This is a genomic window from Comamonas sp. w2-DMI (assembly GCF_040187735.1).
GTDB lineage: Bacteria > Pseudomonadota > Gammaproteobacteria > Burkholderiales > Burkholderiaceae_C > Comamonas > Comamonas terrae.
Window position 1 is genome coordinate 508,235 of record NZ_JBANEL010000001.1, and the last position, 57,671, is coordinate 565,905.

Consider the following 57,671-nt stretch of genomic DNA (forward strand, 5'->3'; position numbering starts at 1 on the left):
TCATGGCTGGAAAGGCGACTACCTATGCAATATGGCGATATCAGGCGGGATCTGGAATCCATGCTGCCGGGCCGTTCGGCAGAAGAGGGCAAGGACAGCCGGCGCGGCATGCTGCGCATGGCGCTGGGAATCGGTGCGGGGCTGGGCTATGCCGCGGCTGCCGGCCCGGTGATGGCGCAGACGGCCATCGCCACGCCGGCGGATGGCCTGGCGGCCGGACGCATCCATTACGAGGTGGGCGGCTTTGCCGTGCCGGCCTACCATGCGATGCCGGACAAGAAGGCCGACTTGCCCGTGGTGCTGGTGGTTTCTGAAATCTTCGGCGTGCATGAATACATTGCCGATGTCTGCCGGCGCCTGGCGCGCGCCGGCTATCTGGCGATTGCTCCGGACCTGTTTGCGCGCCAGGGCGATCCCGCCAGCTATACCGAGATGGCCAGGCTCATGAGCGAGGTGGTGGCCCGGGTGCCCGATGCCCAGGCCATGGCCGATCTCGACGGCGCCGTGCAATGGGCCGCGGCCCATGGCGGCGACGGGGCCCGCCTGGGCATTACCGGCTTTTGCTGGGGCGGGCGCATCACCTGGCTGTATGCCGCCCATGGCGCTGCCCGGGCCGGCGTGGCCTGGTACGGGCGACTGGAAGGCGAGAAGACGGCCTTGCAGCCGGCCCATCCGGTGGACCTGGTCCCGCAGCTCAAGGCGCCGGTGCTGGGCTTGTATGGCGGCCAGGATGGCGGCATTCCCGTGGCCTCCGTGGAACGCATGCGCGAACGGCTGCGGCACGGCCCGGCTGCGGCCAAGGCCTCGGAATTCGTGATCTATCCGGAGGCCGGCCACGCCTTCCATGCCGACTACCGGCCCAGCTACCGCGAGCAGGCCGCCCAGGATGGCTGGCAGCGCATGCTGGCCTGGCTGCACAGGCATGGCGTGTCTTAGGCTGCCCGCATCCGTGGCCCGGCGTCCGGCCACGACCCTGCGGAAAAAGGATCCGGCGGGGGCTTGACAGCTTTGCTAAGGTGAAACCGGGAAGCAGCTCCGGGATTGCGGTGTGGTGATAGCGCCGCGCGCCGCAGTGGGCGGCGCATTCTGCGAGAATTCGCGGGTTTCGCCTGTGAGGCAGGCTAAAAGCAAGAAATTAGCTATGACATTGGTAGCAATCATTCTGGCCACTCTGGCTGCCGGCATCGGCAGCGTCTGGGTGGCCGCTTTGTTGATGGGTTTGGGCGGCTCGCGTTCGCCGGGCATGATGCCGCAGCGGCTGCTGAGCCTGGCGGCCGGCGCCTTGCTGGCCACGGCTTTCATGCATTTGCTGCCCGAGGCGTTCGAGAGCCATAGCGAGGCGCACGACCTGTTCATCACCCTGCTGGTGGGGCTGGTGTTCTTCTTTCTGCTGTCCAAGGCCGAGCTGTGGCACCACGGGCACGAGCATTCCCACGCGCATCCGCCGTCCCATGCGCATCACGGCCACGGCCATGGGCATGCCCATGCGCACGAACATGGCCATGGGCATGGCCACGGCCACCAGGGCGGCGGCTGGGCCGTGCTGACGGGCGACAGCGTGCACTGCTTCGGCGACGGCGTGCTGATTGCCTCGGCCTTCGTGGCCGACATCCGGCTGGGGCTGATCGCGGCCCTGTCCGTGCTGGCCCACGAGGTGCCGCACCACATGGGCGACATCGTGGTGCTGCGCCAGTCCAGCTCCAACCGGCGCGTGGCGCTGATCAAGGTCTCCATGGCGGGCGCGGTCACCACCCTGGGCGGCATTGCGGGCTATTTCCTCATCGGCCAGCTGCACGAGCTGCTCCCGTACTTCCTGGTGGTGGCTTCCAGCAGCTTCATCTATGTGGCGCTGGCCGACCTGATTCCCCAGCTGCAGAGGCGGCTGAGCGCGCGCGAGACCGCGGCCCAGGTGGGCTGGCTGCTGCTGGGCATCGTCCTGGTCACGGTCATGAGCGGCGCGGCGCACAGCCATGCGCACTGAAATTTGCTGAACGGCGCTCAGGCCTGGGGCAGGGCCTCGCCGCGCAGCACGGCGCGCACGGCGGGCAGCTGGCGCCGCGAGACCGCCAGCATCTCGGGCACGCCGTGCAGCTGCAGCATCCAGGTTTCTCCGTCGGCGCCGCCGTCGCAGCGCTCCAGGCCGCGCAGCGCGGAGCGCGCCACCAGCGCATTGCGGTGCACGCGCAGCAGGTGCTCGCCGTGGCGCTCCTCGAGTTCGGCCAGGGCGCCGTCGAGGATGTAGTGGCGTGCGGCGGTGCGCACCGTGATGTATTTCTGCTCGGCTTTCAGATAGAGCACCTCGGCCAGGGGCAGGCGTACCGTGCGCCCGCGCTCCTGTATCAGCAGCTGCGCGCCGGTCTCGCGCGCGGCCTGCGCCAGGGCGCTGCGGGCCTCGATGGCGCGCTCGGCCTTGAGCAGGGCCTGCTCCAGGCGTTCCAGGCGCACCGGCTTGGTCAGGTAGTCCACGGCGTCCAGCTCGAAGGCGTCGACCGCATGGTGGGCATGGGCCGTCACGAAGATGACGGCCGCCGGCTCGGCCTGCGAGCACAGCGCCCGGGCCAGCGTCAGGCCGTCCTGGCCCGGCATGTGGATGTCCAGCAGTACCAGCTGCACGGGCCTTGCCATCTGCCGCGAGGCCTGCAGCACTTCCAGGGCCTGGCGGGCGTCGGCGGCTTCCTGCACGCGCAGCGGCTCGCGGCCCTGGCGGCTTTCGCGGTCCTCGCAGTCGCCCAGCAGCGTGCGCAGGCGGGTCCGGGCCAGGGCCTCGTCGTCAACGATCAGTATGTGCATGGCGGAGGGCGGCAGAGGGCTGCCGGCTGTCGGAATCGGGAAGGGGCACGGCGATGCGCACGATGAAGAAGCCGCCCTGGACGCGGGCCGAAAAGCTGCCGTGCAGGTCGTGCAGCAGCGAAAGCCTGGCCTTCACGTTGGCCAGCGCAATGCGGTGGCCGCTGGGCGATGCGGTGTCCTGCGCGGCGCCGTCCGCCGGCAGGGTGTTGATGATGTGGACCACGGCCTGCTCGCCGCGCCTTTGCGTGCGTATCTGCAGCTTGCCGCCGCGCAGGCCGGGCTCCACGCCGTGGCGGATGGCGTTCTCGACCAGCGGCTGCAGCAGCAGGGGCGGCAGCAGCGCGCCATGGGCATCGGGGTCCAGCTGCCACTGCATCTGCAGCCGATCGCCAAAGCGTACCTGCTCGATGGCCAGGTAGCGCTGGGCCAGCTCGATTTCCTGGGCCAGCGTGGCCGTGCTGTGCGGTTCGGCCAGGGCGTAGCGGAACAGGTCGCTCAGGTCCTCCAGCAGGGTTTCGGCCTTGGCCGGTTCGGCGCGCACCAGCGCGATGGCGCTGTTGAGGGTGTTGAACAGAAAGTGCGGGCGGATTCGCGACTGCAGCTCGGCCAGGCGCGCCTGGGTCTGGGCGGGCGTGCTGCCGCGTGCACGCAGCACCAGGGCCGTGACCAGCGCGGCCGCCAGCACCCCGCCGGTGACGGCGCTGGCCAGCCAGGGCGCGTCGGCCAGGCCCACCCAGTGCAGCGTGGCGCAGGCGTACAGACCGGCCAGCATGCCCAGCGCCACGCCGCCCAGGTACTGGCCGCGCGTGTGCATGCGCTGCAGCCGGTGCTTGAGGCTGCAGGCCGCGATCAGCCAGATCAGCGTGCCGGGCAGGCTGGCGCCGGTCAGCAGGGCCATGCGCGAAAGCCATTCGGCCGGCGTGCCGGTGCCGAACATGGCCGCGACGGCAATCACGCCCTGCACGAACAGCACGGCACGCAGCACCACGCCTGCATTGCAGGCGTCGAACACCAGCGGCTGCGGCAGGCGCGGCGGGGGCTCGGCGGGGCGGGTGGTCGGGTTCGGCAAGATGGGCTCGCAAGTCACGGCAAGGCAGGACAGGGGCCCGCCGCGGCGGCGCGGGCCCGTGGCTGGTGATTATGGCTGCGGCGGTGCCGGTTTAGGCATGCCGGCGCAGGCCGGCCAGCTGGCGCAGCCTGAACGAGCCTCGCCTGATGTGGCGCAAGGCCATGGCCAGGCCCGTGGACGCGGCAGCGGGTGCCGGCGCCAGGGCCTCGGCGTCGCGAGCCACCTGGGCAAAGCGCTTGAGCGACCAGCCTATGCCGGTGAGGATCAGCGCCATCGCAAGGCACTCGGTCCAGTCCGGCAGGCGCCTTTCCCAGGCGAAGTGGTAGAGCAGCGTGAACAGGGTCTCGAACACCACGAGCTGGCCCATGAGGGAAACCGGCAGGCGCACGCTGGCCGCATTCCAGGCCAGGTTGCCGAGCCAGGAGCAGAAGATGGCCATGCCCAGGCACAGCAGCCAGAAAGTCTGCCAGCGTGCCGGCGGGATCTGCTGGGTGGCGGCCGGCGCGAGCCACCACCACAGTGCGGCCAGCACCAGGCTCAGCACGCCCACGACCAGGCCCCACAGCGTGGACCATTCGGAGCCGTTGAAGCTGCTGTCGCGCAGGAAGCGGTTGTTGTCGATGGCATAGCGGCTCCAGGCCAGTAGGGCCAGCACGGCCATGAAGACGCCGCCCGCATAGCGCGTGCCGCCCGTGCCGCCGGCCGACAGCGCCTGGCCCAGGGCCTGGCTGTTGATGGTGACGATGCCCAGCACGATGAGCAGCAGCGGCATGGCCAGGTGCCGCAGGGGCAGCGAGCCGGCCGTGTGGCGCGCCATCAGGGGCACGAGCACGGGCACCAGGCCGACGATCAGCGACGTCACCGGCACGCCCACCCATTGCACGGCCGTGGCGGCCACGGCGAAGTAGGCGATATTGCCCACGAGCGCCAGCCAGGCCAGGCGCAGCAGGTCCACCCTGCGGATGCGCGGGCGCAGCCGGGCAGCGCGCGGCGCAAAGATGCACAAGGCCACCACGCCGTAAAGACCGAAACGGGCAAAGGTGATCTGCAGCGGTGAAAACTCGGGCAGCAGCGTGGGCACCATGTAAATGGCGCCCCAAAGGCCGCAGGCGGCGAGCGCAAACACCAGACCCTGGGCCATCGACGAACGGGAAGACATCAACAACGAAGGCCGGCGCTTGTTAAGTGCCGGCCCATCCAACTGCCGCAAACCAAAATGGCCCGCACAAGCGCAGGCCCACCGCTGAGGCGAGCGCGATTGTGCGCCGCCAGCCATGGCATGGATGGCATCAGGCCTATGGAGCAGTCGGATGTGATTTCCAGAAAATCCGCCTGCAGCGCTTTGCTGGTAAGCGGAAGGACTTTGAAAAACATAGCATTCGCAGCGAGCGGCGCTGTCTGTTTTTTGCCATCGCCCGGGCTTGCGGCGGTGCGCAGGGCCGACGGCCGGCACCGCCGATAAAATGGACGGTTTAGCGGACCGCTGCAGTCCGCAGCGATTTCATCCGGCTCACCCCGCTTTGTCCCCTATGTCCGCCCATCAAAACTCCACTCCCTCGCACAACCAGCTCGACACCAAGGCCGAAGCCTGGTCGGCCCTGTTCTCCGAACCCATGAGCGACCTCGTCAAGCGCTATACCTCCAGCGTTTTCTTCGACAAGCGCATGTGGCAGGCCGACATCCAGGGCAGCCTGGCGCACGCCGAGATGCTGGCGGCCCAGAAGATCATCGCGGCCGAGGACTTTGCCGCCATCCAGAAGGGCATGGCGCAGATCACGGCCGAGATCGAGGCCGGCAGCTTCGACTGGAAGCTGGACCTCGAAGACGTGCACCTGAACATCGAGGCGCGCCTGACCCAGCTCGTGGGCGATGCGGGCAAGCGCCTGCACACCGGCCGCAGCCGCAACGACCAGGTGGCCACCGACGTGCGTCTGTGGCTGCGCGGCGAGATCGACCTCATCGAAGGCCTGCTCAAGGAGCTGCAGCGTTCGCTGGTCGAGGTGGCCGAGAAGAACGTGGATGTGATCCTGCCCGGCTTCACCCACCTGCAGGTGGCCCAGCCCGTGAGCTTCGCCCACCACCTGCTGGCCTACGTGGAAATGTTCAAGCGCGACGCCGAGCGCATGCTGGACGTGCGCAAGCGCGTCAACGTGCTGCCCCTGGGTAGCGCGGCGCTGGCCGGCACCACCTACCCGCTGGACCGCGAGCGCGTGGCCCGCACGCTGGGCATGGAAGGCGTGAGCCAGAACAGCCTGGACGGCGTGAGCGACCGTGACTTCGCCATCGAATTCACCGCGGCCGCCAGCCTGTGCATGGTGCATATCTCGCGCCTGTCCGAGGAGCTGATCATCTGGATGAGCCAGAACTTCGGCTTCATCCGCATCGCCGACCGCTTCACCACCGGCTCGTCGATCATGCCCCAGAAGAAGAACCCCGACGTGCCGGAGCTGGCGCGCGGCAAGACCGGCCGCGTGGTCGGCCACCTGATGGGCCTGATCACGCTGATGAAGGGCCAGCCCCTGGCCTACAACAAGGACAACCAGGAGGACAAGGAGCCGCTGTTCGACACCGTGGACACGCTCAAGGACACGCTGCGCATCTTCGCCGAGATGATCGGCGGCCAGGTCAACCCGGCCACCGGCGCCAAGGAGGGGGGCATCACCGTCAACGCCGGCAACATGCGCGCCGCCGCGCTCAAGGGCTACGCCACGGCCACCGACCTGGCCGACTACCTGGTCAAGAAGGGACTGCCGTTCCGCGACGCGCACGAGACCGTGGCGCATGCCGTGAAGCTGGCCACCATGAAGGGCGTGGACCTGACCGAGCTGCCCCTGGCCGAACTGCAGGCCTTCAACCCGAACATCGAGGCCGACGTGTTCGAGGCGCTGAGCCTGGAAGGCTCGCTCAACGCCCGCAACACGCTGGGCGGCACCGCGCCCGCACAAGTGCTTGCCCAGCTGGCGCGGCACCAGGCGCGCCTGGGCTGATGGCCGCCCCGCGGCCCTGAATTTGTGGCGTAATCATTGCGCCGGAAAAGCGCCCTTTGCCGGGCGCTTTTGCTTGGGGCAGACCGAACAATACACAAGGAGAGAACTCATGGCGCAATCCCGTCGTCAACTGCTGCAGGCCGGCCTGGGAGCCGCTGCCGCTGCGGCGCTGCAGCCCCCGGCCTGGGCGCAGCCGGCATCGCAGCCGATCCGGATCCTGGTGGGCTTTCCGCCCGGCGGCGGCTCGGACGCCATTGCGCGCCTGCTGGCCGACCGGCTCAAGGACGAGCTGGGCACCACCGTCATCGTGGACAACCGCCCCGGCGCAGGCGGCCAGATCGCGGCACAGCAGCTCAAGGCGGCGCCGGCCGACGGCCATACGCTGTTTCTCACGCACGACCACACCATCTCCATCCTGCCCCAGGTGGTGAAAAAGCCCGGCTTCGATCCGCACCAGGACTTCGTGCCCGTGGCCGGCTTCGCGACCTTTGTGAACGCGCTGGCCGTATCGAGCAGCACGCCGGCCAGGAACCTCGCCGAGTACGTGGCCTGGGTGCGCGCCGGTGCGCGGCGCGGCAGCGTGGGCATTCCCGCGCCGGCTTCCACGCCCGAGTTCCTGGTCAAGCTGCTGGCCGAGCACTACCAGCTCGACCTCGTGGCCGCGCCCTACCGCGGCAGCGCGCCCATGCTGGCCGACATGCTGGGCAACCAGATTCCGGCCGGCATAGGCTCGGTGCAGGACTTCATGGAGAACCACAAGGCCGGCAAGCTGCGCGTGATCGGCGTGCTGGGTGCAAAGCGCCAGGCCGCCATGCCCGACGTGCCCACGCTGGCCGAGCAGGGCATCCAGGGCTTCGAGGACACGCCGTACTACGGCATCTATGCGCCCCGGGGCACGCCCCAGGCTTTCGTGGACCGGTTCTCTTCGGCGCTGGCCGCGGTGCTCAGGCAGCAGGATGTGCACGAGCAGCTGACGGCGCTTGGTCTTACAGTCGGATACATGAATTCCGCACAGCTGGCGGCCAGGGAGGCGGCCTACACCCGGGTATGGACCGGTATCATTCGGCGCAGCGGCTTCCAGCCGCAATAGCCCCCGCGTGCAGCATCTGCTCAAAGCCCTGCTTCGCCCGAGGAGCAGGGCTTTTTCGTGCCTGCTTCCCAGTGGTGGGGAAAGACGCGCCGGGCCATAACTCCAATTCAAAATAGTGGGCCCGGGGCATTCTTCGCGGCTCAGAGGGGAAAGCTGTTATGAGCGTGCCGAGCACGAAGAAGGCCGAAGAAGTGTCCCGAAAGGCACCTCCGAACGCGCAAAGCCGGGCGCCGGCCTGGCGCAAGGCGCTGGGGGCGGGTTTGCTGTGGGGGCTGGCCGCCGTATCGGCGCATGCCGTGGGCATCCGCCAGTTCAGCCCGCAAGGCGATGTGACCAAGGTGGGGCAGGTGGTGGTCCAGCTCGACGGCGCCGGCGTGCGCCTGGGCGATCCCAAGGCCGCAGCGCCCGTGACGCTCAAGTGCAGCGACGCGCAGGCGGCGCAGGGCACGGGGCGCTGGAACAGCGAAAAGGAGTGGGTGTTCGACTTCGCGGACAACCTGCCGGCCGGCGTGCGCTGCACGGCGCAGATCAATTCCCAGTTCAAAACGGTCGCCGGCACGGCGCTGACCGGCGCCGCCAGCTACCAGTTCCAGACCGGCGGCCCGCAGGTGGAGCGCATCGCCCCCGACACCTACGAGAGCATCGACGAGCAGCAGATGTTCGCGCTGCGCCTGACGGGCGCGGCCCTGCCCGACAGCGTGCAAAAGCATATGTGGTGCACCTCGGAAGGCGTGGGCGAGCGCATTCCCGTGCAGCTGGTCACGGGCAAGGACCGCGATGCCGTGCTCAAGCAGCAGCGCTGGGACAAGGACGCCGCCAGGAATCCGCAGAAATATGTGGTGCTCGGCTGCAACCGCCGCCTGACTTCGGGCAGCAAGATGACGCTGGTCTACGGCCAGGGCGTGGCCATGGCGAGCGGCCTGGCCAGCAAGGACGTGCAGCGCTACGAATACAGCGTGCGCGAGCCGTTCTCCGCCGATTTCAGCTGCGAGCGTGAAAACGCCCAGGCGGCCTGCTTGCCGATCCGGCCCATGCGCCTGTCCTTCAATGCGCCGGTGCCGCGCAAGCTCATCGAGGGCATACGCCTCAAGAGCGGCGCTTCTGCGGTGGCTCCCGTCATCGAGCAGAACGGGGACAAGCTGGCCGAGGATTCGCTGGTCGACAGCGTGAGCTTCCCGCCCACCATGACGGCCAATGCCAAGTATGTGATCGAGCTGCCGCCCCAGTTCAAGGACGCGGCCGGCCGCACGCTGGAGAACGCCGGCATGTTCCCGCTGGCCACGGCCACGGGCGCCATGCCGCCGCTGGCCAAGTTCGCAGCTTCGCCGTTCGGCATCGTCGAGCGCTTTGCCGAAGGCCCGGACGGCCCGGCGTTGCTGCCCGTGACGCTGCGCAATGTGGAGCCCGAGCTGACCGCGCAGTCGCTGGACGCGAGCCTGGTGCGCACCAAGAAGGGCGGCTCGGATGCCGACATCATCGCCTGGCTGCACAAGCTGGAGGACTACGACAGCTACACCGTCAGCCGCAAGCGTGCGGCGCGCGACGTGAAGGTGCTGCCGCCTGTCATCAACGACGAAAAGCACTACGTGCAGACGCGCATGCTGTCCCTGCTCGACGGGCAGAGCCAGGTCCAGAAGCTGGAGATGCCCAAGGCATCCAAGGGCGATCCGCGCCCCTTCGAGGTGGTGGGCATCCCGCTGAGCCCTGGCTTCCAGATCGTCGAGATCGCATCGCCCATGCTGGGCAAGTCGCTGCTCGATGAAGGCTATGGCGCGGGCCGCACCATGTATGTGCGCACTTCGGCCCTGGTGACCAATCTGGCCGTGCATTTCAAGCTAGGCCGCGAGAATTCGGTGGCCTGGGTGACGACGCTGGACAAGGGCAAGGTGGTGCCGGGCGCCAGGGTGCAGGTGTCCGACTGCAACGGCCGCGCGCTGGCGTCGGCCACCACCAACGAGCAGGGCGTGGCCTCGTTCCCGGACCTGAGCCCCAATCCGCCCCAGTGCAGCCGCACAGACGAAGGCTTCTACCATAGCGCTGCCTATTTCGTGAGCGCCCGCGCCAGTACGGACAAGGGCGAGGAACTGGCCTTCACCTGGAGCAACTGGCAAAAGGGCATAGAGCCCTGGCGCTTCAACGCGCCCACCAGCAGCAGCTCCGAGCGTGACGAGGCCGCCCACACCATCTTCGACCGCATGCTGTTTCGCGCCGGCGAGACCGTGTCCATGAAGCACATCCTGCGCAGCCTCACCGGCCCTGGCGCAGGCCGCAACGGCTTTGCCCTGCCGGAAAACCGGCCCGACCAGCTGCGCATCACCCATGTGGGCAGCGGCCAGCGCTTCACCCAGGCCCTGAACTGGCGCAGCACCGGCTCGGGGGGGGCTGAGCGCGACCAGCGAATTCGCCATTCCCAAGGCCGCCAAGCTCGGCGAATACTACGTGGAGCTGGGCTATGCCGGCGGCGGCAGCAGCTACCGCCGCACCTTCAGCACCGGGTCGTTCCGCGTGGAGGAGTTCCGCCTCCCCGTGATGGAGGGCCGCATAGGCCCCGAGGCCAAGGGACCGCTCTACAACGTGAGCAGCGTGCCGGCCCAGGTGCAGATCAACTATGTCTCGGGCGGTGCCGCGGCCAATCTGCCGGTCAAGGTGTCGGCCGTGGTGCGCGCCAAGTCGCTGGACTTCTCCGACTGGGACGGTTTCAGCTTCCGTTCTCCGCGCGCGCCCAGGACCTGGAGCGCAGCGATGACGAAGAGGAAGCCGCCAGCGACGAAAGCAAGGTGGTGGCCGACAAGCTGCCCGTGACGCTGGACAGGAACGGCCTGGGCAAGGTCAACATCGCCAATTTGCCCAAGTCCAGGGAGGCCCGCGAGCTGCTGATGGAGGCCAGCTACGCCGACCCCAACGGCGAGGTGCAGACCCTGCGCAGCACGCAGACCCTGTGGCCCGCGGCCGTGGTGGCCGGCATCCGTGCCGAAGGCTGGATCTCGGTGGACCGCAAGCTCAGCTTCCAGGCGCTGACGCTCGATACCTCGGGCAAGGCCCAGGCCGGCGTGCCCGTCAAGGTGGAGGCCGTGGCCCGCATCACCACCTCCAGCCGCAAGCGCCTGGTCGGCGGCTTCTACAGCTACGACAACCAGACCTCGCTGAAGTCGCTGGGCACGGTGTGCTCGGGCACCACCGACAGCCATGGCCTGCTGCAGTGCGAAGCCCAACTGGCCCAGCCCGGCGAGGTGGAGCTGATCGTTTCGGCCACCGACAAGGACAGCCGCAGTGCGCAGGCCGCCACCAGCGTGTGGGTCACCGGCAAGGGCGAGCTGTGGTTCGGCGGCGAGGACCATGACCGCATGGACGTGCTGGCCGAGCGCAAGAGCTACGAGCCCGGCGAGACGGCGCGTTTCCAGGTGCGCATGCCGTTTCGCAGCGCCACGGCCCTGGTGGCCGTGGAGCGCGAAGGCATCGTGAGCACCCAGGTTGTGGAACTCAACGGCGAGAACCCCACGGTGGAGCTCAAGGTACAGGACAGCTGGGGCCCCAACGTCTACGTGAGCGTGCTGGCCCTGCGCGGCCGCCTGCGCGAGGTGCCCTGGTACAGCTTCTTCACCTGGGGCTTCAAGTCTCCGCGTGAATGGTGGAATGCCTTCTGGCACGAGGGCAAGGAATACATCGCGCCCACGGCCATGGTGGATCTGTCCAAGCCGGCCTTCCGCTTCGGCATGGCCGAGATCCGAGTCGGCATCAAGGGACACGCCATCGACGTGAAGCTCAGCGCCGACAAGGGCAGCTACAAGGTGCGCGGCACGGCCAGGGTCACCGTGAAGGCCACATTGCCTGACGGCAAGCCCGCTGCCGGTGCCGAGGTCGCGGTGGCCGCCGTGGACCAGGCGCTGCTGGAGCTCATGCCCAATCCCAGCTGGCAGCTGCTGGATGCCATGATGACGCGCCGCTCCTGGGGCGTGCAGACCGCCACGGCGCAGATGGAAGTCATCGGCCGGCGCCACTACGGCAAGAAGGCCGTGCCCGCGGGCGGCGGCGGCGGCCGCAGCCCCACGCGCGAGCTGCTCGACACCCTGCTGCTGTGGAAGCCCAATGTGGTGCTGGATGCCAAGGGCGAAGCACAGATCGAGGTGCCGCTCAACGATGCGCTGACCACCTTCCAGGTGGTGGCCGTGGCCGACCATGGCGTGGGCCTGTTCGGCACGGGCCAGACGGCCATCCGCACCACGCAGGACTTGCAGATCATCAGCGGCCTGCCGCCGCTGGTGCGCGAGGACGACCAGTTCCGTGCCCAGGTCACGCTGCGCAACACGTCGGCCAAGGCCATGAAGGTGGAAGTCACGCCGCGCGCCACGCTGCTGGAGCTGCAGCCCCAGAAGGTCGACATTCCCGCCGGCGAGGCGCGTGAAGTGGCCTGGGACGTGAAGGCTCCGGCCCAGCTGGCCGGCACGCGTGCCGAAGCGCTGATCTGGGAGATCTCGGCGCGCGATGTCGGCGGCGGTGCCGATGCCGCCCAGGACGCGCTCAAGATCAGCCAGCGCATCGTCCCTGCCGTGCCCTTGAGCGTGCAGCAGGCCACGCTGGTGCAGGTGGACGGCAGCTATGCCGTGCCCGTGGCGCCGCCCGCCGATGCGCTGCCGGGACGCGGCGGACTGCAGATGTCGCTGGTGCCCAAGCTGACCGAAGGCCTGCCGGGCGTGCGCGACTGGTGGGCCCGCTACCCGTACTCCTGCCTGGAGCAGATCACGGGCAAGGCCGTGGGCATGAGCAATGCCGAGCTGTGGCAATCGACCATGGCCCAGCTGCCCAACTATCTGGACGGTGACGGCCTGGCCAACTACTTCCCGCCGCGCGACGGTTTCCGCGACAGCGGCAGCGACACGCTGACCGCGCACCTGCTGAACCTGGCTGCCCTGGCCCAGGGCGTGGACAAGCGCTTCGTGCTGCCCGCTGCCGAGCGCGCGCGCATGGAAGACGGCCTGATCGCCTTCGTGGAAGGCCGCATCCAGCGCAACTTCTGGAGCCCGCGCAAGGACCTGGAAATGCGCAAGCTCGCGGCCATCGCCGCATTGGCGCAGTACGGCAAGGCCTCGCCGCGCATGCTCGACAGCATCAACATCACGCCCAACCAGTGGCCCACCCATGCGGTGATCGATCTGGCGATCCTGCTGCAGCACATGAAGGATGCGCCGCAGCGCAATGAGCGCCTGGCCCAGGCCATGCAGATCCTGCGCGGCCGCCTGACGTTCAACGGTACGCGCGTGGGCTTCTCCACCGACCAGGACGACAGCTGGTGGTGGCTGATGCAGGGCCCGGACGTGAACCTGGCGCGCCTGATGCTGGCGACCATGGACGAGCCCGAGTGGAGGGACGACATGCCGCGACTGGTCAGCGGCTTCATCGCCCGCCAGCAGTCGGGTGCCTGGAGCACCACCACGGCCAATCTGTGGGGTGCGCTGGCGCTGCGCCGCTTCTCGCAGAAGTTCGAGGCCGTGCCCGTGGCCGGCACCACGGTGGCCAGCATGAACGGCAACGAGGCCAAGGTGGACTGGGCCAATGTGCGGCGCGCCACCTCCGAGGACGCGCAGGGCACGGCCCATGCCACCAGCCTGTTCGGCGCGCCCGTGCGTGCCGGCGGCCTGATGAACAACACCATGTTCATGCCCTGGGGCAAGGCCGGCAAGGGACAGCTCACCGTGACCCAGCAGGGCACGGGCAAGCCCTGGCTGACCGTGCAGTCCGTCGCGGCCGTGCAGCTCAAGGAGCCGTTCAGCTCCGGCTATACCGTCAAGCGCACCGTGACGCCCGTGGAGCAGGCCGACAAGAGCCTGGGTGCGGGCCAGTACACGCGCGGCGACGTGTTGCGCGTGACGCTGGAAGTGCAGGGCAAGGCCGACATGACCTGGGTGGCCATCACCGACCCCGTGCCCACGGGCGCCACCATCCTGGGCGGCGGCCTGGGCCGCGATTCGGAAATCGCCTCGGCCGGCGAGAAGCAGGAGGGCGCGGGCTGGCTGGCCTACGAGGAGCGCAGCTTCGAGGCCTACCGTGCCTACTACCAGTACCTGCCCGCGGGCAAGACCAAGGTGGAGTACACGGTGCGCCTGAACAATGCCGGCGAGTTCGCCTTGCCGCCCACCCGCGTCGAAGCGCTGTACGCCCCCGAGATGTTCGGCGAGGCGCCCAACGCCAGGATCAAGGTGGCCATGCCCAAGTAATGCCCGGCGGCGCAAGCCGCCGCGCAGGGACCCCGAGCCCCGGCCCGCATGCGCGCTCCGGGGCTTTTTCATGCGCCATTGCAGCAGGCGGGGCGCAGCACCCGGCGAGCCGAAGGCCAGGAGCGGAGTACAGTGGCGCTCTCGTGCAATGGAGTACTTTCATGTCCGGACCCGCTGCAGCAGGCGTGCTGATCTACGCCAGACACCGCGATGCGCTCGCGAATTTCTACGGCCGGGTGCTGGGCATGCAGCCGCTGCACCGCGACGAACACCTGACGGTGATCGAGTCGCCGCAGCTGCAGCTGGTCATCCACGCGATCCCCGAAGCCATTGCCGGCCAGATCAGCATTGCCTCGCCGCCGGTGCGGCGCGAGAACGCGGCGCTCCGGTTCTTTACCACCGTGCCCTCCATCGCCGAGGCCGCCCGGGCTGCCCGGACACTGGGCGGCCAGGTGTTCGACGAGCGCTGGCAGGGCCCGGGCTTTGCCGTCTGCAATGCCATGGACTGCGAAGGCAATGTGTTCCAGCTGCGCGAACGGACTGCGGGCCATGCATGACGCCGCCCCTGGCGCAGCGCAGGCCGGGCAGGTCCTGAGCCTTGTGCGGCAAACGCCCTGGCTGATGCAGGCGCTGGCGGCGGCCGGGCGGCAGGGCTGGTCATCGTGGTGCATAGGCGCGGGCGCCGTGCGCTGCGCCGTGTGGGAGGCACTGCATGGCCGCACCGCCGGCGTGCGGCCGCCGCCCGGACTGGGCGACATGGACGCGGTGTATTTCGACGCGCAGGAGGTGGCGCAGGGCCGCTGGCAGTCGGCGCAGGCATCGGCCCGGCGGCAGTTGCAGGACAGCTTGCCCTGGGCGCGGTGGGAAGTCGTGAACCAGGCGGCCGTGCACTGCTGGTATCGCGGCGCCGCAGGCCAGCCGGTGCCGCCCTTTGCCTCGCTCGAACAGGCGGTGGCGAGCTGGCCCGAAGTGGCCACCTGCGTGGGCGTCTACCTGGATGCGCGCAACGAGCTGCAACTGGTGGCGCCGCTGGGTCTGGACGATCTGCTGGCGCTGCGCGTGCGCTACAACGCCTCGCAGCCCGAGCGGGTCGATGCGCGCACCTATGCGCAGCGCATGCAGTCCAAGCCGTGGCAGCGCCACTGGCCGCTGCTGCAGATCGAGGCCGCCGCCTGAGCAGCAATGGCTAAAAGCATAGCTATGGACGCTTGGTGTACAAGCGCTGGAATGCGATTTGATTGAATATCCAAGGACGCCTATGCAAGTTCTGACATGGAATACCCAATGGTGCTGCGGCATGGACGGGCAGGTCAGCGTGGAGCGCATCGTGCGCCATGCGCTGCAGATGGCGCAGGACCAGGGCGGGCTGGATGTGCTGTGCCTGCAGGAAGTGGCCGTGAACTATCCGGCGCTGCAGGGTCGCCCCGGCGACCAGGTCGGCCAGCTGCGGGCGCTGCTGCCCGGCTGGCAGGTCTTCTTCGGCGCCTCGGTGGACGAGTTCACCGCGCAGGGCCGGCAGCGCTTCGGCAACGTGGTCGCCACGCGGCTGCCGGTGCTGCAGGTGCAGCACCATCCGCTGCCGTTTCCGGCCGAGGCCGGCATGCGCTGCATGCAGCGCATGTGCTCGGTGGTGACGGTGCACGATGCGGCACTGGGGCCGGTGCGCATCATGGGCACGCACCTGGAGTATTTCTCGGCGCGCCAGCGCATGGCCCAGGCCCGGGCCTTGCGCTCGCTGCATCTGCAGGCCTGCGCGCTGGCCGATGCGCCGCCGCAGCCGGCCGACGACGGCTCGCCCTACCAGACCAAGCCGCATACCCGCCATGCCATCCTGTGCGGCGATTTCAACTTCGAGCCGCACGAAGACGAATATGCGGTGCTTTCCGCGCCCTGGGACCGGGGCGAGGAGGGGGCGCGGGAGCCCGGCGGCTGGCACAACAGCTGGACGGTGCTGCACCCCGGCGAGCCCCAGCCGTCGACCTTCCGCCTCGTCGACCGCACCTGGGGGCCGGAGCCCGGGGCCTGCGATTTCATCTGGGTCAGCGACAGCCTGCGCTCCCATGTGCGCGACTGGCGGGTGGACAGCGCCACCCAGGCCTCCGACCACCAGCCCGTGCTGCTGGGCCTGGCTTGATCCATGTCCAGGCGCCTGCACGGGCCGCCGCGCTTGCGTGAAAGGACTACAGACGGCGCGCGGGCCTGCGTTCAAGGTAGAGGCGAATCCGCCACCTGAAAGGAGTTCCCATGCCTGTTGCCGTCCCGTCCCTGTCCATCATGCTGCACCGTACCTGGTGGGTGCTGCTGCTGCGCGGCCTGGTCGCCATCGTGTTCGGCGTGCTGACCTGGCTGCAGCCAGCGGCATCGGCCGCAGCCCTGGTGCTGGTCTTCGGCGCCTATGTGTTTGTCGACGGCCTGCTGGGCGTGTATGCGGCGATCCGGAGCCGCCACCAGTCGCGCCACTGGTGGGTGATTCTGCTGTGGGGACTGACGGGCGTGGTCGTCGGCGTGCTCACGGTCGTCAATCCGGCCATTACGGCGCTGGTGCTGACCATGTACATCGGCGCCTGGGCGCTGATTACCGGCGTGATGCAGATCATCGCCGCCATCCGCCTGCGCAAGGAAATCGAGGGCGAATGGGTGCTGGTGCTGGGCGGCGCGATCTCCGTGCTTTTCGGCGGCTTCGTGCTGGCCCAGCCGGGCGCCGGCATGATGGCCATGCTGTGGGTGCTGGCCGTGTATGCTGTGGCCTTCGGCGTGCTGATGGTGATCCTGGCCTTCAAGATCCGCAAGAACGCGATGCCTTAGGGACTGTTCACATAACCCTCGCGGTCGCGCAAGCCAGGCAGGGTGTCAATGCCAGGCGCGCGACGCCGTGCGGGTGCCAACCCGCACAAGGAGTGCAACACCGCAGTGGCGGCCCTGCCTGGCTTGCCCGGAGGGTTGTGCAGCCTTGGGCATCTGCGGCGTTGCCGGTCCTTGCAAGGTGCCTACCTTGCTGCGGTCCGGCGCCTGGCATCCATCCCCAGGCTGCACAACGCGATCCACGTGCGTTATGTAAACATGTCCTGGGGCGCTGCAACGCGTTCCCGCAGGCCGCGCGGGCTGCCGGCCTGGCTCCGGGCATCCACCTCAGAGGCATGCGGCAAGGGCATGCCTTCTTTCTTTGGGACAATGCTTGCCCGGGCTCGCCAGGAGCCTGCCGCCATGCCTATGACCGACGCACCCGTCCCCGCCATTTCCGGCCTGCTCCGTGCAGGCGCCCCAGAGCCCGGCCGCCGCCTGCTGCGCCGCGCTGCCATCGCCGCCCTCCTGGGCCTTGGCCTGTCCACCGCCTCCCATGCGCTGCCCAGCTTCGACGAAGTCAGGCGCGAGCACCGTTCCTCCGAGACGGTGCTGCTGTCGCGCGAAGGCGAGGTGCTGCAGCGCCTGCGCACCGACAGCACGGTGCGCCGCGGCCCGTGGACCGCGCTGGGCGATGTGTCGCCGGCCTTGCGCACGGCCCTGGTGCTCAGCGAGGACAAGCGCTTCTACGAGCACAGCGGCGTGGACTGGACGGCCGTGACCTCGGCGGCCTGGGGCAATCTGTGGAACACGCGTACGCGCGGCGCCAGCACCATCACCATGCAGCTGGCCGGTTTGCTCGACGGCGACTGGCGCCAGGGCCCGGGCGGGCGCACGGTGGTGCAGAAGGTCGGCCAGGCCGTGGCGGCCCAGGTGCTGGACCGGCGCTGGCGCAAGGACCAGATCCTGGAGGCCTACCTCAATCTGGTGCCGTTCCGCGGCGAGATCGTGGGCATCGACGCGCTGGCGCAGACCCTGTTCGGCAAGGCGCCGCACGGCCTGGATGCGCGCGAGGCGGCGCTTGCCGCGGCCCTGGTGCGGGCGCCCAATGCCTCGCCCGAGCGCGTGGCCCAGCGCGCCTGCGGCGTGCTGCAGGTCATGGCGCCCGACGACGTGGCCGCGCGCAACTGCCAGGACGGCGGCTCGGCCCTGCAGCTGTACACGGCCAGCGTGCTGCAGCGCCGACAGTGGGCGCCCAGCGAAGGCGTGGCCCCGCATTTCGCGCGGCGCTGGCTGGCGCTGCCGCAGAACAAGAACCGGGAGCAGGTGCGCTCCACGCTCAGCGCACCCTTGCAGCGCTTTGCCGTCGCCAGCCTGCAGCAGCATCTGCGCGAGCTGCAGGGCCGCAATGTGGAGGACGGTGCCGCCGTGGTGCTGGACAACGCCACGGGCGAGATCCTGGCCTGGGTGGGCTCCTCGGGCACGCTGAGCCAGGCCTCGGAAGTGGACGGTGTGACCGCCATGCGCCAGCCGGGCTCCACGCTCAAGCCCTTTCTCTATGCGCAGGCGATTGCCGAAAAACGCCTCACGGCGGCCTCGCTGATCGAGGATTCGCCGGCCCACATCCCCACGCAGAACGGCCTGTACATCCCGCAGAACTACGACAGGCGCTTCAAGGGCTGGGTCTCTGCGCGCACGGCGCTGGCTTCCTCGCTCAACGTGCCGGCGGTGCGTACCCTGGTCATGGTCACGCCCGATGCATTTTTCGAGCAGCTCAAGCGCCTGGGCCTGCCGCTGCGCGAAAGCGGCGGCTACTACGGTTTCAGTCTGGCACTGGGCAGCAGCGAAGTACCTTTGCTCCAGCTGACCAACGCCTACCGCGCTCTGGGCAATGGAGGCCTATACCGGCCTGTGAGCTGGACGCTGGCGCCCACAGGCAGCCGCATGAGCCGCATGGCGGGTGGCAAGCCCAATGATGGCGAGCAGACTGCAGGGGGCGAGGCGCCCGTACAGGCGCTGGATGCGCGCGCGGCCTATATCGTGGGCAATATCCTTTCGGACAACATGGCGCGCGCCCCCACCTTCGGCACCGACAGCGTGCTGGCCACGCGCTTCTGGACGGCCGTGAAAACCGGCACCAGCAAGGACATGCGCGACAACTGGGCCCTGGGCTGGTCCGAGCGCTACACCGTGGGCGTGTGGGTGGGCAATGCGCGCGGCGACGCCATGCATTCCGTCAGCGGCACCAGCGGCGCCGCGCCCGTGTGGGCCGAGATCATGGGTTTTCTGCACCGCTCCACGCCCAGCCGCGCGCCGCAACCGCCGGCCGGCCTGGTGCAGCAGCAGGTGCAGTTCGGCGCGGCCGGCCCTGGTGCGGCCGGCCAGGGCCTGCCGCTGGAGAGCGCGCGCAGCGAGTGGTTCATCGCGGGTACGCAGCAGGCTGTTTTTGCTATGGATCATGTAGCTTCTGACGCGGGCAGCGACAGGAATTCAAGCCGAAACCATGCGAGAAATGGCGCAGGCTTGGCGCAAGCTGCTACGCAAAACCGTAGCGTCCAGCCGGTGCCGGTGCGCATATCGCGGCCTGCCAACGGCACCATCCTGGCACTGGACCCCGACATACCGCCGGACCGCCAGCGCGTGCAGCTGATCGCGCGCCAGGCCGGCATGGCGGCCGAGCAGGACTGGCGCGACGGCCGTCTGCGCTGGCGCATGGTCACGCAGCGCATCGCCGCGCCGGTCCAGCCTGGCGCGGCTGCGGCGGGCGGTGCCGGCACCTCCCGGGTTTCCGAAGTCACGCGCGAGATCGGGCGCGGCAGCCAGGTCGGATGGCTGCCCTGGCCGGGCCGCCACCGCATCGAGCTGGTCGATGCCGCGGGCACGGTGCTAGACAGCGTGCAGGTGGAGGTGCGCGGTGCCGGCGCGCTGGTGGCCGGCCCCGAGGAGATCCGCGGCACGCGCCGCCGCTGATGCGCGCAAGACCGCCGGACCGAGGGCTGGCGCGGGATCACTCCCGCACCAGCAGATCTCCGGTGATTTCGCCCACGTTCTTGACGCTGGTCAGCGTCATGGCCACGCGCATTTCCTTCTCCAGCAGGTCGAGCAGATGGGTCACGCCGGCGCCGCCTTCGGCCGCCAGCGCATAGATGAAGGCGCGGCCTATCATGGTGCAGTCGGCGCCCAGGGCCAGCATGCGCACGATGTCCAGGCCGTTGCGGATGCCGGAGTCGGCCAGGATCTTGATCCGTCCCTTGACGGCATCGGCGATGGCCGGCAGCGCTCGGGCCGAGGAGAGGGCGCCGTCGAGCTGGCGCCCGCCGTGGTTGGAGACGATGATGCCGTCGGCGCCGAAGCGCACCGCATCCCTGGCGTCCTCGGGGTCGAGGATGCCCTTGATGACCATGGGGCCCTTCCAGAAGTCGCGTATCCACTCCAGGTCCGACCACGAGATCGAGGGGTCGAAGTTGGCGCCCAGATAGCCCATGTAGTCTTCCAGGCTGACGTTCTTGCCCAGGTAGGTGGAGATGTTGCCCAGCGTGTGCGGGCGCCCCAGCAAACCCACGTCCAGCGCCCACTGCGGATGGATGGCGGCCTGCAGGTAGCGGCGCAGGGCGGCGCGGGGGCCGCTCATGCCCGAATGCGCGTCGCGGTAGCGCGCGCCGGGCACGGGCATGTCCACGGTGAAGACCAGGGTGGAGACGCCCGCGGCCTGGGCGCGCTCCAGCGCGTTCTTCATGAAGCCGCGGTCCTTGAGCACATAGAGCTGGAACCACATGGGGCGGCTCAGCCTGGGCGCGACTTCCTCGATGGGGCAGACCGAGACGCTGGACATGGTGAAGGGAATGCCTTTCCTGTCGGCAGCCATGGCGGCCTGTACCTCGCCGCGGCGCGCATACATGCCGGTCAGCCCCACGGGCGAGAGGGCCACGGGAATCGAGAACTTCTCGCCGAACAGCTCGATGCCGGTGTCCAGCCGGCTCATGTCCTTGAGCACGCGCTGGCGCAGGGCCACGCCGGCCAGGTCATCCACATTGCGCGCCAGCGTCTTCTCGGCGTAGGCGCCGCCGTCGATGTAGTGGAAAAGAAAGGGCGGCAGGCGCTTTTGCGCGGCCGCGCGGTAGTCGGTCGTGGAGGAGATGATCATGAGAAAAATGCGGCGGAGGATGAGAAACGGTCCAGCCGCTTGCGCCGGGCGGCATCGGCATCGGATTCGGACAGTTTCTCGTGGACATAGGACAGATGCCGGCCGATGGCGTCCCTGGCCTGTTCGGGTTCGCCATCGACAATGGCCTGCATGAGGTTCTGATGCTGGAGCGTCAGGTGCTCCAGCGTCGAGGGATCGTCGTGCACGAACATCAGGCGCCGGTTCTGGGCCACGGTGCCCAGCACCAGCTCGAAAAGGCTGCCCATGAGCTGCACCAGCACGGCGTTGTGCGAGGCTTCGGCAATGGCCAGGTGGAACTGCGCATCGGAGCGGGCCGCACTGGCGGCATCGCGCGCCTGCTGGTGATGCAGCATGTCGTCGAAGCAGCGGCGGATGCGGTCCCGGTCCTTGTCGGTGGCGCGCTGGGCCGCATACCAGGCGGTGCTCAGCTCCAGCGCCTGGCGCGCCTCCAGCACGTCGTAGCGGTACTGGGGGTCGTCGCGCAGCAGGTCCTGCAGCGGGGCGACGGCCTGTTCATGCCACAGCGGCACATGCGAGCCCACGAAGGTGCCCGCACCCACGCGGCTTTCCAGCACGCCGCGGCTGGCGAGCTTCTGGATCGCCTCGCGCAGCGCCGTGCGCGACACGCCCAGCTGCTCGGCCAGGGCCCGCTCGGTGGGCAGCTTGTCGCCGCTCTGGAGCTGGGTGGTCTGGATCAGCTCCAGCAGTTGCTGGGCAACGCGGTCGGACAGGCGCAGGGCGGGCATGGGATCTACCGGGAGTTTCACGTGGTCGGAATCATCCACGGAAACACATAGGCCTGCAGCGTGCAGATGATGCCGATCAGCACCAGGAAGGCCAGGCTGTGCTTGACGGTGAAGCGGAACAGGTCGGACTCCTTGCCGGCCAGGCCCACGGCCGCGCAGGCAATGGCGATGGACTGGGGCGAGATCATCTTGCCGGTCACGCCGCCGGTGGTGTTGGCCGTCACGGCCAGCACCTCGGGCAGGCCCAGCTGGGCGGCCGTCGTGGCCTGCAGCGCGCCGAACAGGGCGTTGGCCGAGGTGTCCGAGCCCGTGAGGAACACGCCCACCCAGCCCAGGAAGGGCGAGAAGAACGCAAAGGCCTTGCCGGTATGGGCCAGGGCCATGGCCAGCGTGGTGGACAGGCCCGAGTAGTTGGCGATGAAGGCAAAGGCCAGCACCATGCCGATGGAGTAGATGGGCAGGGCCAGTTCCTTGAAGGTCTCGCCCAGGGTGCGCACGGCCACCGCAGGCTTCAGGCGCAGCAGCGCGATGGCGATCACCGCCGCGATCAGGATGGCCGTGCCTGTGGCCGACAGCCAGTTGAAGGAATACACCGCGCCATAAGGGGAGGCCGAGGCCACCACGGGCGGCATCTTCTGCACCAGATTGTGCAGCATGGGCACGGGAATGTTGAAGACCGTGCCGGCCAGCACGCCGCCCGAGGCGAACAGCGCCTTGAAGGGCTTGAGGCTCCAGATCGTCACCATGGCCGTGAGGATGATGAAGGGCGACCAGGCCTTGAGCACCACGCCGGCCGTCAGCTTGATGGAAGACGTGGTCTGGATCTTGGCTGCGCCGGGCTCGGTGTCGAAGCGGAAGATGCGCCGGGGCTGCCAGAACTTCAGGAAGGTGGTCAGCGTCACCAGGGCGAAGATGGCCGAGGTGATGTCCGGCAGCTCGGGGCCGATGTAGTTGGCCGTGAGGAACTGTCCCAGCGCGAAGCTGCCGCCTCCCACCAGCACGGCAGGCCAAGTTTCCTTGACGCCGCGCCAGCCATCCATGATGGCCATGAGCCAGAACAGCACGATGATGGTCATGAACGGCAGCTGGCGGCCGGCCATCTGGCTGATGGCCATGGCGTCCACGCCTGAGACTTGGCCGGCCACGATGACGGGAATGCCCATGGCGCCGAAGGCCACGGGCGCGGTATTGCCGATTAGGCACAGGCCGGCCGCATACAGCGGCCTGAAGCCCAGGCCCACGAGCAGCGCCGCGGTGATGGCCACGGGCGCGCCGAAGCCGGCTGCGCCTTCGAGGAAGGCGCCGAAGCAAAAGCCCACCAGGATCAGCTGCAGGCGCTGGTCCTCGGTCACCGACAGGATGGAGGAGCGGATGATGTCGAACTGCCCGGTCTTGACCGAGACCTTGTAGAGAAACACCGCCGCGACGATGATCCAGGCAATCGGCCACAGCCCGTAGAAGAAGCCGTAGACGCCCGCGGCCAGCGCGTTGGCGACCGGCATGCGGTAGAAAAGCAGCGCCACGGCCAGCGACAGCGCCACCGTGATGGAGCCCGCCACATAGCCCTTGAGCCGCAGCCGGGTCAGCGCGAGGAAGAAAAAGATGATGGGTATCAGCGCCACCAGCGCCGACACCCACACATTGCCGGCGGGGTCGTAGTTCTGCGACCAGATTTCTTGCATTGCCTTGATCTCCTGGAGAGGCGCGGGGAGGGCAACCCTCCTGACTGTCCAGAAGTCTTCCCCGTCCATTTTTCAAAATCGACCCTGTGCAAAACCGGTGCTGCCGCGCCAGGGGCGGGCCTGATGGATTCCGGTTTGGGCGGCTAATTGGTATTACCAATTTATGCCAATCACGAGTGGGGTGGATTGTATGAAGGGGTTTTTGCAGGGTGTTTAATGGTTTTCCCTGGTCTGAAATAATTAATTGGTAATACCAATTTAAAGAATAAAGCATGAAAAAAACCGCAGGCCTGGAGCACTGCGGCTTTTTGCGGGGAGGCCACGCTGTGACCTGGTGCTGAGGAAAAGGAGCCGGATCGGGCTCAGTTCACCATCAGGTGGAACGGCCAGACATAGGCCTGCAGGGTCACGAAGATGCCCATCAGGCAGGCCAGCGCGATCGAGTGGAAGAACACATAGCGCAGGATGTCGCCTTCATGGTTGAACCAGCGCGTGGCGGTGGAGGCCACGACGATGGACTGGGCGTCGATCATCTTGCCCATCACGCCGCCCGAGCTGTTGGCCGCGCCCATGAGGTTGGGCGACAGGCCCAGCTGGTCGGCCGCCACTTTCTGCATGCCGCCGAACAGCACGTTGGACGCGGTGTCCGAGCCCGTGAGCGCCACGCCCAGCCAGCCCATCAGCGTGCCGAAGAAGGGGTAGAGCACGCCGGTGTTGGCAAACGCCAGGCCCAGCGTGGTGTCGGTACCCGAGTAGCGCGTCAGCGTGCCCAGGGCCAGCATCAGCACGATGGTCAGCAGCGAGTAGCGCACGATGTAGATGGTCTTGAAGAACTGGCCCACGAGCTGCGCCGGGTTGTACTTCATGACCAGGCCGCCGACGATGGCCGACAGCAGAATGCCGGTGCCGGTGGCCGACAGCAGGTTGAGCACGTAGACGGCGCCTTCCTTGGTGGGCTGCTTGACCACGGGCGGCATCTTCTCGATCAGCTTGTCCAGGCCATCGATGGGGAAGGAGGGGTTGAAGATGCCGTTGAGCGCGGCCTTGACCGAAGGCAGGCCCCAGATGAAGACGAAGACCGTGAGAATGGCCCAGGGCGTCCAGGCGCGGATCACGTCGGCACGCGAGTGCTTGGCGACGGCGCGCGGCGCCTCGGTCTCGCCTTGGCCGCTCTCATGGCCGCGCAGCGTGGTGGTGCGCCAGATGTTCCGGGGCTGCCAGACGCGCAGAAAGCCCACCAGGCAGACCATGGAGACGATGGCCGCGATGATGTCCACCAGCTCGGGGCCGATGAAGTTGGACACCAGGTACTGCGGGATCGCGAACGACACGCCGGTCACCAGGATGGCGGGCCAGATCTCCATCATGGCCTTGCGCCCGGCAAAGGCCCAGATCAGCCAGAACGGCACCAGCACCGAGAAGAAGGGCAGCTGGCGGCCGATCATGGCCGTCACTTCCATCAGGTCGTAGCCGTGCACCTTGGCCAGCGTGATCACGGGCGTGCCCAGCGCGCCGAAGGCCACGGGCGCGGTATTGGCGATCAGCGACAGTCCCGAGGCGGCCAGCGGCGAAAAGCCCAGGCCGATCAGGATGGCGGCCGTCACGGCCACGGGCGTGCCGAAGCCGGCCGCTCCCTCGAAGAAGGCGCCGAAGGCGAAGGCGATCAGCAGCAGCTGGATGCGGCGGTCCTCGGTGATGCCGGCAATCGAATCCTGCAGGATCTTGAAGCTGCCGTTCTTCTCGGTCAGCTGGTGCAGGAAGATGATGTTGAGCACGATCCAGCCTATGGGCAGCAGGCCGGTGAGGCCGCCGAGCATGGCCGCGCGGCCGGCCATGTCGGCCGGCATGTTGTAGACGAAGATGGCGATGACCAGCGCGGCGATCAGGCCCGCGCCCGCGGCCAGGTGGGCCTTCATGTGCAGAAAGCCCAGGCCGACCAGCATCACCACGACCGGCACGGCCGCCAGCAATGTGGACAGCCACATATTGGACAGGGGGTCATAGACTTGTTGCCAGACCATTGTTGTTCTCCTCGAAAGTGCGTTATTTGTGGGCGCGATGGTGGCGGGAGCGCAAAAATTGCGCACTAGCGTTAGCCCTTGGTTCTGTTGCGCTGCAGAAAATTTCAAAGCGCGCATAAATCACTTCAAACCCGAGCCGCTGTGCGGATTGGGCCGGGCGCACTACCATCGGGCCCAATCGAATAACAAGGGATTCAACCGTGGCGACCGATCTTTCCAAAATGACCTGCATCGAGGACCTGCGTGTGGTGGCCGAGGGCCGCGTGCCGCGCATGTTCTACGACTATGCGGACTCGGGCTCGTGGACCGAAGGCACCTACCGCGCCAACGAGGCCGACTTCCAGGCCATCAAGCTGCGCCAGCGCGTGGCGGTGAACATGGAAGGCCGTACCACGGCCGCCACCATGGTGGGACAGCCGGCCACGATGCCCGTGGCCATCGCGCCCGTGGGCCTGACGGGCATGCAGCATGCCGACGGCGAGATCCACGCCGCCCGCGCGGCCGAGAAGTTCGGCATCCCGTTCACGCTGTCGACCATGAGCATCTGCTCCATCGAGGACATTGCAGAGAACACCGGCTCCTCGCTGGTGTTCTGGTTCCAGCTGTACATGATGCGCGACCGCGAGGCCATGGTGCGCATGATCCAGCGCGCCAAGGACGCCGGATGCAGCGCCCTGGTGCTCACGCTGGACCTGCAGGTGATCGGCCAGCGCCACAAGGACATCAAGAACGGCCTGACCGCGCCGCCGCGCCCCACGCTCAGGAACATCCTCAACCTCATGACCAAGCCGCGCTGGTGCCTGGGCATGGCGGGCACGCAGCGCCGCACCTTCCGCAACCTCGTGGGCCATGTGAAGGGCGTGTCGGACATGAATTCGCTGGCCGCCTGGACCAACGAGCAGTTCGACCCGCGCCTGTCGTGGGCCGATGTGGCCTGGGTCAAGCAGCAGTGGGGTGGCAAGCTCATCCTCAAGGGCATCATGGAGGTGGAGGATGCGGTGCTGGCCGCGCAATACGGCGCCGACGCCATCGTGGTCAGCAACCACGGCGGGCGCCAGCTCGACGGCGCGCCTTCGTCCATCGCGGCGCTGCCGGCCATCGTCGATGCGGTGGGTGACAAGCTCGAAGTCTGGATGGACGGCGGCATCCGCAGCGGCCAGGACGTGCTCAAGGCCTGGGCCCTGGGAGCGCGCGGCACCATGATCGGCCGCTCCATGGTCTATGGCCTGGGCGCCTATGGCGAAGCCGGCGTGACCCGCGCGCTGCAGATCATTCACAAGGAACTGGATGTGAGCATGGCCTTTTGCGGCCACACCAACATCCAGACAGTGGATCGCTCCATCCTCGTGCCCGGCACCTATCCGCGGCCACCGCAGCAGGCCTGAGCGGCTGCGGCTTCAGGCAAAAAGCCTGCGCCTTGCATGCAAGGCGCAGGCTTTTTTCATCGCCGTGCCGCCCCAAGATGAAAACGCCCTTCTTGGAGGGCAGCGACCACACGCAGTGGGGAGCGTGGGGAGCCCTTTTTCATCGCCGGGCCGCCCCAGGAGGAAAAGCGTCCCACCCTGAAGGGTTGCGACTGCCCGATAGTGGGGAGCATGGGCATCCGTTTTTCATGGCCGGCCCGCTTCAGGCCGGCTGCGCCGCGCGGACTTGGGCCGCCCGCGCATCGGCCAGCAGCCGGTTGGCCGCGCTGAGCAGGGCGCGCACGGAGGCGGTGACGATGTTGCTGTCGCGGCCGGCGCCGAAACGCGTGCCGGCCACGCCGGGCAGGGCGGCTTCGACAATCGCCATGGCCTGGGCATCGGCGCCATGGCCCAGCGCACGCTCCTCGTAGTGGTCTATGCGCAGGGCCAGGCCCAGCGCTTGGTGCAGGGCGCTGGCCGCAGCTTCGATGGGCCCGTTGCCCGTGCCCGTCCAGCTGTGCAGCCGTCCGCCAGCATCCTGCAGCACCAGCGTGATGCGCTGGCCGTCGCCGGTCTCGGCCAGGCTGTGGCGCAGATAGCTCCAGGCGGCGGCGCCCGGCTGCAGGTAGGTGCGCTCGAACAGCTGCCACAGCGCATCGCTGCCCAGCTCGGCTTCGCTGGCATCGGCCAGCTTCTGGACCACGGCGCTGAACTCCACCTGCATGCGACGCGGCATGACCACGCCATGGTCGCGCTGCAGCAGATAGCTGATGCCGCCCTTGCCCGACTGGCTGTTGACGCGCACGATGCTGTCGTAGGTGCGGCCCAGGTCCTGGGGATCCACGGGCAGATAGGGCACGCGCCAGGGCGCGCCGGGCTTCTGGGCCGCAAAGCCCTTGGCGATGGCATCCTGGTGCGAGCCGGAGAAGGCCGTGAACACCAGGTCGCCCACATAGGGATGGCGCGGATGGATGGGCAGGGCCGTGCACTCCTCGGCAATGCGGGCCACGGCCGCGATGTCGGAGAAATCCAGGCCCGGATCGATGCCCTGGGTGTAGAGATTGAGCGCCAGCGTCACCAGGTCCAAGTTGCCGCTGCGCTCGCCGTTGCCGAACAGGCAGCCTTCCACACGCTGGGCGCCGGCCAGCAATGCCTGCTCGGCGCAGGCCACGCCCGTGCCGCGGTCGTTGTGCGGGTGGACCGACAGCACGATGTGATCGCGCCGCTCCAGCCGCCGGTGCATCCATTCGATCTGGTCGGCAAACACATTGGCCGTGCTCACCTCCACCGTGGTCGGCAGGTTCACGATCATGGGTCGGCCCGGGCCCGCATCCCAGGCACGGATGGCCGCGTTGCAGACGGCCAGCGACACCTCGAGCTCGGCCATGCAGAAGGTTTCCGGCGAATACTGCAGCACCCATTCGGTCCCGGGCTGGGCGTCGGTCAATTCGCGCAGCAGGCGGATATGGTGTTCGACCATGGCGATGATCTCGGGCACGTCCATGCCGAAGACGATCTCCCGCCAGGCCGGCGCCACGGCGTTGTAGAAATGGACGATGGCGCGGCGCGCGCCCGCCATGCTCCGCACCGTGGTGCGGATCAGGTCCTCGCGCAGCTGGGTGATGGCCATGGGCGTTACGTCGACGGGGATCAGTTCGTGGCCGATCAGGTGGCGCACGATATCGAAGTCGGTCTGCGAAGCCGAGGGGAATCCCACCTCGATCTCCTTGAAGCCCAGGCGCACGAGTTCCTGGAACAGGCGCAGCTTGCGTTCGCGGTTCATGGGCTCGAACAGCGCCTGGTTGCCGTCGCGCAGATCGGTGGACAGCCAGACGGGAGCCTGCTCGATGCGCTGCGATGGCCACTGGCGGTCGGCCAGCTCGACGGCGGGATGGGGACGGTATTTGGTATGCGGATTCTTCAGCATGGGAGCCCTTCGGGGACAGTGGAAACCAGGTGTCAACTCCCCTGGCCGGGCATGCCGGCGCCGCGGTCCGGGGTCAGGGGGAGTTGCTGGCGCGGGGCAGGCGGCTGCACCCAGGCGCGGGCCGACCCCGGCCGCAGGTCAGTGCTGGCGATAGTCGTAGCGATGGCTGGGGCAGGCGGTCCATGGGGCGGGACAAAAAGGTTGGGAGCGGAAACTGCGCCCAGCTTAGGAAACCGTGGCCTGGCTTGCTCTATAGAATCTGGCGAATTCTGTTGAATTCTGGACAAGACCATGCCGCAGCCTGCAGCGGTGCGGCTGCGCAAGCTGCCGGCCGCATCTCCCGACAGCATCGATTTCGCACCGCATGAGCATGCGCCGCTGCCCGTGGTCGGGGTGGCCGTGGACTATCCGGCGGGGCTGGAGGTCGAGCCCCATAGCCATGCCCAGTGCCAGCTGTTGTATGCGGTGCAGGGCGTGCTGGAGGTGCGCACGCGGACCAGCCGCTGGCTGGTGCCGCCGAGCAAGGCCGTGTGGCTCACGCCGCATGTGGAGCACGGCCTGCGCATGCGCGGGGCCGTGCGCGTGCGCAGCCTGCTGGTGAACCGGGAACGGCTGGCACCGGCGCAGCGCGAGCGCCTGCCTGCGCAGGACTGCGTGATCGGGGTCTCGCCGCTGCTGCGGGCGCTGATCACCGAAGTGGCCCACTGGCCCGTGGACGGGCAGCGCGGGCGGCGCGAACTGCTGCTGGTGGCCTTGCTGCTGGAAGAGCTGGGCCTGCCCGGCGAGGCGCTGTTCCACCTGCCCTGGCCCGCATCCGCCAGGCTGGCCCGGATCTGCGAGCAGCTCGTGGCCGAGCCCGGCGATGCGCGCCTGGCCGATGACTGGGCTGCTGCGCTGGGCATGAGCGCCAAGACCTTCCACCGCCATTTCGAGAAGGCCACGGGCCTGGGCTTTGGCCGCTGGCGCCAGCGCGCGCGCCTGCTGGGCTCGCTGCCGGCCCTGCTGTCGGGCCAGCCCATCGTGCAGGTGGCGCTGCAGGCGGGCTATGAAAGCCACAGCGCCTACAGCCTGGCCTTCCGGTCGCAGATGGGCATGCCGCCGTCTGCCTTCGCGGCGCAAAGCCGCGCAGCAGGCTGAACGGCACGGGCGGCGACTTCCGTTTCAGCAGGCCCCGCTTCGCGGCCTGCGCCGGCTTGCATGCAGCAGGCGCACCGCGCCAATCACGCAGGCGCGCGGTGCCGGGGGCCGCTATCCTCGTCGCTCGGGCCGCGGCCGTCGCGGGCCGCACAACATGATTTGCGCAGAACCGGCCGGAGCAGGGCGCTCCCCGGGAATGGAGCCCTGGCTCCGGCGAGCGCCGATCCTCGACAAGAAGGCATGCAGCAATGGGGAGTCTGGGAATGGAATATCTGTGGGTGCCGGTGGTGCTGTTCGCCGCCGCGGCCCAGACGGTGCGCAACACGGCCCAGCGTTCGCTGACGGCCCAGGTCGGCACCCTGCCGGCCACGCTGGTGCGTTTTCTCTACGGCCTGCCGTTCGCGGCCCTGTATCTGCTGGCGCTGTACCTGCTGGGCGACCGGCCCCGCATGCTGCCGCAGTTTTCCTGGGCCTATCTGGGCTGGATCGCGCTGGGCGCTTTCTTCCAGGTGGCGGCCACGGCCGCGCTGCTGCTGGCCATGAAGGAGCGCAATTTCGCGGTGGCGGTCACGCTGTCCAAGACCGAGGTGCTGCAGGTCGCGCTGTTTGCGGCCGTCTTCCTGCACGAATTGCCCGGCCGCTGGGCGCTGCTGGCCATGGTGCTGGCCACGGTGGGCGTGCTGATCCTGTCGCTGCCGCCGCGCGGCCAGCTGCTCACGCTCTCGGCCTGGGCCAGCCGGTCCTCGCTGTACGGGCTGGTTTGCGGCGCCTGCTTTGCGCTGGCCACCATCGGCTTTCGCGGCGGCGCGGTGGAGCTGGCCCGGCTGGGCGAAGCCTCGCCCTGGCTGTCGGGCGCCTGGGGCGTGCTGATCGCCCAGACGCTGCAGACGCTGGGCCTGGGCGCCTGGATCGCGCACCGGCACGAACAGGGGCTGCGCCCCGTCTTCCGCGCCTGGCGCGTATCGCTGCTGGCCGGCAGCATGGGCGCGGCGGCCTCGCTGGCCTGGTTCACGGCCTATGCGATCCAGGGCGCGGCGCCGGTGCGCACGCTGGGCATGGTGGAGGTGGTGTTCAGCTACCTGGTCTCGCGCCGCGTGCTCAGCGAAAAGCTGTCGCTGCCCGAAAAGCTGGGCATGGGCCTGATGGTGCTGGGCCTGCTGCTGATCTGCCTGCAGGGTGCATGAAATTCGATAGCTGCCAGCGCCTGCCATTGCTGGATATTGACCAGGAAAAACTTCTAAACCATTTGGCGGCGGGCGACAAAAGCTCATGATTCGATAGCGGTCCGTATCGGAAAAAGGGCGGCGCCACCGCCGCCGAGCCCCGCCTGCCTTCACAGGCTTTGGCGTAGGCACCCATAGCGTCGGGCTCTTTTTGGCAGAATGACGGCTCTTGCCCATCAATCGGCAGGGCGGCGCGGCCGCTTTGTCGCCGGGCACCCGACCGGGGTGACTTCACGGGCGATGCCTGACTGGCCGCTTGCGCCAGCGTCTGGCGCTTTTCGCGCACTTCATCGCCTGATCTTTTGCAGCGGCCACTGCCAGCCTGGCGACCGCTTTTCCGCGTTGGCGGCGCCATGCCGCGAGATGCCGCAACCGCAAAGTCGAGCCGACGGTCAGGTCGCCCAGGGTTGCATTCACCTGATGATTCGGAAACTTCATGTCCCAGCCCACGTCCGCGGATGCGCCTGCCCAGGCGCATGATTCCGCGCAGACGCCGCATTTGCACCGCGTGCTCAAGGCGCGCCACCTGAGCATGATCGCCATCGGCGGCGCCATCGGCACCGGCCTGTTCGTGGCCTCGGGCTCGGCCATTGCCCAGGTCGGCCCCGGCGGCGCCGTGCTGACCTATCTGACCATCGGCATCATGGTCTACTACCTGATGACCAGCCTGGGCGAGCTGGCCGCCTTCATGCCCGTGGCCGGCTCGTTTTCCACCTATGCCTCGCGCTACGTGGACAAGGGCTTCGGCTTCGCGCTGGGCTGGAACTTCTGGTTCAGCTGGGCCGTGGTGGTGGCGGTGGACCTGGTGGCCTCGCAGCTGGTGATGGCCTACTGGTTTCCCGACGTACCGGGCATCCTCTGGAGCGGCATCTTCATGCTGGTCATGCTCGGGCTCAATGCCTTCTCGGCCAAGGGCTTCGGCGAGGCCGAATACTGGTTCGCGCTGATCAAGGTGCTGGCCGTGCTCGGCTTTCTGGTCACCGGCGTGCTGATCCTGGCAGGCATCATCCACACGGGCCACATGCCGGGTTTCGAGAACTGGACCGTGGGCGAGGCGCCCTTCGTGGGCAATTTCGCCACCTTCGTGGGCGTGGCCATGATCGTGGCCTACTCCTTCCAGGGCACGGAACTGGTGGGCGTGGCCGCGGGCGAGTCCGAGAATCCGCGCGAGAACGTGCCGCGCGCCATCCGCCAGGTGTTCTGGCGCATTCTGCTGTTCTACGTGCTGGCCATCATCGTCATCGGCTTTCTGATTCCCTATACCGATCCGCAGCTGCTGCGCACCGATGTGGCCGACATTGCCGTGAGCCCCTTCACGCTGGTGTTCCAGCACGCGGGCCTGCTGGGCGCCGCCACGGTGATGAATGCGGTGATCCTGACCTCGGTGCTGTCGGCCGGCAACTCCGGGCTGTATGCGGCCACCCGCATGCTCTACAACATGGCCACCGAGGGCAATGCGCCGCGCGTGTTCGCCAGGCTCACGGGCAACGGCGTGCCGCTGTACGCGCTGATCGGCAGCACCGTGATCGCGAGCCTGTGCCTGTTCTCGTCGCTGTACAGCCCGCAGGCCGTGTACATCTGGCTGCTCAACCTGGCGGGGATGACGGAGTTCCTCGTCTGGCTCAGCATCGCGGTGTGCCACTACCGCTTCCGCCGCGGCTATGTCATGCACGGCTACGACGTGAACCTGCTGCCCTACAAGGCCGGCATGTTCCCCTTTGGCCCCATCCTGGCCTTCGTGCTGTGCCTGATCGTCACGCTGGGCCAGAACTACCAGGCCTTTCTGCAGGACAAGGTGGATTGGGGCGGCGTGGTTTCCACCTATCTGGCGATCCCGCTGTTCCTGGGCTGCTGGCTCGGCTACTGGCTGGTCAAGCGCAGGACCTGGGTGCGCTATGCCGACATGCGCTTCGACGAGGCCGATGCGATCCGCAGCGAGGCTGCGCAAGGAATGCGCTGAACGCTGGCGGGCCGTTGCCGCGCCCGCCTGCAAAACGCGCGGCCATAGGCACAATAGCGGCCTGTGACGGATTCCTCTCCTGCCCGGCCGGCGCTGCCGCGCCGCATTGCCCACCTGGACATGGACGCTTTCTACGCGTCCGTGGAGCTGCTGCGCTACCCCCAGCTCAAGGGCCTGCCCGTGGTGATCGGCGGCAGCCGCCGCGCGCCCGACGACGAGCTGCTGGCGCGCCATGCGGGCCTGCCGCTGCACGAGATTCCCGTGGCCGAGTTCCCGCTGCTCAGGGACTACGTGGGCCGCGGCGTCATTACCACGGCCACTTATCCGGCCCGCCAGTTCGGCGTGGGCTCGGCCATGGGCCTCATGAAGGCCGCACGGCTCTGCCCCCAGGCCATCTTGCTGCCCGTGGACTTTGCCGAGTACCGGCGCTTTTCCAAGGCCTTCAAGGACGTGATCCTGTCGATCGCGCCGGTCATGGAAAACCGCGGCGTGGACGAGGTCTACATCGACTTCACCGAGGTGCCCGGCGGCCAGCGCGAGGGCGGGCGCGTGCTCGCGCGGCTGATCCAGAAATCCATCTTCGAGGCCACGGGCCTGACCTGCTCGGTGGGCGTGGCGCCCAACAAGCTGCTGGCCAAGATGGCCAGCGAGTTCAACAAACCCAACGGCATCTCCATCGTCCAGCCCGAAGACCTGCAGACGCTGATCTGGCCGCTGGCCTGCCGCAAGCTCAACGGCATAGGCCCCAAGGCCGACGCCAAGCTCAAGGGCCTGGACATAGAGACGCTGGGCCAGCTGGCGGCGCAGAGCCTGCCCTGGCTGGTGCAGCACTTCGGCAAATCCTATGGTGCCTGGCTGCATGCCGCGGCCTGGGGCCGGGACGACAAGCCGGTGGTAACGCAGAGCGAGCCCGTGTCCATGAGCCGCGAGACCACGTTCGACCGCGACCTGCATGCGGTGCGCGACAGGCAGGAGCTGGGGGCCATCTTCACCGACCTGTGCGAGCGGCTGGCCGAGGACCTGCAGCGCAAGGGCTACATGGGGCGCACCGTGGGCATCAAGCTGCGCTACGACGATTTCAGGATCGCCACGCGCGACCACACGCTGGCACTGCCCGTGGACGATGCGGCCGCACTGCGCCAGGCCGCGGGCCAGTGCCTCAAGCGCGTGCCGCTGACCCGGCGGCTGCGCCTGCTGGGCGTGCGCGTCGGCGCCCTGGTGCGCACCCGGGAATGGGTGGCAGCGGCGGGCGATCCGCTGGCGCGCGAGCTGCTGCTCAGGCCCGCGCCCCAGACCTCCGAGCAGGATGCGGACCCCTACACGGCGTCCCTGTTCTGACTGCCCCAGTACGGCAATTGCGGTATGCGATGATGACGCAAATGTGAAATTGTGTATCTGGTGACGAGGGTATCGGCCTGGTGCATGCAGTGCTTCACAAAAGCAATCAACGAATCGAGGAGTTTTCCATGCGCCAGAACCTGCCGGTGACCCAGCGCAACCATGACTATCCGGGCGACGAGCTGCTGGTGTCCACCACCAATACCAAGGGCGAGATCACGCACTGCAACCCGGCTTTCGTGCGCGTGAGCGGCTACTCCTATGAGGAACTGATCGGCCAGCCGCACAATCTGATCCGCCATCCCGACATGCCGGCCGCCGCCTTCAAGGACATGTGGCGCACCATCGCCCACGGCTATCCGTGGACGGCCCTGGTCAAGAACCGCCGCAAGAACGGCGACCACTACTGGGTGCGCGCCAACGTCACGCCCATCATGGAGGGCGGCAGGCCCAGCGGCTACCTGTCCGTGCGCACCAAGCCCGAGCCGCGCGAGATCGAGGCGGCCGAGGCCCTGTACCAGCGCATGCGCAGCGAAGCCGAAAAAGGCCGGCCGACCTTCCGCCTGCGCGGCGGCGAACTGCGCCGCCTGGGCCTGATGGGCTGGTGGGATGCGCGCCAGGACGTAGGCCTGGTGGCCCGCATGGCACTGCTGTTGGTCATGGTCGGCAGCATGGCCATGCTGCCCGATCTGCTGGGCTGGCAGGGCGCTCTGGCCTGGGGCACGCGCCTGGCCGCGCTGGTGCTGGGCGGGGGCTTTGTGCTGTGGCGCTTCCAGCGGCGCTGCGTCGCGGGGCTGGAGGAAGCCAGCCGCTTTGCCGCCGATATTGCCAGCTGCAACCTGGGCACGGCCAGCAGCAGGAACTACAGCGGCACCATGGGCACGCTGATGCAGCGCCTGCAGCAGATCCAGAGCAATCTGCGCGCGGTGGTGGGCGATGTGCGTACCGAAGTGCGCAACTTTGCCGACACGGCCCACGAAATCGCCCAAAGCAGCTTCGACCTGGCCAGCCGCACCGAATCCCAGTCCAGCAATCTGCAGCAGACCGCGGCCTCGATGGAGGAGATTTCAGGCACGGTGGCGCAGACGGCCGACACGGCCCAGCACATGGCGCTGGAAAGCGACCAGAGCAAGCAGGTGGCCAGCCGCAGCGGCGCCGCCATCAGCGAGGTGGGCGCGGCCATGGAGCACATCCGCGGTTCGTCCACGCGCATGAGCGAGATCATCGGCGTGATCGAGAGCATTGCCTTCCAGACCAATCTGCTGGCACTGAACGCCGCGGTGGAGGCCGCGCGTGCGGGCGAGCAGGGCCGCGGCTTTGCCGTGGTGGCCGGCGAGGTGCGGGCGCTGGCCCAGCGCAGCGCCACGGCGGCCAAGGAAATCAGCGGCCTGATCACGCGCACCGTGGACGGCATCAACGACGGCAATGCGCGCATGCGCGCTGCGGGCGAGACCATCAACGGCATGGTCGATGCGGTGGACCGTGTCAGCGCCCTGGTGCACCAGATCAGCATTGCGACGCGTGAACAGTCGATAGGCATTGCCCAGGTCAACGAGGCCGTGGCCCAGCTCGATTCGGTCACGCAGCAGAACGCGGCACTGGTAGAGCAGTCCACCGGCGCGGCCGATTCGTTGCGCCTGAGCGCCAAGACGCTGGAGCGCTCGGTGGACGTGTTCCACCTGTAGTCCGGCGCTTGTGCCGCGCGTGAAAAGCAGCCGTTTGCGGCTGCTTTTTTCATGGCCGGCAGCCGGCCCGCCGGCCGTTATCTGTTGCATGGATGCCCTGGCGCGCGCCGAATCGCGCTTGCTCTTGGTTACGATTGCGGCATGAAAATTTTGCTGATCTTGATAGCCATCGCGGTGCTGGCTTTATGTGCGCTTGGCTGGCTGTTGAGTCATATGCAGGATGTGCGCAACGCCAGGGCGCAGCCGGACGGACAGGAGCCTTCGGACAAGGTGCCCGGCAAGCCCGGTGCGGCGCCCAGGCCTGCTGCCCGGGAGCCGGCTGCGGAACAGGCGCAGCCGGCGCCGGCCGAATCCAGGGACGTGCATTTCCGCATGCAGGGCGAGCGCGGCATGGGCGGCCCCGTCTATGGCGATGTCATGTGCGCGGACGGCGTCTACCTGCCCATGGTGTGGGAGTCGGACATGCATACCTCGTTCGACGGACGCTGGCTGCGCACCGGTTTCTACGAATCCGACACCGCGCACCTGGTGGACCGCAAGTCCCGCCGCAGCTGGCTGCTGAGCCGCGCGCAGGCCCAGGCGCTGGAGGGCATCCACTGGCGGCTGCCGCGCTGGAGCGGAGAAACCATCAACGAAAGCGGACTGGCCGACGACGAGCATGTCGTCATGTCGGATGCCAGCTTCGAGGCCTGGCTGGGCGAGCATGTGGCCAGCCCGGCCCAACCCCTTGTGGCCGTGCGCGATTTGTGGATGCCGCTTGAAACGGTTCCTCCGCAAGTGGCGGCCTCCTCGCCGGCGCTGACGCCGCCCCCGGCGGCCCGGGCCGAGGGCGGGGGCAAGCCCGCGGCTCCCGCATCCGCCGCATCTCCGCCGGCAGCCCCTGCGCCGGCGGCTCCCAAGCTCACGCTGGAGCGCCACTGGCCGGCCACGCTGCGCCATCTGCGCTATCCGCTCGAGCCTCTGGAACGCCCGAACTGGCAGCTGATGATCGACGGCAAGGCCCAGCCCTGGCTGGTGGACGAGAAGGCCCATCTGGCCTGGCGCGAGGACGGTCAGGCCTTTGCGCTGTATGCCTGCCCGGCGGGCGACGAGCAGGAGCGCCCCCTGCTGCGCCTGGCGGTCTGGAGCGTGGAGCGCGGCTGGCAGCAATGGCCCGAGACCCTGCCGGCGGACCGCAAGAGTTGGAGTGTGGGCCTGTACCTGCCCGAGCAAGGTCAGGAAGAAGGAAAAGAGGCGGCCAAGCCACTTTCCGTGCTGCGCTGGGAAGGCGCCGTGGTGGCGCAGCGCGTGGAGCTGGATACGCCCGAGACCGAGCGCCTGCACGACGGCGTGAGCCTGAGCTGCGTGGCCAGCGACACCGAAGGCTGCGCCGGCCACGCCAGGGACGGGCAGGTCAGGCTGGCTGCCGTGCCGCGCACCACCTTCACATGGCTGCGCGATCCCCGGCAGCCCGAGCAGTGGCGCGCCTGCAGCGAGCCCGTGGCCGGCCAGCGCCTGATCTGGACGCTGCGCAAGAACGCGCTGGACGAGCAGGGCGAAACCGCGGCCTACAGCCTGCAGTGGGGCGAGCGCCATCTGGCCGGCAACTGGGCGCTCGAGCATGTGGTGGTGCAGGGCCGCCGCGCCGTGCTCATGCCGCATGGCAAGGCCCCCGAGCGCGGCGGCAACGGCGCGGTGCAGATCTGGGACGGCCAGCGCCTGCAGAACGTGGACCTGCCCTGGCCCGTGGTGCGCCTGATTCCCGTGCCCGGCCGCAACGGGGGCGCCGCGGTGCGTGTGGGGCTGGTGGCCCTGACAGGCTGCCTGGCCGACAAGGACCGGGATGCGAACACGGCTTCTTGGCGCTGGCCCGTGCATTCGGTATCCACCAGCCACCTGGCGCGGCCCGACTGGTCGCCGCTGTATGCCATCCGCCATATCGCGCCCGATGCGCAAGGGCGCTGGCGGCTGCTGCCGCGCTGGCGCGAAGTACGCCAGATCCAGCATCCCTGCGCCGATGGCGACTATGTCTGGCGCGACCCGGCCCGAGGCGATGCACTGTGGTGGTGGGGCGGCGTGCATGCGCGCGTCAACAATTACTGGGAGCCGGAGACTCCGCGCTTTGACGGCGTGTGCGTGACGCGCAGCGGCACCGTGCTGTGCGGCACCGGCCCCAGCGCCTGCCCCCATCCGGCCGGCGAGGGTTGGGTGACGCTGGAGTGGCTCAGCAGCTCCTACAGCGGGCCGGGCGAATGGAAGCTGCACTGGATCAATCCCGTGGAAAAGGAAGTGCGCAGCCTGGGCCTGCAGGCCTGGATGCCGCTGCTGCTGGGCTGGGATGCGCAGGGCCTGCACTGGCGCGAGGCCGAAAGGCCTGCGCAGGAAGGCGAAGTGCCGCAGGCGCCGGAGCGCCAGCTCATCGTGGCGCAGATGTGGAACCGGGCCGGTGTGGAGAAGCTGCGCCAGGGGCCGCAGGGCCTGTGGCTGCGCAAGCAGGACCTGAGCTATGCCGAAGCCCTGCTGGTGCAGGATGACTGGCCATGGGAAAGGATCTGACCCTCCAGACGGCCGCCCGGCGGCAACTGCTCTGGCAGGAACTGGACTTGCTGTGCCGGCTGGGCCTGGGCCTGGCCCCCGTCGCCGCCGAAATATGCGCGGTGCTGCGCGCGCTGGTGGGCGCCGATGCGGCGGCGCTGTTCTGGCTCGACGAACAGGGGCGCCCCGAGGGCTTTCACCACGAGGACTCTCCGGCCAGTGTGCGCAACCTCTTTCTCAACGAGTTCCACCTGTTCACCGGCCCGGGAGAGACCAACATCCATATCCTGGCCCGTCCCGAGGGGCCACGCGTGGGGCGGCTGCTGTCGCCGGGCGCCGCGTATTACCGGTCGAATAGCCACAATCTGCTGATGCGGCCCAACGGCCACCACTACACGCTGGATTTGCGGGTGGAAGTGCAGGGACCCAGGGGACCCGTGACCCGGGCGGTCGCCGCCCTGTTCCGTGCGCACAGTGCCGGCTTCTGCCATGGCTTCAGCCCTGCCGAAGCGTCCCTGCTGGACCGGGCCTGTGCCAGCCTGCAGCGCGCCTTCCAGCCGCAGGCTGCTCCCTGTCACCTCAGCGCCTATGGCGCCACCGGCCATGTGCTGCTGGATGGTGCCCGTCTGCGCCCCTTGTCGGCCGACGCACCGGCGCTGCAGCTGTTGCAGGCGGCCCATGTGCCGGGCCTGGGCCTGTACGGTGCCGACGCCGCTGCGCTGCCGGCCAATCTGCTCGCCTTGCTGGGACTGCTGCCCGGCCAGAGCCGGCTGCTGCCCGTGCCCCGGGGGCTGCTGGCGCTGCACACCAGTCCGCTGCACGCCGGCACGCAGCCCACGGCGCAAGATGCCACCCACTGGTTGCTGACGCTGCAGCTGCAGCGACCGCGCCAGATCGACGTGGTGCGCCGTGTGGTGGAGCTGCCGCTGACGCCGCTGCAGCGCGAGATCGCCGTGCTGGCCGGGCTGGGCCACGCCCGGGCCGACAGCCTGGCGCTGACCGGGGTGAGCAATGCGGCGCTCAAGAAGCACCTGGGCTCCATCCTCGAAGTCGCCAATGTCGGCAACTGGGACGAGCTGGGGCGCAGCCTGCGCGGCTGACGCATGAACAGGCATTGAGACGGTATCCCTAGGGGGATGGCGCGCGCCATCCGGTTTTCCAAAAATGCCGCCACCGTCCTGCTTTGGCTGGCGGATGTCCATTCCTGGAAAACCTTCCCATGCATGTCGGAGCCCTTTCCCTTCCTGCCGCCGGCCTTCTCGCGCCGGCCGGTCTGGGCTGCCGCCTCGGTCCGCACTTCATCCCGTGGGCGAATCCTCTTCGCCCGCTCTCACTGGCACGCAGCCTGTGTCCCGAAGTCGGCGCGATCCCTGGCGGCACAGGCGTCCCACCTGCCGGCCTGCCTTTTCTGCACTCCCAAGGAGCATTTCCATGCGATACACATTGATCCGCAAGCTGGTTTGCATTGCCCCCGTGCTGATGGCCCTGGCGGCCTGCGGTGGCGGCGACTCCACCCCTGCCCCGGCCCCGGCACCTGTGCCTCCAGGGCCACCTCCCGTGGTGACGCCTGCCGGCACTGCACAGGGCACGCCGGTCAGCGCCAGCCTGGGCAGCGCGGGCGGCACGCTGAGCAGTGCCGACGGCAGACTCCAGCTCTTAGTGCCCGAAGGCGCGCTGAGCGCACCCACCACGATCAGCATCCAGCCCGTCAGCAACGGCGCGCCTGGCCGCGTGGGGTCTGGCTACCGCCTGCTGCCGGAGGGCATCACGTTTGCCAGGCCGGTGCAGCTGAGCTTTGCCTACGACGAGAGCGATGTCGCAGGCAGCAGCGCCGAACTGCTGGGCGTGGCAACCCAGCAGGCCGATGGCACCTGGCGGTGGCAGGGCGGCACGCTGGACGCGCAGGCCCGCACCGTGACCGCCAGCGCCACGCATTTCAGCGACTGGTCGCTGGTCAAGGGCCTGCAGCTGCGTCCCCCCAGCGCCACCGTCAAGACCCGCGCCAGCGTGTCGCTGAAGCTGGCGTACTGCTTCGCGCCCGCGCTGGACAACGACCTGCTCGAGCCGCTGGGCTTCGACTGCGAGGCCGAAAATGCGCCCGCGCCCCGTCAGGCCGTCAACTGGTCCGTCAACGGCATCCCCGGCGGCAACGGCAGCGCAGGCACCGTGGCCGGCAGCAAGGGCGGCGCCACCTATACGGCGCCGGCGCAGGTGCCGCCGTCCAATCCGGTGGCGGTCTCGGCCGAGATACAGGGCGCCGGGGGCAAGGTGCTGGTGGTCTCGAACATCACGGTCAAGGGGGATGAAGCCGCGGGCTATGCAGGCAGCATTTCCGGCACCGTCACCGAAACAGCGGACGGCACGAGGATCACCTACCAGTCCGCCAACCTGCGCTTTGTTCCGCTGGAGGTGCCGCCGACCAATTACGCGGCGCGCGGCAGCCTCACCATGACCACCTACCATCCGGGCGGCGATGTCACCACCCGGCTGGTGAACCTGGAGGGCGACGGAAGCGTGCTGACCGTCCATGACCCCGTGCTCGAAGGCCCCTACGCATCGTTCTCAGGCCGCTACTGGTTCTCCGTGATGGGGCTGTTCAACGCCTGTCCCGAGAAAGCGGTGATGGACGGCACCGCCCTGCCTTCATATGGCGCAGACCCAAGCCGCCTGGAGGGTGCACGCCAGATCAGCTGCGCCGGCGGCAGCCTGGCCATTGACGCCCAATGGTCCCTGAAAGCGGACGATGCAGGGACATAAGGACATGGGCATCGGCGGCCATCACTGGCGTGCCGTGCGCACGTTGGGCGGCAGTGCGCCGGGATGGCTGGTGCGGTAGGGGTTGATGTCCAGCCCGCCGCGGCGGGTGTAGCGCGCATAGACGGCCAGCTTGATCGGCTGGCAGCGCGTCCAGATGTCCATGAAGATGCGTTCCACGCATTGCTCATGGAATTCGTTGTGGTTGCGAAAGCTCACCAGGTACTGCAGCAGGCCTTCCTGGTCGATGGGCGCGCCGCTGTAGCGGATCTGGACGCTGCCCCAGTCGGGCTGGCCCGTGACCAGGCAGTTGCTCTTGAGCAGGTGGCTGACCAGGGTCTCGGTGACCGGCGTTTCCTCCTGGGCGGCCCGCAGCAGCTGGGGCGCAGGCGTGTATTGCGTGCATTCGACGTCCAGGCGGTCCAGCAGCAGGCCGTCGAGCTCCTGGACCTGCTGCTGATCGAAGCGGTCCACCCCCACCAGCTGCACGCCCACGCTGCCTTTTTGCTCGCTGCCGCGCCACACGGCTTCGGACAGGTCGGTGCGCAGCCGCGCCTGCACCTCGCCGGCATCGGCAAAGCGGCTGTTGTTGAAGCTGTTCAGGTAGAGCTTGAAGGACTTGCTCTCGATGAGGTTGGGCGTCTCGCAGGGAATGGTGAAGTGCACCAGCGCCACCTGAGGCTTGCCGCGCAGGTTGAGCCAGGACAGCTCGAAGGCCGTCCAGAGGTCGGCGCCGAAGAAGGGCGGCCGGGCGCCGGCGCCGATTTCCTCGCGCTTGGCCAGGCGCGGCAGCGGGAAGAGCAGGGTGGCGTCGTACTGGTCGACATAGGCCGAGGCCTTGCCCAGCTGGGATTGCTCAGGAGTGTTCATGGTATTCGGGGGCAACAAAAGGCTGGCAAAAAAAGTAGCTGCCAGCGCAGGACTGTATTGGGTTGGACTGGCTTTTTATCTGAATTCGCGCTCGCGCAGCCACTTGGTGGCAATCCATTTCTCGCCTTCGAGCACGGGGGCGCCGCCGTGCAGGGTGCGCGTGGCGGGATCGGGCCGGTCGTAGCTGAAGAACACGGCATTGCCGCGGCGCGGCATGACCTGCAGCGGCACTTCGGGGAAGGTGGTGCCGCCGCCGCGCGCAGGCTCGTTCAGGTACATGACCAGGGTGCCCACGCGCTGGCCGCCGCGCTTGAGAATGCTGGGCGTGCCCGGCTCGTTGGGCGCGAAGTAATCATGGTGGGGCTTGTATTCGGCGCCGGGCCGGTAGTGCAGCACCTGCAGGCCTTCGCCGTTTTCCACGGGCCAGTTCAGCAATCGGGCGATGCGCTCCTCCAGCCGGCGCACCACCTCGTTTTCGCCGCGCTGGAAGAACATGCCGTTGCTGGTGCGGTCGTCGTTGACGGCTTCGCCGCCGCTCAAGTTGTCCACCGTCAGCGAGCGCTGCATGCGCGGACGCGCGGCCTCGATGATGGCCTCGCACTCCTGTGCCGTGAGCAGATTGCCGAAGACCACGATGCGCGGGTTGTGCAGGCTCATGAGCACATGGACCTCGTGGCCGTCCACCTGTATGCAGCAGGGATCGCCTTGCAGGCCGGGCTCGGGCACGCTGCCTGCCTGGGAGGCCGTGGCGCCGTGCGGCCGGGCCGCGGCCGTGAACGGCGGCGGCAGCTCGCCTTCCTCGGGCAGGCCCAGCGCACGGCGCGCCAGATTCTCGCGCCAGCCCACGTCGCGCATGGACTGCAGCAGGGCCGGCAGCGGCACGCCTGCAGCACTCTGGCTTTGCACCCATTGCATCAGCTCGGGCGTCAGTCCGGCGGGAACGGAGGAAGCGGCATTGGTGGTGGAGCTCATGGCCTTGATGCTAGTGCGCGTGCCGTGGAAACTCAAACCTGGGGGTGTTCTGCGGGCAGAACCCTCTCGGGCATCAGCCCGACACCTTGCGGCGGAACACCAGGCGCCCGGGCGTGGATGCCGTGGCGGCATAGGCATAGCCGTCCAGATCGAACTTGCGCAGATCGGCCACGCGCCTGGCCCTGTGCTGCACGGCCCAGCGCACCATCAGCCCGCGCGCACGCTTGGCGTAGAAGCTGATGATCTTGTACTGGCCGCCCTTGAAATCCTCGAACACGCACTCGACCACGGGCGCCTTGAGCGTCTGGAGGTCCACGGACTTGAAGTATTCCTGCGAGGCGAGGTTGACCACCACGCGCTCGGCCTCGGGCTGGGCCGCGCTGCGTTCGTTGAGGTAGTCGGCGATCTGCGAGCCCCAGAACTGGTAGAGATTGCTGCCCTTGTCCGTGGCCAGGCGGGTGCCCATTTCCAGGCGATAGGGCTGCAGCCAGTCCAGCGGGCGCAGCACGCCGTACAGGCCGCTGAGGATCACCACATGCTCCTGGGCCCAGTCCAGTTCGCGGGGCTTGAGCGAATGCGCATCCAGCCCTTCGTACACGTCGCCGTTGAAGGCCAGCACGGCCTGGCGCGCGTTGCCGGCGGTGAAGCGGGCGCTGAAGGCTTCGTAACGCGCCACGTTGAGCACGGCCAGCTTGTCGCTGATGCCCATGAGCTCGGACAGCTCCTGCGGCGACTTGCCGCGCAGAACCTCGATCAGCTCCAGCGGCTGCTGCTTGAAGACGGGCAGGGTATGCGGCAGGTCCTTGGGCAGCGGCGTTTCATAGTCCAGGGACTTGGCGGGGGAGATCAGGAACAGCATGGCGGGGGCTGTGGACGTTGATGTTTCGGGGGAAAAGAAACGGGGCCAAGAGCCTTGCCCGGGATCGGACAAGGCCATTGGCCCCGGTGCGGCAGCGGCGTTTTATGCCATGTCCATGCCGAGCGATGCCTTGCAGGCTTCGCTCGACCGGTCCATGCAATCAGCGGGCTGCGCCGATGGAGCTGGCGACGGCCGCCTGCTCGAATGGCAGCGGCATATGGCTCAGGTCCTTGCGGGTCTCGACCAGGATCAGCGGGCCTTCGTCCAGCACGATGGCCGGGGGACGCTCGCGCGGAATGTGCACGGGCCTGGGTTCGGCAGCGATGGCGGCCTGCACGGCCGCGACCTTTTCCGGGTCGGAGTTGATCCACTGCAGGCCCGAGGCCGATGCCAGCGATTGCAGCTCGGCCATCGGCAGCGCGTAGACCGCAGGCGTGGCGAGCTGCGCCTGTGCCGGCTCGGCCACGGCTTCCACGGCCGGGGCGGGCGCCTGTTCGGCCGTCACGACAGGCTCGGCAGCCGGGGCAGGCACCGCAGCAGCAGCAGCTTGCTCCGTGGCGGCCGGGGCCAGCGCGGGTGCTTGCACTTCGATGGCCTCTTGCGCAGGTACGGCAATGGGCTGGGCCGAAGCCGTGTCGAAGTAGCTGCGGCGTGCCGGCTGCTCCTGGGCGGTATCGTCCAGGGCGGCTACAGGCTGCGGAATCAGCTCGCCCTGCTCGGGCGCAAAGCCGGCCTGCGCCTCGGCGTCGCGAGGGACGCGGTCGCCGCGCTCGCTACGGTCGCGGCGGTCGCGGCCGTAGCGGTCGCGCGAGCGGCGCTGGCGCGGCTCGCGGGTCTGCTCGCCTTCGCCTGCAATGTCGCCGGGCTGTGCATTGCCCGCATTCACGGCCGCTTCATCGGCCGGCTGCTGCTCCGCGGAGCGCGGTTGGCGTTCCTGACGGTCCTGCTGGCGCTCGCGGCGGTTTTCACCGCGTTCCTGGCGGCTGCGTTCGCCGCGGCCTTCGCCGGCCTGCTGGTTGAGCTCCTCGCCGGTGTTCAGCGCGGATTCGGCTCCCTGTTCGCGTCGGTCCTCGCGCTCGCGGCGCTCACCGCCACGGCGGTTGTTGCCACGCTCGTTGCGCTCGCTGCTGCGTTCATTGCTGCGCTCGCTGCGTTCAGGGCGTTCGCCACGTTGCACCTCGGCGTCGCGGCCGGCGCCGTTGCGGCGGTTGCGGTCCTGGCGCTCGCCGCCGCGTTCATTGCTGCGCTCGCCGCGTTCCGCACGCTCGCCAGTGCGTTCACCGTTGCGGCGGCGGCCATCGGAGCGTTCGTTGCGGTCGCCGCGGCGGCCTTCGCGGCTCTCGCGGGCCGGGGTTTCCGCCACGGGCTGCGGGGCGGCCACGGGCGCCGGCGTGCCGAAGCCGAACAGGTTCTTGAGCCAGGCGAAGAAGCCCTGCTCGCGCACCACGGGGCGCGCGGCCGCAGGAGCGGGCGCAGCCGCACCGGCCTGGGGGCGCGGCTGGCGCGGCGGACGGGGCTCGGCCACCGGCGCGGGAGCATCGGGCAGCACGCCCTTGATCACCGGCGTCTGCTTGTTGGTGGGCTCCTGCGAGCGGCGCGTGACGGTGGTCACGTCCTCGGCTTCCTCGGCCAGCTTGTAGCTGGCTTCCATGGATTCCAGGCGCGCATCGTCGTGCTTGAGGCGCTCGAGCTTGTAGTGCGGCGTGTCCATGGACTTGTTGGGCACCATGATCACGTTGACGCGCTGCTTGAGCTCGATCTTGGTGATTTCGCTGCGCTTTTCGTTGAGCAGGAAGGAGGCCACCTCCACGGGCACCTGGCAGTGCACGGCGGCCGTGTTGTCCTTCATGGACTCTTCCTGGATGATGCGCAGGATCTGCAGCGCCGAGCTTTCCGTGTCGCGGATGTGGCCGGAGCCGCCGCAGCGCGGGCAGTTGATGTGCGCGCCTTCGGAGAGGGCGGGCTTGAGGCGCTGTCGGCTCATCTCCATCAGGCCGAACTTGCTGATGGTGCCGAACTGCACGCGGGCGCGGTCCTGGCGCAGCGCGTCGCGCAAGCGGTTTTCCACTTCGCGGCGGTTCTTGCTCTCCTCCATGTCGATGAAGTCGATCACGATCAGGCCGCCCAGGTCGCGCAGGCGCATCTGGCGCGCCACTTCGTCGGCGGCTTCCAGGTTGGTGCGGGTGGCGGTTTCCTCGATGTCGCCGCCCTTGATGGCGCGGGCCGAGTTCACGTCCACGGAGACCAGTGCCTCGGTATGGTCGATCACGATGGCGCCGCCCGAGGGCAGGGTCACGGTGCGCGAGTAGGCCGACTCGATCTGGTGCTCGATCTGGAAGCGGCTGAACAGCGGCGCGTCGTCGCGGTAGCGCTTGACGCGGGCGGCGTGCTCGGGCATGACGTGCGCCATGAATTGCTGCGCCTGCTCGTAAATGTCGTCGGTGTCGATCAGGATGTCGCCGATGTCGCTGTTGAAGTAGTCGCGGATGGCGCGGATCACCAGGCTCGATTCCTGGTAGATCAGGAAGGCGCCCTTGGCGCCCTTGGCGGCGCCGTCGATGGCGTTCCACAGCTTGAGCAGGTAGTTCAGGTCCCACTGCAGCTCGGGCGCAGTGCGGCCGATGCCGGCGGTGCGCGCAATGATGGACATGCCCTTGGGGTATTCGAGCTGGTCCATGGCCTCCTTGAGCTCGGCCCGGTCCTCGCCCTCGATGCGGCGCGAGACACCGCCGCCGCGCGGATTGTTGGGCATCAGCACCACGTAGCGGCCGGCCAGCGAGATGAAGGTGGTCAGGGCTGCGCCCTTGTTGCCGCGCTCTTCCTTCTCGACCTGGACGATCAGCTCCTGGCCTTCGCGGATCACGTCGTTGATGCGGGCCTGGCTGGGGGAGACGCCTTCGGCAAAGTACTGCTTGGAGATTTCCTTGAAGGGCAGGAAGCCGTGGCGGTCCTCGCCGTAGTCCACGAAGCAGGCTTCCAGGGAGGGCTCCACGCGGGTCACGACCGCCTTGTAGATATTGCCCTTGCGCTGCTCGCGGCCCTCGATCTCGATTTCGTAGTCCAGCAGCTTCTGGCCGTCCACAATCGCCAGGCGGCGTTCTTCGGACTGTGTGGCGTTAATCAGCATCCGTTTCATGATGCGTTTCCTCTAATCGTTTTGGGGGCACGCCGGTCTGCGGCCACATGCCGTCGACCGACGTGCCTTTGACTGGTAATCAAAGACAGGCTCTCATGGGAGCCGAGATGCCAGACGGACGCGTCGAAACGAAAGGGAATCTGCGGGGTGCTGCAGTGCGACTGGCTTGTCTCAAGTCAGTCGCAGGGGCACAGGCCGGGGAACGAGCGAGGGGGGACGTGCAGACAAACGCGTGATCCAGGGCGTCACCCCCGGAGCTTTTGCACGTGCGAAGGAGGTGGGTGGTCGCTTTTGGACACGACGAACTCCGGGAGCAAGCATCGCGCTGCTCCACAGTTCAATCATCCATGTCCAGAAGATCCACATGCTCGCTTTGACTACCGGCAGTCGGTGGCGCCAGGCCTGCTGCAACTGCCGGTGATGAGATTCCGTATCAGTGTTTCGATTTGTCAGCCTTTGCCAGCATTTCACCGACTTTTGCAGTCCATCTTTACTGCAATTTGTGTGTGCAAAACCGGCGGGCATCGACCTGCCTGTGCGGCGGGAAATGGCTGATTGGACTAAACTCCATGCGAATCAACCACTTACAACTATCTCGGCACAGGTGAAACACATTATAGAGGGCAAACCGGCAACGAGCCGGTCCCAGCATGCAGCCGCAGCTTCCGTGCGGCTGATCGAAGTCGATGCCGATTCCGCGGGACAGCGTCTGGACAACTTTCTTCTGCGCCATCTCAAGGGCGTGCCCAAGACCCATGTCTACCGCATCATCCGCAGTGGCGAAGTGCGCGTCAACAAGGGCCGCGCCAGTGCGGAAACGCGCGTGCAGGCCGGCGACATGGTGCGCGTGCCGCCCGTGCGGATTTCCGAAAAAGTGGCCGAGAAGGCGCAACGCCCTGCGCCGGCCAAGGACTTTCCCGCATTGCTCGACGACGAGTCCATGATCGCCATCGACAAGCCTGCGGGCGTGGCCGTGCATGGCGGCTCGGGCGTGAATTTCGGCGTGATCGAACAGCTGCGCCAGGCCCGTCCCGAGGCGCGCTTTCTCGAGCTCGTGCACCGGCTGGACCGCGAGACCTCGGGCATTCTGCTGGTGGCCAAGAAGCGCTCGGCCCTGGTCCACCTGCAGGACCAGTTCCGCGAGCGCGAGACCGGCAAGACCTATCTGGCCCTGGTCCAGGGCACCTGGCCGGCCAACAAGAAGGTGATCGACCTGCCGCTGCACAAGTATCTTCAGGCCGACGGCGAGCGCCGCGTGCGCGTGACCACGGCCGACGACCCCGAGGGCATGCGCTCGATCACGCTGGTCAAGGTGCGCAAGCTGATCGAACCGCGCCCGCTGCAGGGCCTGCCGGCCATGAGCCTGCTGGAGGTCACGATCAAGACCGGGCGCACGCACCAGATCCGCGTGCACCTGTCCTCGCAGGGCCATCCCATCGTGGGCGACGACAAATACGGCGATTTCGATCTCAACCGCCGTGTGCAAAAGCAGGGGCTCAAGCGCATGTTTTTGCATGCGTGGCGGTTACAGTTCATGCATCCCGCCAGCGGCGAGCGCCTGGAGCTCCGGGCCGAGCTGCCGCCGGAGCTGGCCGATTTCGTGGCCTGAAAGACCGCATGAGTTTGTTTGTTATGGAAAAAGATAGCGCCCAGCGACCGCGCCGCTTCGATCTGATCGCGTTCGACTGGGATGGAACGGTGGCCGATTCCACGGCCATCATCACGCGCAGCATCCAGGAGGCGGTGCGCGATGTCGGCGGCACCGTGCCCAACGACGAGCAGGCCTCGTATGTGATCGGCATGGCGCTGATGCCGGCGCTGGCGCATGCGGCCCCCGACGTGCCGCCGGAAAAGCATGCGGAGCTGGGCAACCGCTACCGCTACCACTTCTTCAAGCACCAGAACGACATCTGCCTGTTCAAGGGCATTCTGCCTTTGCTGATGGAGCTGCGCACGCGCGGCCACTGGCTGGCGGTGGCCACCGGAAAGAGCCGCATGGGACTCAACCATGCATTCCAGGACGAGCAGCTGCGCGGCATTTTCGACGGCTCGCGCACGGCCGACGAGACGGCCGGCAAGCCCAGCCCGCTGATGCTGCAGGAGCTGATGGCCGAGTTCGGCGTCGAGCCCGAGCGCGTGCTGATGATCGGTGACACCACGCACGATCTGCAGATGGCCGTGAACGCGGGCTGCGCTTCGGTCGGCGTGTCCTATGGCGCGCATGCGCCGGATCAGTTCGGCGCGCTGGGACCGCTGTTCATTGCGGAATCGGTGGCCGAGCTGCACCGCTGGCTGCTGGAAAATGCCTGAGCCTGGTCATGCCTGAATTCACCAGCGAAGCCATCGAGCTGTGCCCCAGCAGCGCGCTGGTGGAGGGCGGGCGCGCCCATGGCTTCGATGTGGTCTATGCCGGGCAGGCGGCGCGGGCCTTTGCCATCCGCTTCGAAGGCCGGCCCCACGCCTACCTGAACCGCTGCACGCATGTGCCCATGGAAATGGACTACCAGGAAGGGCAGTTCTTCGACGACAGCGGAAACTGGCTGCTGTGCTCCACCCATGGCGCCGCCTATGCGCCGGATTCGGGCGCCTGCGTGGGCGGCCCGTGCCGCGGCGGCCTGGTGAAAATCGCGCTCAGCGAGAGCGGCGGCATGGTGCGCTGGCATACTGGTCCCCAGTTGAAACCTTTGGAATTTTGAGATGAGTGCTCCAAACACACCGGACGACCACAGCTCCGGCGCCTCGATGACGCCGGGCGCTGACCTGTGGTCCAAAGCCTCGGCGGCGCCCGCGCCTGCAGCTGCTTCGGCAGCCAATCCCGGCTGGGAGCGTGAGGTGCTGGAAAAGCTGGTGTTCGCAACCATCAAGGAGCAGCGCGCCGCGCGCCGCTGGCGCTTCTGGGGGCGCCTGCTGTGGTCCGTCGTGGTCTTGCTGGCGCTGTGGCTGATCTTCTTCAAGGACGCGACCACGACCACCAGCACTTCCGCCCACACGGCGGTGGTGGAGATCAAGGGCGAGATCGCCTCGGGCTCCAATGCCAGCGCCGAGCTCATCGTGGCCGCCATGCGCAGCGCCTTCGAGGACTCGGGTTCGCGCGCCGTGGTGCTGCTGATCAACTCCCCCGGCGGCAGTCCCGTGCAGGCAGGCATCATCAACGACGAGATGGTGCGCCTCAAGGCCAAGTACAACAAGCCGCTTTATGCCGTGGTGGAGGAAAGCTGCGCTTCGGCCGCCTACTACATCGCATCGGCGGCCGACGAGATCTTCGTGGACAAGGCCAGCATCGTGGGCAGCATCGGCGTGCTCATGGACGGCTTCGGCTTCACGGGCGTGATGGACAAGGTAGGCGTGGAACGCCGCCTGCTGACTGCTGGCGAGAACAAGGGCTTCCTGGATCCTTTCAGTCCCATGTCTGCAAAGCAGCATGAATATGCGCAGCAGATGCTCGACCAGATCCATGAGCAATTCATCGGCGTGGTCAAGAAAGGCCGCGGCGACCGTTTGCATGAGACGCCCGAGCTTTTCAGCGGCCTTTTCTGGACCGGCCAGCAGGCCATCGCGCTGGGGCTGGCGGACAAGCTGGGTAGCGTGGACTATGTCGCCCGCGAAGTGGTCAAGGCCGAGGAAGTGGTGGACTACACGCGCCGCGACAACGTGGCCGAGCGCCTGGCCAAGCGCTTTGGCGCCGCCGTGGGCGAAGGTTCGGTCCAGGCTATGCGCAATCTGATGCCGCAGATTCGCTAGATTCCCTGCAGAAAGTGCCTCCAGGCCAGGCAGGCCAAGCGAAGAATGCTATGAAATAAAAAATCCCGTGTGCCATGCCACGGGATTTTTTGCTGGAGGATGTTCAGCGGCCGATGCAGAACACCGTCGGCATGCGGTTGTCCGGCGGTGCGTTGCGCTGGCGCCACTCGCGTACCAGACGGCTTTCTATGCGCGCCGTCGCCAGGGTCAGGCCGCCGGCGATGGCCAGCCGGGTGTTGGGCTGCAGGGTCTGCAGCAGGGCCTGCCACAGTGCGGCGTTGCGATAGGGTGTCTCGATGAACTGCTGGGTCTGGCCCTGGCGCAGGGCCAGGGCTTCCAGCTCCTTGATGCGGCTGGTGCGCTCGCCGGCGTCCTGGGGCAGATAGCCCACAAAAGCATAGTTCTGGCCGTTCAGGCCGCTGGCCGCCAGAGCCAGCAGCAGCGACACGGGGCCGATCAGCGGCACCACCCGGATGCCCAGGTCGTGGGCGCAGCGCACGATGGAGCTGCCCGGGTCGGCCACGGCGGGCATGCCGGCCTCGCTGATCAGGCCCAGGTCATGCCCGGCCAGCAGCGGCGCCAGCAGCGGCTTGGGATCGAAGACGGCTGCGCCCTTGTTGCCATGGTCGCCCTTCTTGTGGGCTTCGCGTGGCAGCTCGGCAATGTTCTGCGCCTGCAGCGGCACCGCCAGCGGATGCAGGGTGTCGATGCGCTTGAGGTAGGCGCGCGCGCTCTTGGCGTTCTCGCTGATCCAGTGCGTGAGGCCGGCAGCCGTGCGCAGCGTGCCTTCGGGCAGCACCTCGGTCAGCGGCGCCTGGCTGTCGCAGCCGAAATCCAGCGGTGCGGGGACCAGGTAGAGCGTGCCTGCCGGCACTGTCGTGGCGGTACCGCTCATGGCAGCACCACTCCGGCGGCGCGCAGCATCTGGCAGGTGCGGATCAGGGGCAGGCCGACCAGGGCCGTCGGGTCGTCGCTGGTCAGGGCGTCGAGCAGGGCGATGCCCAGTCCTTCGCTCTTGGCGGAGCCCGCGCAGTCGTAGGGCTGCTCGGCGCGCAGATAGCGCTCGATGGCGGCATCGTCCAGCGTGCGCAAGCGCACCTGCACGGTCACCACGTCGGCCTGCAGAAAGCCGGTCTCGGCGCACGCCACGCAGACGCCGGTGTGGAAATTCATCTGGCGGCCGCTCATCAGGCGCAGCTGCTCGGTGGCGCGCTCATGGGTGCCGGGCTTGGACAGCGGCTGGCCGTCGATTTCCGGAACCTGGTCGGAACCTATCACCAGGGCTCCGGGGTGGAGCTTTGCGACGGCCTGGGCCTTGGCGCGGGCCAGCCGCAGGGACAGGTCGTACGGCGTCTCGCCGGGCAGCGGCGTTTCGTCGACCTCGGGCGATACCGTTTCGAACGGCAATTGAAGGCGGCTCAGCAGTTCCCGGCGGTAGCGCGAAGTGGAGCCCAGGATCAGAGCGCGCGGCAGGCGCTCGGCAATGAAGGAGTCAGGCATATCGGGATTCTCTTACACTGGCTGCATGAGCAAGGATTTTTCTGCGACCCGGCTGGATGTGCGCGCATTTGCGCAAGCCGAAGGCCATCTGCAAGGTCAGGCGCCATTGTCGGCGTTCAAGCGGCTGGCCGAAGATGCACAGCCGCACGGTGGCGCGCAGCCCGAAGTGCGCTGGCAGGCCGAGGGCGAGTTCGTCCCCGAAACCGGCGGCGCCGGCCAGGTATGGCTGCATGTGACGGCCGAGGTGGATCTGCCCATGGTCTGCCAGCGCTGCCTGACGGCGGCATCGATCCCGCTGCTGGTGGACCGGTCCTTCCGCTTCGTGGCCAACGAGGCTCTGGCGGAGCAGGAAGACGACGACAGCGAGGAGGACGTGCTGGCCCTGAGCCGCGAATTCGATCTGCTGGAGCTGATCGAGGACGAGCTGCTGATGGAGGTGCCCGTGGTGCCGCGCCATGACGTTTGCCCCGTGCCCGTCAAGCTGGAGTCCAGCGATGCCGATTTCGAGCAGGCCAACGAGCAGAAGGAAAATCCGTTTGCCGTGCTGCGCTCCCTGGATGTGGGCAAGTCTGCCGACTGATGGCTGCGGGCAGGTCCCAAGGAGATAAGTGGGGAAATCGGATTGCCGAAAGCCGCGAAAAGCGTTTGCGCTATAATCGTGAGCTTCGCGCGAATCCCCTCGTGTCTTTAATGGGCTGATCGCGTTTTTTTAGGATTTACGTAAACAAGGATGCGCCAGTGGTGGTGTCCTCAGGGCAAGCATCTGCCTGACCTGTTTTGCGTGGGTCGTGTTACCAACCCTTTCAAGATACACAGGAGCCATCATGGCTGTTCAGCAAAACAAGAAGTCTCCCTCCAAGCGCGGCATGCACCGTTCGCACAATGCACTGAATGTGCCCGGCATCGCTGTGGAGCCCACCACCGGCGAAACCCACCTGCGCCACCACATCAGCCCCAACGGCGTGTACCGTGGCCGCCAGGTGCTGAAGAACAAGTCCGAAGCCTAAGCGACGACAGATCTCGCAAGGCCCGCGGCTACAAAATTTGTAGCGCGGGCTTTCGTGTTTAAGGGATACCCACAAGATTTTTGGCCGCCGCAGGCGGGGCAGGCGTCTTGTGAGTATCCTGGCAGGCCTTGCGGCCTGCCTGTCTTTCACCCCGAGCCCTATTGGACTTAATGGATCTGTCAGTCGCCCATGATCACTTTGGCTGTTGACTGCATGGGGGGCGACCATGGCCCCCGCGTCACGCTGGCTGCGTGCCGTCAGTTTCTGGATTCCCATCCCGATGCCCACCTGCTGCTGGTAGGCAAGCCGGACGAACTGGCTGCCTTCAGGCACGAGCGCGCCAGCATTGTTGCCGCGAGCGAAGTCGTCGGCATGGACGACCCGGTGGAAGTTGCGCTGCGCAAGAAAAAGGATTCCTCCATGCGCGTGGCCATTGCCCAGGTCAAGGACGGCGCTGCCAGTGCGGCGGTGTCGGCCGGCAACACGGGTGCGCTGATGGCGATCTCGCGCTACCTGCTCAAGACGCTGGATGGCATCGACCGCCCCGCGATCGCGTTCGGCCTGCCCAATGCCAAGGGCGGCGACACCACCATGCTGGATCTGGGGGCCAATGTGGACTGCACGGCAGAACACCTGCTGCAGTTCGCGGTCATGGGGTCGGCCCTGGTCGCTGCGCTCAAGAACGACGAGGCGCCCAGCGTGGGCCTGCTCAATATCGGCGAGGAGTTGATCAAGGGCAGCGAAGTCATCAAGCGTGCCGGCGAGCTGCTGCGCGCGGCGGGCGAAGCCAAGGCGCTGAATTTCTACGGCAACGTGGAAGGCAACGACATCTTCAAGGGCACGGTGGATATCGTGGTCTGCGACGGCTTTGTCGGCAACGTGGCGCTGAAGTCCACCGAAGGTGTGGCCTCGATGATCTCTGGCATCCTGAAGCAGGAATTCAAGCGCAACATCTTCACGAAAATCGCAGCCATCATTTCCTATCCGGTCCTAACTGCGCTGATGAAGCGCGTGGACCACCGCCGCTACAACGGCGCGGCCCTGCTGGGCCTGCGCGGCCTGGTGTTCAAAAGCCATGGATCGGCGGATGCCATCGCTTTCGAGCATGCGCTCAACCGCGCGTATGATGCGGCACGCAACAACCTGCTTGACCGTGTCCGCAGCCGTATTGCCGTCGCCGCACCTTTGCTGCTGGCTGCGCAGACGGAACAAGAGACGTCGGCGCCCTAATTAGAAGACATGAGACGTTACGCACGCATCATCGGCACCGGCAGCTACCTGCCTCCCCGCCGCCTCACCAACAACGACCTGGCTGCCGAGCTGGCCCAGCGCGGCATCGAAACCTCGGACGAGTGGATTGTCGAGCGCACCGGCATCCGGGCGCGCCACTTTGCCGAGCCCGACGTGGCCAGCAGCGATCTGGCGCTGCAGGCCAGCCGCAAGGCCATCGAGGCCGCCGGCATCAATGCGCAGGACATCGATCTGATCATCGTGGCCACCTCCACGCCGGACATGGTCTTCCCCTCGACCGCGGCCATCCTGCAGCACAAGCTGGGCATTGCCAATGGCTGCCCGGCATTCGACGTTCAGGCCGTGTGCAGCGGCTTCGTCTATGCGCTGTCCGTGGCGGATTCCATGATCCAGACCGGCGTGGCCAAACGCGCGCTGGTGGTGGGGTCCGAGGTGTTCAGCCGCATCCTCGACTTCAACGACCGCACGACCTGCGTGCTGTTCGGCGACGGCGCCGGCGCCGTGGTGCTGGAGGCCTCGGAAACTCCGGGCATCCTGGCCACGGAGCTGCATGCCGACGGCAGCCATGTAGGCATTCTGTGCGTTCCGGGCAATGTCTCGGGTGGCAATGTGCTGGGCGATCCCCTGCTCAAGATGGATGGCCAGGCCGTGTTCAAGCTGGCCGTGGGCGTGCTGGACAAGGCGGCGCGCGCCACGCTGGAAAAGGCGGGGCTGACCGATGCCGACATCGACTGGCTGATTCCCCACCAGGCCAATATCCGCATCATGCAGAGCACGGCGCGCAAGCTCAAGCTGTCCATGGACAAGGTGGTGGTGACCGTGGATCAGCACGGCAACACCTCGGCGGCCTCGATTCCGCTGGCGCTGGACCACGGCGTGCGGTCCGGCCAGGTCAAGCCTGGCCAGACCGTGTTGCTGGAAGGCGTTGGAGGTGGCTTCACCTGGGGTGCAGTGCTCCTCAAGATGTAGCTTCAGGCGCTTGGTGGACAAGCGGTTCAAGTACTTTCAATACCAAGAAATATGAAGAAGTTCGCATTTGTGTTTCCCGGGCAGGGCTCGCAGTCCGTGGGCATGCTGGACGGCTGGGGCGACCATCCCGTCGTTGCCCAGACCCTGGCCGAAGCTTCGGATGCCCTGGGCGAGAACATCGGCCAGCTGATCAAGGAAGGTCCCAAGGAAGCCCTGGCGCTGACAACCAATACCCAGCCCGTGATGCTGGTGGCCGGCGTGGCCGCCTGGCGCGTTTGGCGTTCGGAAGGCGGCGCTGTGCCCGAGGCCGTGGCCGGCCACTCGCTGGGCGAATATTCGGCCCTGGTGGCTTCCGGCGTGCTGACGCTGGCCCAGGCTGCTCCCCTGGTGCGCCTGCGTGCTGCCGCCATGCAGGATGCCGTGCCCGTGGGCACCGGCGGCATGGCTGCCGTGCTGGGTCTGGAGGCCGAAAAGGTCAAGGCCGTCTGCGCCGAGGTGACGGCCCAGCTCGGCGGCGCCGAAGTCGTGGAAGCCGTGAATTTCAACGACCCCTCGCAGACCGTGATCGCCGGCAGCAAGCTGGCCGTTGAAAAGGCCTGCGAAGCCGTGAAGGCTGCCGGTGCCAAGCGCGCACTGCCGCTGCCCGTGTCCGCGCCTTTCCACTCCAGCCTGATGAAGCCTGCGGCCGAGAAGCTCAAGGCTGCACTGGCCGGGCTCCAGCTGGCCGCGCCCCAGATTCCGGTCGTCAACAACATCGACGTCGCTGTCCAGACGGATGCCGATGCCATCCGCGATGCGCTGTACCGCCAGGCCTTCGGCCCCGTGCGCTGGGTGGAATGCGTGCAGGCCATCAAGGCGCGCGGCGTGAGCCATCTGGTCGAGTGCGGCCCCGGCAAGGTGCTGGCCGGCATGACCAAACGCATTGACGCGGACCTGACGGGTGCCGCCCTGTATGACCCGGCCACGCTGGCCGACGTGAAAGAATTGCTCGCATGACTGACAACCAGACCAAGCCTCAAGTTGCCCTGGTGACCGGCGCCACCCGCGGCATCGGCGCTGCCATCGCGCAGGAACTGGCCTCGCGCGGCTATCAGGTGATCGGCACGGCCACCACCGATTCCGGCGCCGAAAAGATCTCCCAGGCACTGGCGCCTTTCGGGGGCCGCGGCGTCACGCTCAACGTGACCGACGGCGCTGCCGTGGATGCGCTGGTCGACTCCATCGTCAAGAACGACGGCGGCCTGCACGTGCTCGTCAACAACGCCGGCATCACCCGCGACACCCTGGCCATGCGCATGAAGGATGACGACTGGGATGCCGTCACCGATACCAATCTGAAGGCGGTTTTCCGAGTCAGCCGTGCGGCTATTCGCCCCATGATGAAGCAGCGCTTCGGCCGCATCATCAGCATCACCAGCGTGGTCGGTGCTTCGGGCAATGCCGGCCAGGCCAACTACGCGGCCGCCAAGGCCGGCGTGGCCGGCATGACCCGGGCGCTGGCCAAGGAACTGGGCAGCCGCGGCATCACCGTCAACTGCGTGGCCCCCGGCTTCATCGCCACCGACATGACGGCCGACCTGCCCGAGGCGCAGAAGGCAGCGCTCAAGGCGCAGATCGCCATGGGCGACCTGGGTCAGCCCAGCGACATCGCCCATGCGGTCGCCTATCTGGCATCTGCGGGCGCAGGCTATGTGACGGGGCAGGAACTGCACGTCAACGGCGGCATGTACATGTAATTCCATCGGGCAGCCGGGAGGCGATTTTGCCGCCACTGCCAGATCCATTGCAATTTTGCAAGTTCACAGGCCGTTTCCTCGCGACGGCCAGCCGCCACGGGTATTTGCCCGAAACGGCTAGAATCGCGGGTTCATTCACAACCCCC

At 67.7% G+C, this 57,671-nt stretch carries 43 protein-coding genes and 1 pseudogene; 29 read left to right on the forward strand and 15 right to left on the reverse strand.

From position 1 onward, the window contains the following. Nucleotides 1–24 precede the first annotated feature (24 nt). On the forward strand, nt 25–936 hold the full coding sequence (locus tag V8Z74_RS02290) for a dienelactone hydrolase family protein (RefSeq protein WP_349707706.1): 912 nt from the start codon (nt 25–27) through the stop codon (nt 934–936). A 205-nt stretch (nt 937–1,141) separates the two neighbouring features. Continuing rightward, entirely contained in the window at nt 1,142–1,981 is an 840-nt protein-coding gene (locus tag V8Z74_RS02295; protein ID WP_349707707.1) for a ZIP family metal transporter, read from the forward strand. A gap of 17 nt (nt 1,982–1,998) precedes the next feature. Here V8Z74_RS02295 and V8Z74_RS02300 read toward each other — a convergent pair whose 3' ends face one another. From V8Z74_RS02300 to V8Z74_RS02310, 3 genes are all read right to left on the reverse strand, one after another. After that, on the reverse strand, nt 1,999–2,790 hold the full coding sequence (locus V8Z74_RS02300; RefSeq protein WP_066473966.1) for a LytR/AlgR family response regulator transcription factor: 792 nt from the start codon (nt 2,788–2,790) through the stop codon (nt 1,999–2,001). Then, nucleotides 2,771–3,862 carry a histidine kinase gene (locus V8Z74_RS02305; RefSeq protein WP_349707811.1) on the reverse strand — a complete coding sequence of 364 codons (1,092 nt, stop codon included), beginning with the start codon at nt 3,860–3,862 and terminating at the stop codon, nt 2,771–2,773. Before V8Z74_RS02305 ends, V8Z74_RS02300 begins: the two co-directional genes overlap by 20 nt. Nucleotides 3,863–3,950: 88 nt before the next feature. Then, the gene (locus tag V8Z74_RS02310) at nt 3,951–5,018 is read right to left on the reverse strand and encodes a DMT family transporter (protein ID WP_349707708.1); all 1,068 of its coding nucleotides are present in this window, start codon (nt 5,016–5,018) and stop codon (nt 3,951–3,953) included. A 370-nt stretch (nt 5,019–5,388) separates the two neighbouring features. Here V8Z74_RS02310 and argH point away from each other — a divergent pair, with 370 nt between their 5' ends. The 8 genes and pseudogenes from argH to pbpC all read left to right on the forward strand — a co-directional run bounded on the left by argH (nt 5,389) and on the right by pbpC (nt 19,899). Then, the gene (gene argH, locus V8Z74_RS02315; RefSeq protein ID WP_349707709.1) at nt 5,389–6,846 is read left to right on the forward strand and encodes an argininosuccinate lyase; all 1,458 of its coding nucleotides are present in this window, start codon (nt 5,389–5,391) and stop codon (nt 6,844–6,846) included. Between the two features lie 109 nt (nt 6,847–6,955). Then, nucleotides 6,956–7,936 (forward strand): Bug family tripartite tricarboxylate transporter substrate binding protein, encoded by a 981-nt coding sequence (locus tag V8Z74_RS02320; protein ID WP_349707710.1) that lies wholly within the window; start codon nt 6,956–6,958, stop codon nt 7,934–7,936. A gap of 248 nt (nt 7,937–8,184) precedes the next feature. Next, nucleotides 8,185–14,148, forward strand: a pseudogene (locus V8Z74_RS02325) (alpha-2-macroglobulin family protein). Nucleotides 14,149–14,309: 161 nt separating this feature from the next. Next, on the forward strand, nt 14,310–14,705 hold the full coding sequence (locus V8Z74_RS02330) for a VOC family protein (RefSeq protein WP_349707712.1): 396 nt from the start codon (nt 14,310–14,312) through the stop codon (nt 14,703–14,705). Continuing rightward, nucleotides 14,698–15,324 (forward strand): nucleotidyltransferase family protein, encoded by a 627-nt coding sequence (locus V8Z74_RS02335; protein ID WP_349707714.1) that lies wholly within the window; start codon nt 14,698–14,700, stop codon nt 15,322–15,324. Before V8Z74_RS02330 ends, V8Z74_RS02335 begins: the two co-directional genes overlap by 8 nt. Nucleotides 15,325–15,406: 82 nt before the next feature. Then, entirely contained in the window at nt 15,407–16,282 is an 876-nt protein-coding gene (locus V8Z74_RS02340) for an endonuclease/exonuclease/phosphatase family protein (RefSeq protein ID WP_349707715.1), read from the forward strand. Between the two features lie 110 nt (nt 16,283–16,392). Next, on the forward strand, nt 16,393–16,953 hold the full coding sequence (locus V8Z74_RS02345; RefSeq protein ID WP_349707717.1) for an HdeD family acid-resistance protein: 561 nt from the start codon (nt 16,393–16,395) through the stop codon (nt 16,951–16,953). A gap of 405 nt (nt 16,954–17,358) precedes the next feature. Next, entirely contained in the window at nt 17,359–19,899 is a 2,541-nt protein-coding gene (pbpC, locus tag V8Z74_RS02350; RefSeq protein ID WP_502879424.1) for a penicillin-binding protein 1C, read from the forward strand. Nucleotides 19,900–19,936: 37 nt separating this feature from the next. Here pbpC and lldD read toward each other — a convergent pair whose 3' ends face one another. From lldD to V8Z74_RS02370, 4 genes are all read right to left on the reverse strand, one after another. Then, complete coding sequence (gene lldD, locus V8Z74_RS02355) at nt 19,937–21,073, reverse strand: FMN-dependent L-lactate dehydrogenase LldD (RefSeq protein ID WP_349707721.1); 1,137 nt, start codon at nt 21,071–21,073, stop codon at nt 19,937–19,939. Beyond that, on the reverse strand, nt 21,070–21,840 hold the full coding sequence (gene lldR, locus V8Z74_RS02360; protein ID WP_349707813.1) for a transcriptional regulator LldR: 771 nt from the start codon (nt 21,838–21,840) through the stop codon (nt 21,070–21,072). Before lldR ends, lldD begins: the two co-directional genes overlap by 4 nt. Before the next feature lie 17 nt (nt 21,841–21,857). After that, a complete protein-coding gene (lldP, locus tag V8Z74_RS02365; protein WP_349707723.1) occupies nt 21,858–23,522 on the reverse strand; it encodes an L-lactate permease in 1,665 nt (554 codons plus the stop codon). A 362-nt stretch (nt 23,523–23,884) separates the two neighbouring features. After that, entirely contained in the window at nt 23,885–25,543 is a 1,659-nt protein-coding gene (locus V8Z74_RS02370; RefSeq protein WP_349707724.1) for an L-lactate permease, read from the reverse strand. A gap of 221 nt (nt 25,544–25,764) precedes the next feature. On the opposite strand from V8Z74_RS02370, the gene V8Z74_RS02375 reads away from it, so the two are divergent. Continuing rightward, on the forward strand, nt 25,765–26,928 hold the full coding sequence (locus V8Z74_RS02375) for an alpha-hydroxy acid oxidase (protein ID WP_066472771.1): 1,164 nt from the start codon (nt 25,765–25,767) through the stop codon (nt 26,926–26,928). Nucleotides 26,929–27,169: 241 nt separating this feature from the next. Here V8Z74_RS02375 and V8Z74_RS02380 read toward each other — a convergent pair whose 3' ends face one another. Further along, nucleotides 27,170–28,873, reverse strand: a complete 1,704-nt coding sequence (locus V8Z74_RS02380) for a 2-isopropylmalate synthase (protein WP_349707726.1) — start codon at nt 28,871–28,873, stop codon at nt 27,170–27,172. 291 nt (nt 28,874–29,164) lie between these two features. Here V8Z74_RS02380 and V8Z74_RS02385 point away from each other — a divergent pair, with 291 nt between their 5' ends. Both V8Z74_RS02385 and V8Z74_RS02390 read left to right on the forward strand, forming a co-directional pair. Then, entirely contained in the window at nt 29,165–30,010 is an 846-nt protein-coding gene (locus V8Z74_RS02385; protein ID WP_349707728.1) for an AraC family transcriptional regulator, read from the forward strand. Nucleotides 30,011–30,258: 248 nt separating this feature from the next. After that, the gene (locus V8Z74_RS02390; RefSeq protein ID WP_349707730.1) at nt 30,259–31,194 is read left to right on the forward strand and encodes an EamA family transporter; all 936 of its coding nucleotides are present in this window, start codon (nt 30,259–30,261) and stop codon (nt 31,192–31,194) included. A gap of 270 nt (nt 31,195–31,464) precedes the next feature. On the opposite strand, the gene V8Z74_RS02395 is transcribed toward V8Z74_RS02390, so the two are convergent. Beyond that, nucleotides 31,465–31,671 carry a hypothetical protein gene (locus V8Z74_RS02395; RefSeq protein WP_349707732.1) on the reverse strand — a complete coding sequence of 69 codons (207 nt, stop codon included), beginning with the start codon at nt 31,669–31,671 and terminating at the stop codon, nt 31,465–31,467. Between V8Z74_RS02395 and V8Z74_RS02400 the strand changes: the two genes are divergently transcribed. The 6 genes from V8Z74_RS02400 (at nt 31,670) to V8Z74_RS02425 (ending at nt 41,487) form a co-directional block, all read left to right on the forward strand. Beyond that, nucleotides 31,670–33,193 (forward strand): amino acid permease, encoded by a 1,524-nt coding sequence (locus V8Z74_RS02400; protein ID WP_349707733.1) that lies wholly within the window; start codon nt 31,670–31,672, stop codon nt 33,191–33,193. The two genes, V8Z74_RS02395 and V8Z74_RS02400, sit on opposite strands and share 2 nt — an antisense overlap. Nucleotides 33,194–33,313: 120 nt before the next feature. Then, nucleotides 33,314–34,531, forward strand: coding sequence for a Y-family DNA polymerase (locus V8Z74_RS02405; protein WP_349707814.1), 1,218 nt, complete (start codon nt 33,314–33,316; stop codon nt 34,529–34,531). Between the two features lie 128 nt (nt 34,532–34,659). Continuing rightward, nucleotides 34,660–36,216 (forward strand): methyl-accepting chemotaxis protein, encoded by a 1,557-nt coding sequence (locus V8Z74_RS02410; RefSeq protein WP_066472753.1) that lies wholly within the window; start codon nt 34,660–34,662, stop codon nt 36,214–36,216. Nucleotides 36,217–36,357: 141 nt separating this feature from the next. Beyond that, entirely contained in the window at nt 36,358–38,751 is a 2,394-nt protein-coding gene (locus tag V8Z74_RS02415; RefSeq protein WP_349707734.1) for a hypothetical protein, read from the forward strand. Then, nucleotides 38,736–39,830, forward strand: a complete 1,095-nt coding sequence (locus tag V8Z74_RS02420) for a hypothetical protein (protein ID WP_349707736.1) — start codon at nt 38,736–38,738, stop codon at nt 39,828–39,830. Before V8Z74_RS02415 ends, V8Z74_RS02420 begins: the two co-directional genes overlap by 16 nt. A 331-nt stretch (nt 39,831–40,161) precedes the next feature. Beyond that, complete coding sequence (locus V8Z74_RS02425) at nt 40,162–41,487, forward strand: hypothetical protein (RefSeq protein ID WP_349707738.1); 1,326 nt, start codon at nt 40,162–40,164, stop codon at nt 41,485–41,487. A gap of 21 nt (nt 41,488–41,508) precedes the next feature. Here the strand turns inward: V8Z74_RS02425 and queF are convergent, their stop codons facing one another. The 4 genes from queF to V8Z74_RS02445 all read right to left on the reverse strand — a co-directional run bounded on the left by queF (nt 41,509) and on the right by V8Z74_RS02445 (nt 47,321). Next, nucleotides 41,509–42,354, reverse strand: coding sequence for an NADPH-dependent 7-cyano-7-deazaguanine reductase QueF (queF, locus tag V8Z74_RS02430; RefSeq protein ID WP_349707739.1), 846 nt, complete (start codon nt 42,352–42,354; stop codon nt 41,509–41,511). A gap of 75 nt (nt 42,355–42,429) precedes the next feature. Continuing rightward, entirely contained in the window at nt 42,430–43,326 is an 897-nt protein-coding gene (locus tag V8Z74_RS02435) for a 2OG-Fe(II) oxygenase (RefSeq protein ID WP_066472737.1), read from the reverse strand. Nucleotides 43,327–43,399: 73 nt separating this feature from the next. Next, the gene (yaaA, locus tag V8Z74_RS02440; RefSeq protein ID WP_349707741.1) at nt 43,400–44,185 is read right to left on the reverse strand and encodes a peroxide stress protein YaaA; all 786 of its coding nucleotides are present in this window, start codon (nt 44,183–44,185) and stop codon (nt 43,400–43,402) included. Between the two features lie 160 nt (nt 44,186–44,345). After that, on the reverse strand, nt 44,346–47,321 hold the full coding sequence (locus V8Z74_RS02445) for an Rne/Rng family ribonuclease (RefSeq protein WP_349707742.1): 2,976 nt from the start codon (nt 47,319–47,321) through the stop codon (nt 44,346–44,348). Between the two features lie 604 nt (nt 47,322–47,925). Between V8Z74_RS02445 and V8Z74_RS02450 the strand changes: the two genes are divergently transcribed. From V8Z74_RS02450 to V8Z74_RS02465, 4 genes are read left to right on the forward strand one after another with little or no spacing between them, the layout of a single operon-like run. Then, a complete protein-coding gene (locus tag V8Z74_RS02450; protein ID WP_169798038.1) occupies nt 47,926–48,930 on the forward strand; it encodes an RluA family pseudouridine synthase in 1,005 nt (334 codons plus the stop codon). An 8-nt stretch (nt 48,931–48,938) separates the two neighbouring features. Continuing rightward, nucleotides 48,939–49,631: an HAD-IA family hydrolase gene (locus tag V8Z74_RS02455; protein ID WP_349707744.1), complete on the forward strand. Its 693-nt coding sequence runs from the start codon at nt 48,939–48,941 to the stop codon at nt 49,629–49,631. A gap of 8 nt (nt 49,632–49,639) precedes the next feature. Next, entirely contained in the window at nt 49,640–50,017 is a 378-nt protein-coding gene (locus V8Z74_RS02460) for a Rieske (2Fe-2S) protein (RefSeq protein ID WP_349707746.1), read from the forward strand. A gap of 1 nt (nt 50,018) precedes the next feature. After that, the gene (locus tag V8Z74_RS02465) at nt 50,019–51,062 is read left to right on the forward strand and encodes a S49 family peptidase (protein ID WP_349707748.1); all 1,044 of its coding nucleotides are present in this window, start codon (nt 50,019–50,021) and stop codon (nt 51,060–51,062) included. Nucleotides 51,063–51,165: 103 nt separating this feature from the next. On the opposite strand, the gene V8Z74_RS02470 is transcribed toward V8Z74_RS02465, so the two are convergent. Continuing rightward, nucleotides 51,166–51,957 (reverse strand): SAM-dependent methyltransferase, encoded by a 792-nt coding sequence (locus tag V8Z74_RS02470; protein WP_349707750.1) that lies wholly within the window; start codon nt 51,955–51,957, stop codon nt 51,166–51,168. Further along, the gene (locus V8Z74_RS02475; protein ID WP_349707751.1) at nt 51,954–52,562 is read right to left on the reverse strand and encodes a Maf family nucleotide pyrophosphatase; all 609 of its coding nucleotides are present in this window, start codon (nt 52,560–52,562) and stop codon (nt 51,954–51,956) included. Before V8Z74_RS02475 ends, V8Z74_RS02470 begins: the two co-directional genes overlap by 4 nt. A 25-nt stretch (nt 52,563–52,587) precedes the next feature. Here V8Z74_RS02475 and V8Z74_RS02480 point away from each other — a divergent pair, with 25 nt between their 5' ends. The 6 genes from V8Z74_RS02480 (at nt 52,588) to fabG (ending at nt 57,525) form a co-directional block, all read left to right on the forward strand. After that, nucleotides 52,588–53,142: a YceD family protein gene (locus V8Z74_RS02480; protein ID WP_349707753.1), complete on the forward strand. Its 555-nt coding sequence runs from the start codon at nt 52,588–52,590 to the stop codon at nt 53,140–53,142. Between the two features lie 244 nt (nt 53,143–53,386). Next, nucleotides 53,387–53,569 carry a 50S ribosomal protein L32 gene (gene rpmF, locus V8Z74_RS02485; RefSeq protein ID WP_012207072.1) on the forward strand — a complete coding sequence of 61 codons (183 nt, stop codon included), beginning with the start codon at nt 53,387–53,389 and terminating at the stop codon, nt 53,567–53,569. A 189-nt stretch (nt 53,570–53,758) separates the two neighbouring features. Then, the gene (gene plsX / locus V8Z74_RS02490) at nt 53,759–54,799 is read left to right on the forward strand and encodes a phosphate acyltransferase PlsX (RefSeq protein ID WP_349707755.1); all 1,041 of its coding nucleotides are present in this window, start codon (nt 53,759–53,761) and stop codon (nt 54,797–54,799) included. A 9-nt stretch (nt 54,800–54,808) separates the two neighbouring features. Next, a complete protein-coding gene (locus V8Z74_RS02495) occupies nt 54,809–55,789 on the forward strand; it encodes a beta-ketoacyl-ACP synthase III (RefSeq protein ID WP_066472707.1) in 981 nt (326 codons plus the stop codon). Between the two features lie 51 nt (nt 55,790–55,840). After that, complete coding sequence (fabD, locus tag V8Z74_RS02500; RefSeq protein WP_066472695.1) at nt 55,841–56,785, forward strand: ACP S-malonyltransferase; 945 nt, start codon at nt 55,841–55,843, stop codon at nt 56,783–56,785. Further along, complete coding sequence (fabG, locus tag V8Z74_RS02505; RefSeq protein WP_066472691.1) at nt 56,782–57,525, forward strand: 3-oxoacyl-ACP reductase FabG; 744 nt, start codon at nt 56,782–56,784, stop codon at nt 57,523–57,525. The genes fabD and fabG overlap by 4 nt, the downstream gene beginning before the upstream one ends. The last annotated feature ends 146 nt before the right edge of the window (nt 57,526–57,671 follow it).

What these genes read in the sequence shown, in the direction of transcription:
- V8Z74_RS02290 (WP_349707706.1), top strand. Translation starts at nt 25, where the DNA reads ATGCAATATGGCGATATCAGGCGGGATCTGGAATCCATGCTGCCGGGC.
- V8Z74_RS02295 (WP_349707707.1), top strand. Translation starts at nt 1,142, where the DNA reads ATGACATTGGTAGCAATCATTCTGGCCACTCTGGCTGCCGGCATCGGC.
- V8Z74_RS02300 (WP_066473966.1), bottom strand. Translation starts at nt 2,790, where the DNA reads ATGCACATACTGATCGTTGACGACGAGGCCCTGGCCCGGACCCGCCTG.
- V8Z74_RS02310 (WP_349707708.1), bottom strand. Translation starts at nt 5,018, where the DNA reads ATGTCTTCCCGTTCGTCGATGGCCCAGGGTCTGGTGTTTGCGCTCGCC.
- argH (WP_349707709.1), top strand. Translation starts at nt 5,389, where the DNA reads ATGTCCGCCCATCAAAACTCCACTCCCTCGCACAACCAGCTCGACACC.
- V8Z74_RS02320 (WP_349707710.1), top strand. Translation starts at nt 6,956, where the DNA reads ATGGCGCAATCCCGTCGTCAACTGCTGCAGGCCGGCCTGGGAGCCGCT.
- V8Z74_RS02330 (WP_349707712.1), top strand. Translation starts at nt 14,310, where the DNA reads ATGTCCGGACCCGCTGCAGCAGGCGTGCTGATCTACGCCAGACACCGC.
- V8Z74_RS02335 (WP_349707714.1), top strand. Translation starts at nt 14,698, where the DNA reads ATGCATGACGCCGCCCCTGGCGCAGCGCAGGCCGGGCAGGTCCTGAGC.
- V8Z74_RS02340 (WP_349707715.1), top strand. Translation starts at nt 15,407, where the DNA reads ATGCAAGTTCTGACATGGAATACCCAATGGTGCTGCGGCATGGACGGG.
- V8Z74_RS02345 (WP_349707717.1), top strand. Translation starts at nt 16,393, where the DNA reads ATGCCTGTTGCCGTCCCGTCCCTGTCCATCATGCTGCACCGTACCTGG.
- pbpC (WP_502879424.1), top strand. Translation starts at nt 17,359, where the DNA reads ATGACCGACGCACCCGTCCCCGCCATTTCCGGCCTGCTCCGTGCAGGC.
- lldD (WP_349707721.1), bottom strand. Translation starts at nt 21,073, where the DNA reads ATGATCATCTCCTCCACGACCGACTACCGCGCGGCCGCGCAAAAGCGC.
- lldR (WP_349707813.1), bottom strand. Translation starts at nt 21,840, where the DNA reads ATGCCCGCCCTGCGCCTGTCCGACCGCGTTGCCCAGCAACTGCTGGAG.
- lldP (WP_349707723.1), bottom strand. Translation starts at nt 23,522, where the DNA reads ATGCAAGAAATCTGGTCGCAGAACTACGACCCCGCCGGCAATGTGTGG.
- V8Z74_RS02370 (WP_349707724.1), bottom strand. Translation starts at nt 25,543, where the DNA reads ATGGTCTGGCAACAAGTCTATGACCCCCTGTCCAATATGTGGCTGTCC.
- V8Z74_RS02375 (WP_066472771.1), top strand. Translation starts at nt 25,765, where the DNA reads ATGACCTGCATCGAGGACCTGCGTGTGGTGGCCGAGGGCCGCGTGCCG.
- V8Z74_RS02380 (WP_349707726.1), bottom strand. Translation starts at nt 28,873, where the DNA reads ATGCTGAAGAATCCGCATACCAAATACCGTCCCCATCCCGCCGTCGAG.
- V8Z74_RS02385 (WP_349707728.1), top strand. Translation starts at nt 29,165, where the DNA reads ATGCCGCAGCCTGCAGCGGTGCGGCTGCGCAAGCTGCCGGCCGCATCT.
- V8Z74_RS02390 (WP_349707730.1), top strand. Translation starts at nt 30,259, where the DNA reads ATGGGGAGTCTGGGAATGGAATATCTGTGGGTGCCGGTGGTGCTGTTC.
- V8Z74_RS02400 (WP_349707733.1), top strand. Translation starts at nt 31,670, where the DNA reads ATGTCCCAGCCCACGTCCGCGGATGCGCCTGCCCAGGCGCATGATTCC.
- V8Z74_RS02395 (WP_349707732.1), bottom strand. Translation starts at nt 31,671, where the DNA reads ATGAAGTTTCCGAATCATCAGGTGAATGCAACCCTGGGCGACCTGACC.
- V8Z74_RS02405 (WP_349707814.1), top strand. Translation starts at nt 33,314, where the DNA reads ATGGACGCTTTCTACGCGTCCGTGGAGCTGCTGCGCTACCCCCAGCTC.
- V8Z74_RS02410 (WP_066472753.1), top strand. Translation starts at nt 34,660, where the DNA reads ATGCGCCAGAACCTGCCGGTGACCCAGCGCAACCATGACTATCCGGGC.
- V8Z74_RS02415 (WP_349707734.1), top strand. Translation starts at nt 36,358, where the DNA reads ATGAAAATTTTGCTGATCTTGATAGCCATCGCGGTGCTGGCTTTATGT.
- V8Z74_RS02420 (WP_349707736.1), top strand. Translation starts at nt 38,736, where the DNA reads ATGGGAAAGGATCTGACCCTCCAGACGGCCGCCCGGCGGCAACTGCTC.
- V8Z74_RS02425 (WP_349707738.1), top strand. Translation starts at nt 40,162, where the DNA reads ATGCGATACACATTGATCCGCAAGCTGGTTTGCATTGCCCCCGTGCTG.
- queF (WP_349707739.1), bottom strand. Translation starts at nt 42,354, where the DNA reads ATGAACACTCCTGAGCAATCCCAGCTGGGCAAGGCCTCGGCCTATGTC.
- V8Z74_RS02435 (WP_066472737.1), bottom strand. Translation starts at nt 43,326, where the DNA reads ATGAGCTCCACCACCAATGCCGCTTCCTCCGTTCCCGCCGGACTGACG.
- yaaA (WP_349707741.1), bottom strand. Translation starts at nt 44,185, where the DNA reads ATGCTGTTCCTGATCTCCCCCGCCAAGTCCCTGGACTATGAAACGCCG.
- V8Z74_RS02445 (WP_349707742.1), bottom strand. Translation starts at nt 47,321, where the DNA reads ATGAAACGGATGCTGATTAACGCCACACAGTCCGAAGAACGCCGCCTG.
- V8Z74_RS02455 (WP_349707744.1), top strand. Translation starts at nt 48,939, where the DNA reads ATGAGTTTGTTTGTTATGGAAAAAGATAGCGCCCAGCGACCGCGCCGC.
- V8Z74_RS02460 (WP_349707746.1), top strand. Translation starts at nt 49,640, where the DNA reads ATGCCTGAATTCACCAGCGAAGCCATCGAGCTGTGCCCCAGCAGCGCG.
- V8Z74_RS02465 (WP_349707748.1), top strand. Translation starts at nt 50,019, where the DNA reads ATGAGTGCTCCAAACACACCGGACGACCACAGCTCCGGCGCCTCGATG.
- V8Z74_RS02470 (WP_349707750.1), bottom strand. Translation starts at nt 51,957, where the DNA reads ATGAGCGGTACCGCCACGACAGTGCCGGCAGGCACGCTCTACCTGGTC.
- V8Z74_RS02475 (WP_349707751.1), bottom strand. Translation starts at nt 52,562, where the DNA reads ATGCCTGACTCCTTCATTGCCGAGCGCCTGCCGCGCGCTCTGATCCTG.
- V8Z74_RS02480 (WP_349707753.1), top strand. Translation starts at nt 52,588, where the DNA reads ATGAGCAAGGATTTTTCTGCGACCCGGCTGGATGTGCGCGCATTTGCG.
- rpmF (WP_012207072.1), top strand. Translation starts at nt 53,387, where the DNA reads ATGGCTGTTCAGCAAAACAAGAAGTCTCCCTCCAAGCGCGGCATGCAC.
- plsX (WP_349707755.1), top strand. Translation starts at nt 53,759, where the DNA reads ATGATCACTTTGGCTGTTGACTGCATGGGGGGCGACCATGGCCCCCGC.
- V8Z74_RS02495 (WP_066472707.1), top strand. Translation starts at nt 54,809, where the DNA reads ATGAGACGTTACGCACGCATCATCGGCACCGGCAGCTACCTGCCTCCC.
- fabD (WP_066472695.1), top strand. Translation starts at nt 55,841, where the DNA reads ATGAAGAAGTTCGCATTTGTGTTTCCCGGGCAGGGCTCGCAGTCCGTG.
- fabG (WP_066472691.1), top strand. Translation starts at nt 56,782, where the DNA reads ATGACTGACAACCAGACCAAGCCTCAAGTTGCCCTGGTGACCGGCGCC.